Raw genomic sequence first — 50255 nt, 5'->3', positions numbered from 1 at the left:
CGTAGTTCCCTGCCGGCAGGTCGCTGAAGGTCGCGCTGCCGGAGTAAACCAGATTGAGCAGCGCCAGAGATGGCGTCAGGCTCACGGCATCCGGAATAATCTGCACCACCTCACCGGTGTCGGTATTCACTATCGACAGATCGGCGGTGATAGATGAAGCACCTCCCACCAGTTGTCCCACCAGTGCCAGTACCGACTGCAGACTCAGCAACGTTGAACCGGTAACAGCTATCGTCACGTCCTCAGTGGTTCCTTCACTAACCGAGAACTTCGTTGAGTTTGCCGCCAGCAGGGAGACATCCACCGTATTGAGTAAGGAGACACCGAGCAGCTGGCTTGCGGTTCCGGTCACGTTGTTAAGATTGCCCTCTACGGTATCGATAGCCGCGGTATGGGTATCATCATTTGCCTGCGGTTCGGTATCCGAATCCGAGTCGCTGTCCGAGTCCGAGTCGCTGTCGGAGTCGGAGTCGCTGTCGGAGTCGGAGTCAGAATCACTGTCAGAATCCGAATCGCTGTCCGAATCCGAGTCACTGTCAGAATCCGCATCGCTGTCAGAGTCGGAGTCGGAGTCGGAGTCGGAGTCGGAGTCGCTATCGGAGTCAGAATCGCTATCCGAGTCCGCATCGCTGTCGGAGTCAGAGTCGCTGTCAGAATCCGAGTCGCTGTCAGAGTCTGAATCGCTGTCGGAATCAGAGTCACTGTCAGAGTCCGAGTCGCTGTCGGAGTCCGAGTCGCTGTCAGAGTCGGAGTCGCTGTCGGAGTCAGAATCGCTGTCAGAGTCGGAGTCGCTGTCGGAATCCGAGTCACTGTCGGAATCCGAGTCACTATCTGAATCGGAGTCACTGTCGGAGTCGGAGTCAGAATCCGAGTCACTGTCAGAGTCAGAATCGGAGTCGCTGTCAGAGTCCGAGTCGGAGTCAGAATCCGAATCGCTGTCAGAATCCGAATCGCTGTCGGAATCGGAATCGCTATCCGAGTCGGAGTCGCTGTCGGAGTCCGAGTCGCTGTCGGAGTCAGAGTCACTGTCAGAATCCGAATCGCTGTCGGAGTCAGAGTCGGAGTCCGAGTCGCTGTCTGAATCCGCATCGCTGTCGGAGTCAGAGTCGCTGTCGGAGTCCGAGTCGCTGTCAGAGTCGGAGTCGCTGTCTGAGTCCGAGTCGCTGTCGGAATCCGAGTCGCTGTCAGAGTCCGAATCACTGTCGGAATCGGAGTCGCTGTCAGAGTCGGAATCGCTGTCAGAATCCGAATCGCTGTCTGAATCCGAGTCGCTGTCAGAGTCCGAGTCACTGTCGGAATCCGAGTCACTGTCAGAATCGGAATCCGAGTCGGAGTCCGAGTCACTGTCAGAATCCGAGTCACTGTCAGAATCCGAGTCACTGTCGGAATCCGAGTCGCTGTCGGAGTCCGCATCACTGTCGGAGTCCGAGTCACTGTCAGAGTCGGAGTCGCTGTCGGAGTCCGAGTCGGAGTCAGAATCCGAATCGCTGTCTGAATCCGCATCGCTGTCGGAGTCTGAATCACTGTCAGAATCCGAGTCACTGTCAGAATCCGAATCGCTGTCGGAATCCGAGTCACTGTCGGAATCCGAGTCACTGTCGGAGTCAGAATCCGAGTCGGAGTCCGAGTCGCTGTCGGAATCTGAATCGCTGTCGGAATCCGAATCGCTGTCGGAATCCGAATCGCTGTCTGAGTCGGAGTCACTGTCAGAATCCGAGTCGCTGTCAGAATCCGAGTCGCTGTCGGAGTCCGAGTCGCTGTCAGAATCCGAATCACTGTCAGAGTCCGAATCGCTGTCAGAGTCGGAGTCGCTGTCGGAGTCCGAGTCACTGTCAGAATCCGAATCGCTGTCGGAGTCAGAGTCGGAGTCAGAATCCGAGTCGCTGTCAGAATCCGCATCGCTGTCGGAGTCAGAGTCGGAGTCAGAATCCGAGTCGCTGTCAGAGTCGCTGTCAGAATCGGAGTCGGAGTCACTGTCTGAGTCCGAATCGCTGTCAGAGTCAGAATCGCTGTCGGAATCCGAGTCGCTGTCAGAGTCCGAGTCGCTGTCTGAATCGGAGTCACTGTCGGAATCAGAGTCGCTGTCCGAATCCGAGTCACTGTCAGAGTCGGAATCGCTATCCGAGTCGGAGTCGCTGTCGGAGTCGGAGTCAGAATCACTGTCAGAATCCGAATCGCTGTCCGAGTCCGAGTCACTGTCAGAATCCGCATCGCTGTCAGAGTCGGAGTCGGAGTCGGAGTCGCTGTCGGAGTCAGAGTCGGAGTCGGAATCGCTATCCGAGTCGGAGTCGCTGTCTGAATCCGAGTCACTGTCAGAATCCGAGTCGCTGTCAGAGTCGGAGTCGCTGTCAGAGTCGGAGTCGCTGTCGGAATCAGAGTCACTGTCAGAGTCCGAGTCGCTGTCTGAATCGGAGTCACTGTCAGAATCCGAATCGCTGTCAGAGTCCGAGTCACTGTCAGAATCCGCATCGCTGTCCGAATCCGCATCGCTGTCGGAGTCGGAGTCACTGTCTGAGTCCGAGTCGCTGTCAGAGTCAGAATCGCTGTCGGAATCCGAGTCACTGTCGGAATCTGAATCGCTGTCCGAATCGGAGTCGGAGTCAGAATCCGAGTCGCTGTCGGAGTCCGAGTCACTGTCAGAATCCGCATCGCTGTCCGAATCCGAGTCGCTGTCGGAGTCAGAGTCACTGTCTGAATCGGAGTCGCTGTCCGAGTCCGCATCGCTGTCGGAGTCAGAGTCGGAGTCAGAATCGGAGTCGCTGTCGGAGTCAGAGTCGCTGTCCGAATCCGAGTCACTGTCGGAATCCGAGTCACTGTCAGAGTCAGAATCGCTGTCAGAATCCGCATCGGCATCACTTTCGCTGCCGCCAGGGTTAGTATCGCTGTCTGAGTCAGAATCCGAATCACTATCAGCATCGGAGTCTGTATCATCAATGTTAGAATGAGATGAGTGATCTTTATCAGATGATCCCGCAATCATCGCGCCCACCCCCAGCAGTGCCGCCCCAGCCATTACCCATGGAGCAATGCTACCACCAGAACTGCCAGCAACTAGTAATCCTGAAATATCGCTGATGAGAGAATAATGGGCATCGCTGGTTCCTGCCCCTTCAAGCCACCACAGAGCCCCACTATCGTCATCCTGTAAAACTAAATCGCTATGATGCCCACTGGCATCATTAACAAAAAAGTTTTTCAGCGTAAGCGTACTGCCATCGTTTATCTTCAGAACAAGATCATTACCTTGCCTCGAGAACGAACTGATGTCCTCTCGCTTAATATGCAACACGACAACTGACTGCGTGTTCAAGTTAACTTGATTACCATCGATGGTGTATTTCACACCTGTGTCTTTTGCTGTGATATTTATATTTTTCATCAGGACGCACCCTTGGGATGAAGACGCAGTCAGAGGTTTTGAGATAATTCTTACTTATGCATCTTATTAGATATACCAGAAACCACGGGGCCGCAAGGATGTTAAGAAACAAAACTGAAATACATTGAAACAAAACAACTGATTGATAAATAAGACAATAAAACAGAGAATCACACTTCTGTACTCTTTTATTTTTCATGCCAGGTTTTCATTTCATTAAGAACTCGTTTGGCAAAAAAAAATTATACTTCCTGGCTTCGTCATATCTTTCTATCGTTTTTTTTCATCGTTCACCTCAAAAAAATGAGACCTTTGTCACGGAATTGCAATATTCAAATCACCTCCATTTTTTAATAATTAAAATAATTACCGCATTAATAACCTTAATTAAAACATGCCTTAAAAAAATGAAAAAATTCGAGTCTGAGTGTTTTTTTATTATTCCACATAATTAGCATGGCTATCTGTGATTAATAAAGACATTATATTCCACAAGGTTATTTCCACTCTATAAATTTTCAAATGAACAACGAAACGTTTCGCTAAGAAAACATAAATAATGCGAATTTTATTTATTAGAGAAGGATAAAAAAACCCGCTAATGCGGGTTATTTTTACTTAGCCAGCCCCAGTCGCGGTAGCTCAATGGCCGGACAACGATCCATCACCACCTTTAACCCGGCTTCTCGGGCCAGCACCGCGGCCTGTTCATTGATCACCCCCAGCTGCAGCCACAGCGTTTTCGCGCCGATAGCAATCGCCTCCTGCGCCACGCCCCATGCCGCTTCTGAATTACGGAAGACATCAACCATGTCGACCTTTTCCGGAACATCGGCAAGCGTTCCATAGCCCTGCTGCCCCAACAGCGTCTTGCCTGCCACCTTCGGCGAAACCGGGATAACGTGATACCCCTGATCCAGCAGATACTTCATGACCCGGTAGCTAGGACGGTCAGGTTTGTCGCTGGCGCCGACCAGCGCAATCGTCCGTGTCGAGGTCAGGATTTCGGCAATATCGTTCTCTTTCATGGTTTCCTCCTGCTATTTCACCTAAGTGTATGCTAATCCGCAGCAGGGGGCCATCCAGGCTAACCCGCAGATTCAGCAAAATTTTCATCCCTGATGCTTGCAGCGACAGCCACATTCAGTAATCTGTCAGCAGGTCAAAATGCGGAATGAAAATATGGAACTGACAACACGTACCCTGCCTGCGCAAAAACATATCGCGCTGGTGGCTCACGATCACTGTAAAGATATGCTGATGAAATGGGTTGCTCGCCATCAGGCGCTGCTGGCGCAACATGTTTTGTACGCCACCGGCACTACCGGCAACCTGGTCTCCCGGGCTACCGGGCTGGAGGTCAATGCCATGCTGAGCGGCCCGATGGGCGGCGACCAGCAGGTGGGTGCCCTCATTTCAGAAGGGAAAATCGACGTGCTGATCTTCTTCTGGGATCCGCTGAACGCCGTTCCCCACGACCCGGATGTCAAAGCCTTGCTGCGTCTGGCCACGGTCTGGAACATTCCGGTCGCCACTAACGTCTCCACCGCTGACTTTATTATCCAGTCGCCGCACTTCGCTCAACCGCTCGATATTCTGATCCCGGATTATCCGCGATATCTTGCCGAGCGCCTGAAATAATCGAACCGCGATCACGGCTTTCTGGCCACAGGCACATCCAGCGCCTGCAGGATCTCGACAAACGGCGACGGTTGCGCCTTGTTAAATAACAGCCACACCCGGTGACGGGCACGGGTTATGGCCACGTACAGCAGTCGACGTTCCTCCGCATCCGGAAAATCTTCCGGTTGCGGCAGGAGCGCCTCCTCTATGATCGACTCGCGCGCTGGAGCCGGAAACGCATCCACTCCCTCCTGCAGTCCCAGCACAATGACATAGTCGGCCTGCTGACCTTTGCTGGCGTGAATAGTCATAAAATCAAGCTGGAGGTGCGGCCAGCGCGTCGCCGCTTTATCAAGCGCCTCGGGCTTCAGATGATGGTAGCGGGCAAGCAGCAGGATCCGCTGCTCGGGCTTAACGTAACCGCTCAATTTATCCAGAAGATCGTCCAGCTTATCGTCGGCTAACAGCGTGACGGCCTTTTTATCTCCCGCGGTCAGGCTGTTCAGCGGTTTGCTTAACTGATGCGGATTCTGCTGGATAAAACCATTGGCTATTTCGCCGATACGCCCGTTAAAGCGATAGGTGGTATCCAGCGCACAGCAGTCCCCTTCGCCAAAGTAGTGGTTGAACGCGGTGGTCAGGGAGAGCTGCGCCCCGCTGAACCGGTAAATCGCCTGCCAGTCATCGCCAACGGCAAAGAGCGTGGTTTGGCTATTTTGCCGGCGTAACGCGGCCAGCAGCGAGGCTCGCTGCGGCGAAATATCCTGAAATTCATCCACCAGAATGTGTTTCCACGGGCTAACGAAGCGGCCTTTATCGAGAATATTGACCGCCTGATGGATCAGGCCGGAAAAATCGACTGCATTCTCCGCCTTCAGCGCCGCCTTCCACTCTTTCAGCAGGGGCGACATCAGCTTCACCCGTTTACTGAACAGATCGCGTACCGCATCCGGCGCGCCGGCGATCATCTCTGCCTGGGAGCCGCCGTGCATGCACATCAGGCTGACCCAGCGGTCAAGCCGGCTGGCCATCCGCCGCTGCACCTTTTTATCCTGCCAGAAGTCCCCCTCCGGCAGTTGCCAGCCCATCTCCTCTTCCAGCCACAGGCGCCAGCCTTTCGCCTGCGCTTTTTTCTCCTGGCACTGCTTTTGCCAGCTTTTCAGCAGCAATGCGTGGCGGTCCGCAGTATCGCTTTCCAGCTTACTGATGGTGGGCACTTTTTTGCTGCCCTGCTGGATAATATGCAGCGCCAGCGAGTGGAAGGTGCGGGCGGTAATATCGTCTGATGCCAGACGCTCGCGGATCCGCTCATCCATCTCCTGCGCCGCCTGGCGGCCAAATGCCAGCAGCAGAATTTGCTCTGCCGCCGCTTCTCCCCGCGCCAGCAGCCAGCCCGCTCGAGCCACCAGCACCGAGGTTTTACCACTGCCCGCTCCCGCCAGCACCAGCAGGGAGCGCTCGCCGTTCACCACCGCTCGCGCCTGCGACGGATTGAGCGGGGAGGATTCTACGCCGTCAAAAAAGCCGCGATACTGTTCCAGCATCGCCTCGGTAAAGGCCTGGTTATGGGCCTGACGCGCCGCTTCAATATCCCCTAACCAGCGCTGACATTCCCGCCACAGCTCCCGGCAGTTATCAAAGGCGTCAAGCCGGCTGGTGGGCATCGGCAGCCCGGTTAACGCATGGCGAATATTATCCTGAACATCCGCCACCTGCTGACGCGTCAGCCACTTACCTTCTGCCCGGGTGCGTTCGATGGCTGCCAGCTGCTGCTTCAGCACCCCGGCGGCGATATCGCTCATTTCCGTGCTCCACTGCTGCCAGAGCGTGTGTAAATGGTGATAAAAGCGCTGCGTTTCGCTCCATTCGGTACCGTGCAAACGCACGACTTTATCGTCCGGCAGCACAAACTCCAGTTCGCCCCAGACCAGACCGCGCTTACAATGCACTGACAATAACTGATTGAAAGGGATAAGATACTCATGACGATCGCCGGAAACCTTTACCCCGGCATTCAGTAACTGCACCCTGTCATAAGGATGCTGAGCCATGCGTTTGCCCAATGTTGTCGCTTTAAGTTCCATATAATGTCGATTTTCAATCAGGGTGGATTGTTTTTCAGTTTAACCGCCCCGGACCAGGTGCTCCAGCGCAAAAAAACGTTACAATTGTCAGGTCTTATTATCCACAGGGCAAAACCGAGGCTTTATGCGTACCATTCTGAATATTTTGAACTTTATCCTTGGCGGTTTCGCCACCACTTTAGGCTGGCTGCTCGCCACCCTGGTCAGCATTATGCTGATCGTCACGCTGCCGCTGACTCGTTCCTGCTGGGAAATCACTCGCCTTTCGTTATTTCCTTATGGTAACGAGGCGATTCATATTGATGAGCTCGAGCCAGGTCGCCAAAACAGCCTGCTGAACGCCGGCGGCACCATCCTGAACATTCTGTGGTTCATTTTTTTCGGCTGGTGGTTGTGCCTGATGCATATTTTCAGCGGCATCGCCCAATGCCTGACTATCATTGGCATCCCGGTGGGGATCGCTAATTTTAAAATCGCCGCCATCGCCCTCTGGCCGGTGGGTCGCCGGGTCGTCTCTGTGGAAACCGCGCGCGCCGCGCGCGAAGCCAATGCGCGTCGTCGCTTTCAGTAACCGAACGGAACACGGACATGATTAGCCCCCTGCTACGCCGCTACACCTGGAACAGCGCCTGGCTTTATAACGTACGCATTTTTATTGCGCTCTGCGGCACGACGCTGTTTCCCTGGTGGATCGGCGAAGTCAAACTGACCATCCCCCTCACCCTCGGCGTCGTGGCCGCGGCGCTGACCGACCTTGATGACCGTCTGGCGGGCCGTCTGCGCAACCTCGCCATTACTCTGGTTTGCTTTTTTATCGCCTCCGCCTCCGTGGAGCTGCTGTTTCCGTGGCCGCCGCTGTTTGCCCTTGGTCTGACCGTGTCTACCATCGGCTTTATTTTGCTTGGCGGCCTCGGACAGCGCTATGCGACCATTGCCTTCGGCGCCCTGCTTATCGCCATCTACACCATGCTCGGCGTCACGCTGTACGATCACTGGTATCTGCAGCCGTTGTTCCTGCTGGCGGGAGCCGTGTGGTACAACCTGCTGACGTTGTCCGGCCACCTGATCTTTCCAATTCGTCCACTGCAGGACAACCTGGCGCGTAGCTATGAGCAACTGGCCCGCTATCTGGAGCTCAAATCCCGGCTGTTTGATCCAGACCTTGAGGATGAGAGCCAGGCGCCGCTGTACGATCTGGCCCTCGCCAACGGCCAACTGGTGGCGACCCTTAACCAAACCAAGGTCTCACTGTTGACCCGACTACGAGGCGACCGGGGACAGCGTGGTACTCGTCGTACGCTGCAGTATTACTTTGTGGCCCAGGATATTCATGAACGCGCCAGCTCATCGCATATTCAGTACCAGACCCTGCGCGACCAGTTCCGCTACAGCGATGTGATGTTCCGTTTCCAGCGCATGCTTTCGATGCAGGCGCAGGCCTGCCAGAAACTCTCGCGGGCGATTCTGCTGCGCGAACCCTATCAGCATGATGCCCATTTCGAACGGGCGTTTATGCATCTCGATGCGGCACTTGAGCGCGTACGCGCCAGCGGCGCATCCGATGAGCAGCTCAACGCCCTTGGCTATTTACTCAATAACCTGCGCGCCATTGATGCTCAGCTGGCCACGATTGAATCGGTGCAAACCACCGCGCCCGCCGGGAGTAATACAGAGACGCTGCTGGCCGACGACAGGCTCGGCGGACTGAACGATATCTGGCTGCGCCTGCAGCGCAATATGTCGCCAGAGTCAGCCCTCTTTCGCCACGCGGTGCGTATGTCGCTGGTGCTCTGCGCCGGCTATGCCTTCATCCAGTTTACCGGTCTTCAGCACGGCTACTGGATCCTGCTGACCAGTTTGTTCGTCTGTCAGCCGAACTATAACGCCACCCGCCATCGCCTGGCGTTGCGGATCATCGGCACGCTGGTCGGGGTGGCGATCGGCCTGCCGGTCCTCCTGCTGGTACCGTCGGTTGAAGGGCAGCTGCTGCTGATCGTCCTCACCGGCGTGCTGTTCTTCGCCTTTCGTAACGTGCAGTACGCCCATGCCACCATGTTTATTACGCTGCTGGTGCTGCTGTGCTTTAACCTGCTTGGCGAAGGTTTTGAAGTCGCGCTGCCGCGCATCATTGATACGCTGATCGGCTGCGCCATCGCCTGGGCGGCGGTCAGCTTCATCTGGCCGGACTGGAAATTCCGCAACCTGCCGCGGGCGCTGGACCGGGCGCTAAACGCGAACTGCCGTTATCTGGATGCCATCCTGGAGCAGTACCACCAGGGCCGCGACAACCGGCTGGCCTACCGTGTCGCACGCCGTGACGCCTACAACCGCGATGCTGAGCTGGCTTCCGTCGTCTCGAACTTGTCGACGGAACCACGGGCGGATGCCGCCCAGCGTGAGACCGCCTTTCGCCTGCTGTGTCTCAATCATACCTTCACCAGCTACATTTCCGCTCTCGGCGCGCATCGGGAAAAACTGTCCACGCCGGACATCCTCGCCCTGCTCGATGATGCGGTCTGCTATGTCGATGATGCCCTGCATCATACCCCAGCGGATGAACAGCGAGTGCAGAAGGCGTTGACCAGCCTGCAAAGCCGGATCCACCATCTGGAGCCTCGCGCGGACAGTAAAGAGCCCCTGGTGCTACAGCAGATTGGCCTGCTGCTGGCGCTGTTGCCTGAAATCTGCCGCCTGCAGCAGCGGGTACACGCTCAAACGGAATAACCGTTGTCCATTAGCGCGCAGACGCCCATTCCAGAAGCTCCTGACGCCGTGGCGTCGGGAGCGCGGCGGCATGAACGCCAACGATAGCCCCCTCCAGCGCCAGCAAGACGTTGTGCGATAGGGAAGCATTGTTCTCGCGCAGCTTTAGCCAGGCCTGGCGGGCGCCCACCTCCCGTAGTGCTAACACGTCTGGTATGCCCGAGTGAATCAACTGCAATTCCATATGAAAACTGATATTGGGTAAATCCTTCAGGCGTCCCGACGACCGGCGGCGATATTTTTCACGCTGGGCGCTCTGCCACGACATCAGTGACAAGCGGAAAAGCTGTTTCTCATCGCGCCACAAGGCATCGTCGATTTGATAATACTTTAGCGGCACGATGCGCCCGTGTCGGCGCAGCATCAATAAAGGATTATGGTGTTCTACCCGATAGGCAGCGCTCTGCTCGCAGGCCTTTAGATAAATATTCCCCTCTGCCACCATCGCAAACACGGTATCTTCGATAGCCAGGCTGTAGCCGCCAAACAGGGGGCGAGAGTGAAGTTGACCCAGCGGAGAGACGCAGGCCTGAAATTGCGGGAGCCGCGGACATACGAGTTTTCTCATGATCATTCCTTTGTGAATCATGTAATTAAACTTAAGTTGTTAACGGATCCGCTAAGGGAAAACATAAGGGACTTCCCTGACAGCAGCAAGATGATTTTTGCCTGCTTTTCCACCAGAATGCGGTTTTGCGAGACGCTTTCAGAAAATTGCAGCTGTTGCTGCAACTGGCAGACAGGAGAAAAAGGATTAGCCGGTGTTAAGGATGGTGTTGCGAGTAGCCGCAAACCTGTACCGTCAGGATGGCTGAAAGCGATTAAATTTCCACCAGCAAAATGACAAATTGCGGTTGATCTTTTCCCCTGGCGGATATACTGTATATGCATACAGTAACTACAGGCGGGATAGACTATGTTTACTTCAGCTCATGCAAACCGTTCAGCACAGGCCTCTGCTCCGGCAGCCCACTACGCTCATCGTTCTGGCGAACAGGCCGCCAATGGGCTGATCAGTGAAATTGTCTATCGTGAAGATCAACCCATGATGACACAGTTGTTGTTGCTACCTTTATTACAGCAGTTGGGTCAACAGTCTCGCTGGCAGCTGTGGCTTACGCCGCAACAAAAGCTTAGCCGTGAGTGGGTTCAGTCCGCCGGTCTGCCGCTGTCTAAGGTCATGCAAATTAGCCAGCTCTCCCCCAGTCACACTTTAGACTCGATGATCCGCGCCCTGCGTACCGGTAACTATAGTGTGGTTATCTGCTGGCTGGCGGAGGAGTTAACCGCTGACGAACATGAGCGTCTGGTGCATGCAGCCCAGGAAGGCTGCGCGATGGGATTCATCATGCGCCCGGTCCGAAATCAGGGCACGCTCGGCAGACAACTCAGCGGGCTAAAAATTCACTCAAATTTGTATCATTGAGTGAAATTAGGATTATTCCTGGAATTTTTTTTACCGGTAGTAATGGCACAGCGTTTTTTAAGGTCTTTTTCGCGGAATGCCTGCCACACGGGCATTTGTGCCTTTTTTTCGTGTACGAAAATCAACCATATTTGTTAAATATTGTGTACACAACCCTTTTTTTTCATATGCCTGACAGAGTTCACACTTGTAAGTTTCGAACTAAGTTGTAGACTTTACATCGCCAGGGGTGATCGGCTTACGCTGCATGTATCAGCATAGTTAACAACAAGTCACGCCCCCGGTGAAGGATTTAACCGTGAGGTCTTTTGTAACTTCATGGCGAATTTTGGATGATAATGAGGCGCAAAAAATGAAAAAGACAGCTATCGCGATTGCAGTGGCACTGGCTGGCTTCGCTACCGTAGCGCAGGCCGCTCCGAAAGATAACACCTGGTATGCAGGTGGTAAACTGGGTTGGTCCCAGTATCACGACACCGGTTTCTACGGTAACGGTTTCCAGGGCAACAATGGTCCGACCCGTAACGATCAGCTCGGTGCTGGTGCGTTCGGTGGTTACCAGGTTAACCCGTACCTCGGTTTCGAAATGGGTTACGACTGGCTGGGCCGTATGGCATATAAAGGCAGCGTTGACAACGGTGCTTTCAAAGCTCAGGGCGTTCAGCTGACCGCTAAACTGGGTTACCCGATCACTGACGATCTGGACATCTACACCCGTCTGGGCGGCATGGTTTGGCGCGCTGACTCCAAAGGCAACTACGCTTCTACCGGCGTTTCCCGTAGCGAACACGACACTGGCGTTTCCCCAGTATTTGCTGGCGGCGTAGAGTGGGCTGTTACTCGTGACATCGCTACCCGTCTGGAATACCAGTGGGTTAACAACATCGGCGACGCGGGCACTGTGGGTACCCGTCCTGATAACGGCATGCTGAGCCTGGGCGTTTCCTACCGTTTCGGTCAGGAAGATGCTGCACCGGTTGTAGCTCCGGCTCCGGCTCCGGCTCCGGAAGTGGCGACCAAGCACTTCACCCTGAAGTCTGACGTACTGTTCAACTTCAACAAAGCAACCCTGAAACCGGAAGGTCAGCAGGCTCTGGATCAGCTGTACACCCAGCTGAGCAACATGGATCCGAAAGACGGTTCCGCTGTTGTTCTGGGCTACACCGACCGCATCGGTTCCGAAGCTTACAACCAGCAGCTGTCTGAGAAACGTGCTCAGTCCGTTGTTGACTACCTGGTTGCTAAAGGCATCCCGGCTGGCAAAATCTCCGCTCGCGGCATGGGTGAATCCAACCCGGTTACTGGCAACACCTGTGACAACGTGAAAGCTCGCGCTGCCCTGATCGACTGCCTGGCTCCGGATCGTCGTGTAGAGATCGAAGTTAAAGGCTACAAAGAAGTTGTAACTCAGCCTGCGGCTTAAGTTATAACTGATGAAAAAACCCGCTTCGGCGGGTTTTTTTATGTCTTCTCGCTCGCTTTAGCGGCTAAAGACTGAAGGCCGTTAGAGGCGGATGGTAGCCTGTGTGGCGCGACCTGCGCCTTAGTCACCACTGAACGGGCAGCCCGCTACTCCTTACCTAACAGAACCTGCAGATCGTGCTTCAGGCTCGACATTTTGCTGGCATACTTCTCTTTATGCTCAGCATCCTCAATCAGCTGGACGATGGTTTCGGACAAGGTTTTCCCTCGCCTCTGCGCCAGACCGGCAAGGCGCTGCCAGACGACAAACTCAAGGTCGATCGACTTCTTACGCGTATGCTGATGCTCGGCGTTAAAATGGCGTTTCCGTCGCGCACGGATGGTCTGTTTCATGCGGTTCATCAGCGCCGGATTCATATGCTGCTCAATCCAGGCATGCACCAGCACAGGTTCATTCTCGAGCGTCAGCAAGTCATCTACCGCAGCTTGCGCAGCGCTGGCCTCAATGTAGCGGGTAATCAGCTCACCTTCCCGGTGCTTCTTTACCAGATATTTCCATTTCCAGCCGCTTTCAAGATTTTCCAGTTGTTGATATTTCATTGCGATCTCAATGTGACCGTGTAACTCATTTCAGGATATCAGTTTTTTCCTGATGTGCTGAATATAAATCATTATTCGTGATGTGGATGGCCGGGTAATCATCGGGGTAGCCATAATCCTCCGTGTGCTCAGACGCGGCATCAGGTATAATTGCGCGCTTTACATCTAACTAAAAAACAGCGACTTTGACCATTACGAAACTGACCCGAACCGACCTTGCGCCTGATCTGGAACCTTACCAGGCGCTGTTTGCTCAAGCTGAACTCTCTCATCCGGCCCCCTCCCTCTCGGGCGATCTGCAGCCGCGGTTGTTCTATGCGCTTGAGCAGCTGCTGTACACCCCGGCAGTCTCCTCCTTCATGCTGGTGAAAGCCCCTGAGGAGCCGGAATATCTGCAATGGCTGGCAGCTGAAACTCGCACGCTGCACGAGCCTGCCGCACCGCTTCACGGAGTTCGCTATGAGGTTAACGGCCCTCACGTGACGCTCGCGCCGGCGCAACGCGCTGAAGATAATTTTGCCAGTACCGCTCCGGTCGTGGCGGCCGATTGGCTGGAGGCGGAACAGCTGTTTGGCTGCGTACGCCAGTTTAATGGTGAAATCACACTCCAGCCTGGCCTGGTCCATCAGGCCAACGGCGGCGTGCTGGTGCTCTCACTACGCGCATTACTGGCGCAACCGCTGCTGTGGATGCGCCTGAAAAATATGGTGACCCGTCAGCGCTTTGACTGGCTCTCCATTGATGAATCACGGCCGCTGCCGGTCAGCATCCCTTCCATGCCGCTGAGCCTGAAAGTCATGCTGGTGGGCGAACGCGAATCGCTGGCCGATTTCCAGGAAATGGAGCCAGAGCTCTCTGCCCAGGCTATCTATAGCGAGTATGAAGACACCCTGCAGTTTGCGGACGCCGATACGCTGAAGGCCTGGTGCCAGTGGGTATGGCAGAATGCGCAGCAGCTGGAGCTACCGGGCCCGGCGAGCGATGCCTGGCCACTGCTGATCGATGAAGGGACGCGCTACACCGGCGACCAGGAGACCCTGCCGCTCAGCCCGCTATGGATAGCCCGCCAGCTGCGTGAGTCTGCCGCCTTCTGCGAAGGCGAAGAGATTACCGGCGAAGCGATGCAGACGATGCTGGCGCGCCGGGAGTGGCGTGAAGGCTACCTGGCGGAGCGTATGCAGGATGAAATCCTGCAGGAACAGATCCTGATTGAAACCGAAGGCGAATGCGTCGGGCAGATCAACGCCCTCTCGGTCATTGAATTCCCCGGTCATCCACGCGCCTTCGGCGAACCTTCGCGCATCAGCTGCGTCGTGCACATTGGCGACGGCGAGTTTATCGACGTCGAACGCAAAGCCGAGCTGGGCGGCAACATCCATGCGAAAGGCATGATGATCATGCAGGCTTTTCTGATGTCCGAGCTGGAGCTGGAGCAACAACTCCCCTTCTCCGCTTCGCTGACCTTTGAACAGTCCTACAGTGAAGTGGATGGCGACAGCGCCTCCATGGCGGAACTTTGCGCCTTAATCAGCGCGCTGGCCAACGTGCCGATTAATCAGAGCATCGCGATCACCGGCTCCGTCGACCAGTTTGGTCGTGTGCAGCCGGTAGGCGGACTGAATGAAAAAATTGAAGGTTTCTTCACAATCTGTCAGCAGCGCGGTCTCACCGGAAAACAGGGCGTGATTATCCCTGCCGCCAACGTTCGCCATCTTAGTCTGACCCACGAGCTGCGTCAGGCCGTTGCCGACAATCAGTTTGCTATCTGGGCAATAGACGATATTACCGAAGCGCTGCCAATGTTGACCCAGCTGATGTGGGACGGTGAAGGACAGACGCTGCGACAAACCATTCAGGAGCGGATAGCGCAGGCGACCCAGCAGGAGACTCGCCATCGTTTTCCGTGGCCGCTACGCTGGTTAGGTGGGACAAGTTCTAACTGATCGGACTTGTTCAGCTTACACGTGTTAGCTATCCTGCGTCCCGAACTTAAAATAAGGCTTACTGAAAACATGGTAGATAAACGCGAATCCTATACAAAAGAAGATCTTCTTGCCTCTGGTCGTGGTGAACTGTTCGGCGCGAAAGGCCCGCAGTTGCCGGCGCCAAACATGCTGATGATGGACCGCGTCATCAAAATGACCGAAACCGGTGGTAACTACGACAAAGGTTATGTTGAGGCCGAACTCGACATCAACCCGGACCTGTGGTTCTTCGGTTGCCACTTTATCGGCGATCCGGTGATGCCGGGCTGCCTGGGCCTGGATGCCATGTGGCAGCTGGTAGGTTTCTATCTCGGCTGGCTCGGCGGCGAAGGCAAAGGCCGTGCGCTGGGCGTTGGCGAAGTGAAATTCACGGGGCAGGTTCTGCCGACCGCGAAAAAAGTGACCTACCGCATCCACTTCAAGCGCATCGTTAACCGTCGTCTGATTATGGGCCTTGCGGATGGAGAAGTGCTGGTTGACGATCGTCTGATCTACACCGCAAGCGATCTGAAAGTGGGTCTGTTCCAGGATACTTCCGCTTTCTGATAACGTTCAGCAGCGATTAAAAGGCGAAGCCCCCGCTATGCGGAGGCTTCTTTTTTAAAGAGACAGTGTCAGGCCGTTAGTACCCTGTCCTCCATGGCTTCTCGCCAGCCTCCCAGCCACCATGAGCGTTGATTCAAGCTCTGGTATGGACACATTTCTTTCGATCTTCCTGCGATACCCGCCTGATATCCGCGTTGATGTGCCCGTTCCAGGCGATCTCGTTTTTGTCTCTTCATGCCTCGTTTCCCTCATTCTTTGATCTGGTGGAAAAGAAAACAGTGGTCGCAAATTGTGCAGCCACGGGTAACGAATACCGCGAAATGAAGGCGACGTCAATGCGCAAAATTCACGCCATTGTCATATTTGTGACCTATATAAGAGTTCATTTTTTGTTCACCTGGCACACCGGCCGGTAACGAACTGACCTGACAAAAAAAAGCCGCGCGGCTCAGATGAACCGCGCGGCAGATCAGCGTGATGAATTTTACTTATGGCAGACGGTTAAGCTCGCTGGCAATGGCTGCCGCCTCCTGGCTCCACGCCTGCGCCAGGGTCTTGACCATCGCATCATATCCATCCTGATCCTGCTTAAGCACGATGTTAAACGGGCGCTTGATCAGCTGCCCCTGATGCTTCAGCAGCCACTCACCGCTGACGATAACCCGCCCGTCGTAGCGTCCGTGAAAGCCGTTGACCGCGACGTTGAGCGTATCCTGTTCGCTACCCAGCGGCTGGGATGACACCACCCAGCCCGGCAGCTGTTGGCTCAGGTTCGCCACCAGCGTGGTGCGTAGCTGCTGGTCCAGCGGGCTGGCCCACAGATTATTATTGGCGATCACATACTGTACGTCGGTGGTCTGGTAGACCACCCCGTTACCCGCCAGATAATCCGGGATGCTGACCTGCTCAACCCACAGCAGACGTGCCCCCTGGCTGGCGGCGCGCTGTGCGCCGCCCTGCGCCACCGGCAGCTGGTAATACGTTTTGCTTTCGCCGCCGCTACTGCATGCCGTCAGCACGCATACGGTTGCCGCGAGTAACCATTTTTTCATTATTTCGCTCCCTTCGGCTGTGGGTCTTTTTTATCCTTCGCCTCAAATACCAGCGCATTGCTCTTATCATTGAGCGTTTTCAGGACCGGCTGCAGCTCGCGCAGCACCTGATCCAGACGCTGCATATCGGCCACCATCTTATTGTAGGCCGCGGAGCCCGGCTGGAAGCCCTGCATGCTGCGGTTCAGCTCGCGCAGCGTCGTCTGCATATCGGCAGGCAACTGCTGCATCGACTGGCTGGAGGTGATCTTATTCAGACTATCCAGTGTGGTCTGCACGTGCTGCATGGTCTTCTCGCTCTGCGCCAGGGTGCTCGTCGCCTGCTCCAGCAACGGATTGAGCGGCAGGTTATTAATCTTATCCAGCGCATCCATCAGACGCTGCTGGATCTGCGCCAGACCACCGCTGATGGTCGGGATAATCGGATAGCCGTTAAACTCCTGCATTTTCCCGCGCGGCGGCGCCTTCGGATAGAAGTCGAGATCGATATACAGCGCGCCGGTCACCAGATTGCCGGTTTTCAGCGAGCCGCGCAGTCCGCGGTTGATCAGATCGTCAATGTGGGCGCGAATATTCGGATCGCCGCCCAGCTGGTTAATCAGACGTTGCGGTTCAACCCGCACTTCCACCGGAATGCGATAGTCGTCGTTCAAACGCTGCTTCAGACCGGGGATGAAGAATGGCACTTTGCCGACGGTTCCCAGACGGATGCCGCGGAACTCTACCGGCGCGCCGGGCTGCAGGCCGCGAACTGAGTCTTTGAAGAACATCACATAGTCAATATGTTCGGTAAAGACCGAATCCTGGATGCTCTTCTGATCGTCAAACAGATGGTATTCCGTTTTATTCGCCACCGGCTCGCCGAGATCCAGTCCTTCCGGAATATCGAAGCTCACGCCGCCGCCAAACAGCGTCGACAGCGAGCCCATCTCGACGCGCATCCCCGCCGAGGTCAAATCGACAGCGATCCCACTGTCCTTCCAGAAGCGGACATTGGTGGTTACCAGGCGGTCATTGGGCGCATTGATGAACAACTGATAAGTGATACGACGTTTCTGGGTGTCGAAGGTGCTGGTTTCCACCGACCCCACGCGATAGCCGCGGAACAGCACCGGATCGCCCGGCGACAGCTGGCCCGCCTTGCTGCTCTCCAGCAGAATACGGATCCCCTTGGCGTCCGGCGAGGCCAGCGGCGGAGAATCAAGCAGCGGATACTGCTCCGGCACCGTACCTTTCGACCCCGGCTGCAGTTCAATATAGGCCCCGGACAATAATGTTCCCAGGCCACTGATCCCCTCGCGCCCTACCTGCGGTTTCACCACCCAGAAGACGGAATCGTTGTGCAGTAATTTCTGCATCCCGGAATTGAGGCGGGCTTTGATTTCCACGTGGGTTAAATCGTCGGTCAGCGTGGCGCTCTCCACCACCCCAACGTCCACGCTACGGCTCTTGATACGGGTTTTTCCCCCTTCAATCCCCTCCGCATTCGTGGTGATCAGCGTGACCTCAGGTCCCTGATGGCTGTAATGATAAAACAGGATCCACGCCCCGATCAGCGCAGTGACGATAGGGAAGATCCACACCGGTGACCAGTTCTTCACCTTCTGCACTTTCGCTTCTCCGCTCTTATTTTCCATGTTGTTGTCTTTCCTCATGGCTTGAATCTGGCTCACGATCCCACAGTAAACGGGGATCAAACGTCATGGCTGAAAACATGGTCATCACCACCACCAGCGCAAACATAACCGCGCCGATGGCGGGATAGATATTCATCAACCCTCCCATGCGCACCAGCGCAGAGAGTACGGCGATGACAAAAACATCAATCATTGACCAGCGGCCAACAAATTCCACCACTTCATAGATCAGATGCATGCGTTCCGAATCGCGCGCACCGTTGCCATTGGCATTCCAGCACAGCCAGGCGATAGCGATCATCTTTAGCGTCGGCACCATAATACTGGCAATAAAAATCACCAGCGCCACCGGATAAGACCCCTCGCTCCACAGTAAAATTACCCCGGCCATGATGGTTGACGGCATTTTATCGCCCAGCAGATCGGTGATCATGATCGGCATAATATTGGCGGGGAGATAGAGTATAAATGAGGTCACCAGCAGGGCCAGCGTCCACTGCAGGCTGTTTTTACGCCGCGCCGTTCCTTTACTATGACAGCGCGGGCAGACCGTCTGGTCGACGGGTAACACCGCCGTGCAGCAGGCGCAGGAGCGCAGCCCCTGGCGGATGCCGGCCACTCCGACCTTCAGCGGTTGGCTAATGGCTGGCATGGGGGCAATATCATCCCACAGCCAGCGGCGGTCGACGCACTGGAAAGTGCGTAACTGCAGCAGACAAAACATGCACCACGGAACAAAGCTCAGACCGATACCGATATCGCCATAGGCCATCAGCTTAACGAAGCTCACCAGCACGCCGGCAAGAAAGATCTCCGCCATTCCCCACGTCTTCAGGTGAAACAGAATTCGTGCCAGAAACGCTTTCAGGCCAGCGGGCATCCTGACCCGATTGACCAACAGCAGAATGGTGACCAGGCAAAAGGCCGGTACCAGTTGCACAAAGAGTAAAAAGAAGGTGCCGAGGCTGGCGTAATCCTCGGTAAATAACACATTGGGAATTTCCAACAGCTCTATTTCGCTGCTGATCCCGCCCACTTTCATGTAGATAAATGGAAACAGGTTGGCCAACAGCAGCATAAACAGCGCGACCAACGCGTAAGCCGTGGGACGCTGGCGAGGCGCGTCCCACGTGGTGGTTAACGTTGTACCGCAGCGCGGGCAAGCGGCTTTCTGGCGATGCTCCAGCTGCGGCAAAGCCACCAGCAAATCACATTGGGGACATAAAATATGTCGCGCAGCATGATGATGATCGCACATGACAACTCCTCGGCTCAGGCGCCGTTCTTTAATCCTTCGAGATATTCCCAGCGTTCAAAGGCTGCTTCCAGCGCCTGTTCCGCTTCGGCCAGCTTAGCCAGCACCTGCTGCGTGCGATCGTGCGGTTGTCCAAAGAAGTCGGGATCGGCAACCTGTTCCTGCAGCGTCTGCAGTTCGGCCTCGAGAGCTTCCAGCTTCTGCGGCAGCTGTTCCAGCTCGCGCTGCAGGTTATAGCTTAGTTTGTTCCCACCGCGTTTGACAGTTTCTGCTTTTGGCTGAGCGACTTCCATCGTTTTTTTCGCTGCCGGCTGCTTCTGCGCCAACGACTGGGCCTGCTGGCCGCGGGCATCGTGATAGCCGCCGATGTACTGGCCGATGCGACCGCCGCCTTCGAAGATCCAGCATTCGGTTACGGTGTTATCCACGAACTGACGATCGTGGCTTACCAGCATCACGGTGCCCTGATAGCCATCGATCAGCTCTTCCAGCAGCTCCAGCGTTTCGACATCCAGGTCGTTTGTCGGTTCATCGAGAATCAATAAGTTGCTGGGTTTCAGGAACAGCCGCGCCAGCAGCAGGCGGTTACGTTCCCCACCGGAGAGCGCGCGCACCGGGGTCATCGCCCGTTTTGGATGGAACAGGAAGTCCTGCAGGTAGCCCAGCACATGGCGCGGCTTACCGTTAACCATCACCTCTTGCTTACCTTCCGCGAGGTTATCCATCACCGTCCGATCCGGATCCAGCTCTGCGCGGTGCTGGTCGAAGTAGGCGACTTCCAGTTTAGTACCGACGTGGATCCGCCCGCTGTCGGCCTGCAGCTGGCCAAGCATCAGCTTCAGCAGCGTGGTTTTCCCACAGCCGTTGGGGCCAATCAGGGCAATCTTGTCGCCACGCTGGATCTGCGCGGAGAAATCTTTCACCAGCACTTTGCCATCAACCTGGTAGTTGACGTTCTCCATTTCGAACACGATTTTGCCGGAGCGCGAAGCCTCTTCAACCTGCATTCTGGCACTGCCCATCACTTCCCGGCGCTCTCCGCGCTCGCGACGCATCGCCTTCAGGGCGCGAACGCGGCCTTCGTTACGCGTGCGGCGCGCTTTGATCCCCTGGCGGATCCATACCTCTTCCTGGGCCAGCTTGCGGTCGAATTCCGCATTCTGCAGCTCTTCAACCCGCAGGGCTTCCTCTTTATCCAGCAGATACTGATCGTAATCGCCCGGGTAGGTCACCAGCTTGCCGCGATCGAGGTCGACGATGCGCGTCGCCATATTGCGGATAAAGGAGCGGTCGTGCGAAATAAAGATAATGGTGCCTTTAAAGGTTTTGAGGAACCCTTCCAGCCAGTCGATGGTTTCGATATCCAGGTGGTTGGTGGGTTCATCGAGCAGCAGCACGCGCGGCCCGCTGACCAGCGCGCGGCCCAGCGCCGCTTTACGCAGCCAGCCACCGGACAGGGATGCCAGCTGCGCGTTGGCGTCGAGACCAAGCTGCTCAATCACTTCGTTAATGCGGCTGTCCAGCTGCCACAGCCCCAGGTTATCGAGCTGCTCCTGCAGGCGCGCCAGTTCATTTAAATTTTTGTCACTCGGATCGGTCATGACCTGATGCGACACGTCATGATAGGCCTTCAGGTAGGCCGCCTGCTCGGCGATGCCTTCCGCGACAAAATCGTACACCGTACCGGCGACATTGCGCGGCGGATCCTGCTGCAGACGCGCCACAATCAGATCCTGTTCATAAATAATGCGCCCGTCATCCAGCCCCTGCTCGCGGTTGAGGATCTTCATCAGGGTCGATTTACCGGCGCCGTTGCGTCCGACGAGGCAGACGCGCTCGTTATCTTCGATATGCAGCTCGGCATTATCCAGCAGCGGCGCATCGCTGAAGGAAAGCCAGGCGCCGTGCATACTAATCAGTGACATTCTTTATTCCTTTCAGGCTGCGGTAATCAGCCAGCAGTTGTGGATCTGACGGTTGCGGGCAAAATCCTGCGACAGCGTTTTTTGCGAAATTTCTTGCGCCTTCAGGCCAAGCGCCGCCAGCCCGTCATGATCCATACGGAAACCGCGTTTGTTATTCGAGAACATAATGGTGCCGCCTTTACGCAGCAGACGTTTCAGATCGGTCATCAGGCGAATGTGATCGCGCTGGACGTCGAAAGCATCTTCCATTCGTTTGGAGTTGGAGAAGGTCGGCGGATCGATAAAGATCAGATCGAACTGCTCGGTGCTCTCCCGCAGCCAGCCCAGCACGTCCGCCTGCATCAGGCGATGCGCGCGGCCGGTCAGGCCATTGAGACGCAGGTTGCGTTCCGCCCACTCCAGGTAGGTGCGCGACATATCCACCGTGGTGGTGGAGCGCGCGCCGCCGAGACCGGCGTGGACGCTGGCGCTGCCGGTATAGGAGAACAGGTTCAGGAAGTCCTTGCCTTTGCTCATCTGGCCGAGCATACGGCGGGCGATACGGTGGTCGAGGAACAGACCGGTATCCAGGTAGTCGGTGAGGTTGACCCACAGGCGCGCGTTGTACTCCTGCACCTCGATAAAGTCGCCCTTCTCCGCCATCTTCTGGTACTGGTTTTTCCCCTTCTGCCGCTCGCGGGTCTTCAGCACCAGCTTGTTAGGCGCCATGTCCAGTACGGCGATGGTCGCGGCGATAATATCGAACAGGCGCTGGCGCGCTTTGTGCGCATCGACGGTTTTCGGCGGGGCATATTCCTGGACCACCACCCAGTCGGCGTAGCGGTCGATGGCCACGTTGTATTCCGGCAGGTCAGCATCGTACAGGCGATAGCATTCAATGCCTTCCTGACGGGCCCACTTTTCAAACTTCTTCAGGTTCTTACGCAGACGGTTAGCAAAATCTTCCGCCAGCATCGCCGGCTTGCCGCCTTCGCTCTCCGCCAGGTGATAATTCTTCTGTACGCAGTCCAGCGGGCCGTTCTTGGCTTTAAACTGTTTGTCGGCGCGCAGCTGCAGGCAGCTTAACAGCTCCGGCGAGGCGCTGAACACCGACAGGTTCCAGCCGCCAAACTGACTTTTCATGATCCGGCCCAGCAGGCTGTGCAGGGCGATCAGCGCCGGCTCGCTTTCCAGACGCTCGCCGTACGGCGGGTTGCTGATCACGGTGCCGTACGGGCCTTTCGGTAGCGGATTATTCAGCTGGGCGACGTCTTTGACTTCAAAATCGATCAGCTCGCCGATGCCGGCCCGACGGGCGTTGCGACGGGCGCGGTCAATGACGCGTTCGTCGACATCGGAGCCATAGAAGCGTGACCCATATGCCGCCAGCCCCTGACGGGCGCGCGTTTGCGCTTCCGCTTTCACTTCTTTCCAGATGGCGTCGTCGTGCTGCGCCCAGCCGCCAAAGCCCCAGTGGCCGCGGTGCAGGCCCGGCGCGCGGTCGGTCGCCAGCATCGCCGCCTCAATCAGCAGGGTACCGGAGCCGCACATCGGATCGAGCAGCGGGGTGCCCGGCACCCAGCCGGAGCGCATCACGATCGCCGCCGCGAGGTTTTCTTTGATCGGCGCCATACCGGTGCCATCGCGGTAGCCGCGCAGGTGCAGGCCTTCGCCGCTCAGATCCAGCGAGATGTGCGCCGTCTCTTTGTTCAGCCAGACGTTGATCCGCAGATCGGGCGACTCACGATCGACGTTCGGGCGAGGCAGGTTCTTACGGGTGAAGCTGTCGACAATGGCGTCTTTGACCTTCAGCGCACCGTACTGGCTGTTGCGGATCTCCTCATTGAGACCGCTAAAATGCACCGCGAAGGTGGCGCCAGGGTTGAACATCTCCGTCCACGGAATGGCCTGTACGCCGAGGTACAGATCCAGATCGCTGTATACGCGACACTCGCCCAGCGGCAGCATGATGCGCGAAGCCAGCCGGCTCCACATCAGGCTTTGATACAGCAGGCGCGTATCCCCCTGAAAATGGACCCCGCCCTGGACTACCTGGCAGTCCGTCGCGCCAAGCCCTTCCAGTTCAGTTTTTAACAGCTCTTCCAGCCCACGAGCCGTACTGGCAAACAGAGAATTCATATCGTCACTTTTACTTAAAGAAAATTGGTGCGCATTATAGCCAATATGTGCCCTATGTCATAAAGTTATAGGCTTATTTTTGGAACCCGGAGGCAGCGTATGGTAACGCTCTCGCGTCTTTTTATTCATCCCGTTAAATCCATGCGCGGCATGGGCCTGACCCACGCCTTTGCCGATATCAGCGGCCTGGCCTTCGATCGCCTGTTTATGGTCACCGAAACCGACGGCACCTTTATTACCGCCCGTCAGTTTCCGCAAATGGTGAAATTTATTCCGGCGCCGCTGCATGATGGCCTTCACCTGACCGCACCGGACGGCAGCAGCGCCGTGGTGCGTTTTAACGATTTCGCCCCTCAGGCCGAGCCGACAGAAGTCTGGGGCAACCATTTTACCGCCCTTATCGCGCCCGCCGCCGTTAATCAGTGGCTCAGCGGCTTTTTCAATCGCGATGTCCAGCTGCGCTGGCTGGGGCCACAGTTAACCCGCCGGGTGAAGCGCCACGATGCGATACCGCTCTCCTTCGCCGACGGCTACCCTTACCTGCTGGCTAACGAGGCCTCGCTGCGCGACCTGCAGCAGCGCTGCCCGGCAAGCGTAAGCATAGAACAGTTTCGGCCTAATCTCGTGGTCACCGGCGCGGCGGCCTGGGATGAAGACAGCTGGAAAGTGATCCGCGTCGGCGAGGTGGTATTTGACGTCGCCAAGCCGTGCAGCCGCTGCATTTTTACCACCGTCAGTCCGGAGCGCGGGCAGAAGCATCCCAGCGGAGAGCCGCTGGAAACCTTAAAGCGCTTCCGCACCGCGCAGGATAATGGCGATGTCGACTTTGGTCAGAACCTGATTGCCCGTAACAGCGGCGTGATCCGGGTGGGGGATGAAGTGGAAATCCTCGCCCGCGGCCCGGCGAAAGCCTACGGCGCCGGCGAAAGCGACGATACCCCGGCTCCCGAGGCGCAGCAGCAGGCCACGGTTGCCATTGAATGGCAGGGTCAACAATTTACCGGCAATAACCAGCAGGTGCTGCTGGAACAACTGGAGCAACAGGGCATTCGCGTACCCTACTCGTGTCGGGCGGGGATCTGCGGCAGCTGCCGCATCCGTCTTGAAGAGGGGGAAGTGAGTCCGTTAAAGAAAAATGCGGTCGCCGGAGATGGCACCATTCTCGCCTGCAGCTGCGTGCCGAAAACGGCCCTGCGCCTTGCGCCTTAAACCGCCTGCCCCAGGCTGTAACTGACCGCGCTTTGCGCCGGCTGCAGCCTGTCGTTCATGATTTTAATCACATCGCCCAGCTGCATAACGCGGCCGGCAAGCGTGAGACCCGGCTGGGCCAGCAGACAAAGCGCGGCGTTATCGCCCGGCTCCACCACCAGCAAATTGACCTGCTCGCCGGTATCGCTCAGCCAGACGCAGGCCGCGTCGCCGCCGCTCGGCTGCCAGTGGTGGGGATGGGCGACGAAGTGCCAGCTTTTCGGCATCTGCGGTTTGAGAAAACGGATCGCGGTTAATGCGTTGAGGACTAATTCCGCCCGCTGCTCTTTCGACAACTCGAAATCGCGGCATTTTTCTTCAAAGGAGAAATAGAGCGCGGCGTCATCGACGCAGAATCCCGATGGGGCAAAAGCGTCCGGGGTCAGCATGCGCCGGGCGAAGCGCGAGCGAAATAACATGCCATTGGCCAGATCGAGCATCATGCGGTCGTGCTCTTCATCGTAATACCAACGCCAGTTATCGTCAGGTTTAATCCGCATTTTTCCCCCTGTCCCCTTTCATACGCCTCTGCAAAGTTGTTGCGACTTGCCGCAGAATATTTTCTAAAATTAAGAAAAGTCTAAAATGTTTAAATAAGCAACAGTGAGGGAATATAAAACAACCAGGGCCGGAAATAAAGCCCTGGGTGGGATTCAGAGGAGGAAAAGATTAGATGTGGGTAACAATTTCTTTAATCAGCGGCGGACCTTTAAAAATAAATCCGGAATAGATCTGCACCAGCGATGCTCCGGCGGCCATTTTTTCCCGCGCGGCAATCACGGAATCAATACCGCCCACGCCAATGATAGGCAAGCGGCCATTGAGCTCAGCGGAGAGCATACGGATAATTTCGGTACTTTTTAATTGTAATGGACGACCGCTAAGTCCGCCGGTCTCATCGCAATGTTTCATTCCCTGAACCAGAGAACGATCGAGGGTGGTATTGGTGGCAATCACGCCATCAATATTATGACGCACGAGGCTATCGGCAACCTGGATCAATTCCTCAGGCAAAAGATCCGGCGCGATCTTCACGGCGACCGGAACATATTTTTGATGCTTCTGCTGCAGCTCAAGCTGCTTATTTTTAATACCGGAGAGTAAATCATCGAGCGCTTCGCCGTATTGCAGCGTGCGCAGCCCCGGGGTATTCGGCGAGGAGATATTAATGGCGATATAGCCGGCATAGGGATAGACTTTTTCCATACAAATCAGATAATCATCTTTCCCGTGCTCAACCGGCGTGTCTTTATTTTTGCCGATATTGATGCCCAGCACGCCGTCAAAATGCGCCTTTTTCACGTTCTCAACCAGGTTATCGACGCCATGGTTATTAAAGCCCATGCGATTGATCAACCCCTCGGCATCCACCAGACGGAAGATCCTTGGCTTATCGTTGCCCGGCTGCGGACGCGGCGTCACGGTGCCGATCTCAATGGATCCAAAACCCATCGCGCCCAGCGCGTCAATGCATTCCCCGTTTTTATCCAGCCCGGCCGCCAGACCCAGCGGGTTTTTAAAGGTCAGCCCCATGCAGGTGACAGGCCTGGCCGGCACCTTCTGGCGAACCAGTATTTCCAGCGGCGTCCCGGTGACACGGCGTAATTGTTGAAAGGTAACTTCATGAGCGCGCTCAGGATCGAGCTGAAAAAGGGCTTTACGAACGAAGGGGTAGTACATGAACTCTCCTGGATTCCCGGTGTGCAAACCGGGGGCGTATTATGTGCGATCTGTTGCGGAAAGGGAATTGACCTGCGACAAAAAATCCCCCATCAGCGCAAACGATTACCTCCCCGCGCGCCGTTATGCGCTTTTCGGCTATCTAACGGTGGATAAATCATTTAGGGAAAGAATGGCCCTCTGTCACACTCACTACAAATGTTATCAATTATAGATAAATGCAAACATTTAGTTATAAGGAGAGAGAGATGCGCGTCATTACGCTTGCGGGCAGCCCGCGTTACCCTTCCCGTTCCAGCGCCCTGCTGGAATACGCCAGAGAGACGCTCACCGCCGCCGATATCGAAGTCTGCCACTGGCATCTGCAGAACTTTGCCCCGGAAGACCTCCTGTACGCTCGCTTTGACAATCCGGCGCTGCAGACGCTCAATGAGCAGCTGGCCGGGGCTGACGGACTGATCATCGCCACGCCGGTGTATAAAGCCTCGTTTTCCGGCGCCCTGAAAACGCTGCTCGACCTGCTTCCTGAGCGGGCGCTGGAGGGCAAAATCGTGCTGCCGCTGGCCACCGGCGGCACCATCGCCCACATGCTGGCGGTGGACTACGCCCTGAAGCCGGTGCTGAATGCCCTCAAGGCTCAGGAGATCCTCCATGGCGTCTTCGCCGACGACAGCCAGGTGACCGATTACCAGCACAAGCCGCAGTTCACCCCGAACCTGCAGCGGCGCCTCGATGAAGCCCTGGAGACCTTCTGGCAGGCGCTGCATCGCCCCAGCAGCCGCGCCCCGTCGTTAACCTCTCTGCGTGGGGTGGAACATGCTTAATCCTCTCCGCGCTCTGACCCTCGGCGGGCTGCTGCTGTTCTCCGCCCTGGGCCACGCCGCCCCGGCGGCGCCTGACGCCCTGCGCATCGGCTATCAGAAAGGCAGCGTCAGCATGGTGCTGGCGAAAAGCCATCAGCTGCTGGAGCAGCGCTACCCGCAAACCCATATTTCGTGGATTGAATTCCCGGCCGGTCCGCAGATGCTGGAGGCGCTGAACGTCGGCAGCATCGATATTGGCAGCACTGGCGACATTCCGCCTATTTTTGCGCAGGCGGCCGGCGCCGATCTGGTGTATATCGGTTCGGAACCGCCAAAGCCCAAAGCGGAAGTGATTCTGGTGGCGCAGGGCAGCCCGATTCATAACGTGGCTGAGCTAAAAGGGAAAAAGGTCGCTTTTCAGAAAGGCTCCAGCTCCCACAATCTGCTGCTGCGCGCCCTGCAGCTCGCAGGTTTGAAGTTTAGCGACATTCAGCCGGTCTATCTCGCCCCCGCCGATGCGCGCGCCGCCTTCCAGCAGGGCAATGTCGACGCCTGGGCGATCTGGGATCCGTATTACTCCTCCGCGCTGCTGCAGGGCGGCGCCCGGGTGCTGACCGACGGAACCGACCTGAAACAGACGGGATCCTTCTATCTCGCTTCCCGCCCTTACGCTGAACGTAATGGCGCCTTTATTGAGGGCGTACTCGATACCTTTACCCAGGCCGATGCCCTGACCCATAGCCAGCGTGCGCAAAGCATTACGCTGCTGGCAAAAACGATGGGATTACCGGAAGCGGTGATCGCCAGCTACCTGGACCATCGTCCCCCCACCTCGGTTACCCCGGTGAGCGCTGAAACCGCCGCTCGCCAGCAGCAGACGGCCGACCTGTTCTATGAGAACAAGCTGGTGCCGAAAAAAGTTGATATCCGGGCCCGCATCTGGCAGCCCGCCGCCGCACAAGGAGCGAAATCATGAGTCTGAATATGTTCTGGTTTTTACCGACCCATGGTGATGGTCGTTATCTGGGTACCGAAGAGGGAGCCCGTCCGGTCGATTACGGCTATCTGCAGCAAATCGCGCAGACGGCGGATCGGCTGGGATTCACCGGCGTACTGATCCCGACCGGGCGCTCATGTGAAGATGCCTGGCTGGTTGCGGCCTCGATGATCCCGGTAACGCAGCGGCTGAAATTTCTTGTCGCCCTGAGGCCAAGCGTGGTGTCGCCGACGGTGGCCGCGCGCCAGGCGGCGACCCTGGACCGACTGTCGAACGGCCGGGCGCTGTTCAATCTGGTCACCGGCAGCGATCCCGCCGAGCTGGCAGGCGACGGTGTCTTCCTCGACCACACCGAGCGCTATGAGGCCTCGGCTGAATTTACCCATATCTGGCGCAAGCTGATGGAGGGGGAGACTGTCACCTTTAACGGCAAGCATCAGCGCGTTCGCGACGCCAAACTGCTGTTCCCGCCGCTCCAGCAGCCGCGTCCGCCGCTCTATTTCGGCGGATCGTCTGAGGTGGCGCAGGATCTGGCCGCTGAGCAGGTCGATCTCTATCTTACCTGGGGCGAACCGCCAGCCCAGGTGGCAGAGAAGATAGCTCAGGTGCGGGAGAAAGCCGCCCGACACGGTCGCCGGGTGCGTTTTGGCATCCGCCTGCACGTGATCGTGCGGGAAACCAATGAGGAAGCCTGGCAGGCGGCGGACAGCCTTATCTCCCATCTGGATGATGAGACTATCGCCCGCGCCCAGGCGGCCTTCGCCAGAACCGACTCCGTCGGCCAGCAGCGGATGGCGGCGCTGCACAACGGTCGACGCGATAAGCTGGAAATCAGCCCCAACCTGTGGGCTGGCGTCGGTTTGGCGCGCGGCGGCGCCGGAACCGCGCTGGTGGGCGATGCCGCTACCGTTGCCGAACGGATCAATGAATACGCCGCGCTGGGTATCGATAGCTTTATCTTCTCCGGCTATCCGCATCTGGAAGAGGCGTATCGGGTCGGCGAGCTGCTGTTCCCGCTGCTCGACGTCGCGGTGCCATCTGTTCCGCAGCCGCACAACCTGCGTCTGCAGGGGGAAGCCGTCGCCAACGAGTTTATCCCGCGTAAAGTGGCGCAGAGCTGAGGAGGCACTGATGGCAAAATCAACCCATCCCCTGTTATTACGCCTCGCCCCCTGGCTGCTGCCGGTGGGAACGGTCATTGTCTGGCAGCTGGCGTCGTCCGTCGGCTGGCTGTCGACGCGGGTGCTGCCCTCGCCGGAGGGCGTTTTGAAAGCGTTCTGGACGCTCTCGGCCAGCGGTGAGCTGTGGCAGCATCTGGCCATTAGCTCGTGGCGGGCGCTGGTCGGCTTCGCCATCGGCGGCTCCATTGGACTGGTGCTCGGCCTGATCAGCGGTCTGTCACGCTGGGGCGAGCGCCTGCTGGACACGTCGATCCAGATGCTGCGCAATGTGCCGCACCTGGCGCTGATCCCACTGGTGATCTTGTGGTTCGGCATCGATGAGACCGCCAAGATCTTCCTCGTATCGCTGGGCACCCTGTTTCCGATCTATATCAATACCTGGCACGGGATCCGCAATATCGACCGTGGGCTGGTGGAGATGGCGCGCAGCTATGGTTTATCCGGCTTTGCTCTTTTCCGTCACGTGATTTTACCCGGCGCCCTGCCCTCGATTATGGTCGGCGTGCGTTTTGCACTCGGTCTGATGTGGCTGACGCTTATTGTCGCCGAAACCATCTCGGCGAACGCCGGTATCGGCTACCTGGCGATGAATGCGCGTGAATTTCTGCAAACCGACGTGATGGTGGTCGCCATCATTCTTTACGCCATTCTTGGCAAACTGGCCGACGTCAGCGCCCAGCTGCTGGAGCGGCTCTGGCTGCGCTGGAACCCGGCGTATCATCTTCAGGAGGCTAACGCATGAACACTGCCCGTCTGAACCCAGGTATCCCGCTGCTGCTGAACGGGGTGACTAAACGCTATGGCGACAACACCATTCTTAACGAGCTGGATCTGCATATCCCCAGCGGCCAGTTTGTGGCGGTGGTGGGCCGCAGCGGCGGCGGCAAAAGCACCCTGCTGCGCCTGCTGGCGGGCCTGGAAAAGCCGAATGCCGGCGAGCTGCTGGCAGGCGCGACGCCGCTGGCGGCGATCCAGGACGACACCCGGATGATGTTTCAGGATGCGCGCCTGCTGCCGTGGAAAACGGTGATTGATAACGTGGGGCTGGGGTTAAAAGGCGCCTGGCGCGACGCCGCCCTGCAGGCGTTGGCCAGCGTCGGACTCGAGAGCCGCGCGCAGGAGTGGCCGGCGGCGCTGTCGGGCGGGCAGAAGCAGCGCGTTGCGCTGGCCCGCGCGCTGATCCATCGCCCGCGCCTGCTGCTGCTGGACGAGCCGCTGGGGGCGCTGGACGCCCTCACCCGTCTGGAGATGCAGGAGCTGATCGTCTCCCTGTGGCAGGAGCATGGCTTTACGGTCCTGCTGGTGACCCACGACGTCAGCGAAGCCGTGGCGATGGCCGACCGGGTGCTGTTGATTGAAGAGAAGAAGATCGGTCTCGATTTGAACGTGGATATTCCGCGACCGCGGCGCACCGGTTCGGCGAAGCTGGCCGAGCTGGAGGCGGAGGTGCTGGATCGGGTGATGAAACGCGGCAAGAGCGAGAGCGCACCGCGTTTGTTTAGTCATGGCTAACTAACGTCCCCGGCCCGCGCTTCGCTCGGCCGGGCTACCAAATCGCACAGCGCTGTAGCCCCGGTAAGCGAGAGCGCAACCGGGGATTTTGCCACCGTTACGCCAGCGCCTTACTGATTTTCTCGTACAGATCGCCGGAGAGATCCTTCAGCCCCTTCAGTTGCTCCAGCGCGGCGCGCATCAGCGCCTGGCGTTTCTCATCATAACGCTTCAGACGAATCAACGGCTCAATCAGTCGCGATGCGACCTGCGGGTTGCGCTGGTTAAGCTCGGTCAGCATCTCCACCAGGAACTGGTAGCCGCTGCCGTCTTCAGCATGGAACGCCGCCGGGTTGCTGCTGGCGAAAGCGCCGATGAGCGACCGCACGCGGTTCGGGTTGCTCATGCTGAACGAACGATGGTTCAGCAGACCGCGTACCGTTTCGACCACATTGGCCGCCGGACTGGTGGACTGCAGGATAAACCACTTGTCCATCACCAGGCCGTCCTGATGCCATTTATCGTCATACTCCTGCATCAGCGCATCGCGGCACGGCAGCTCAGCGGCAACCGCCGCCGACAGCGCGGCCAGCGCGTCGGTCATGTTATCCGCCTGGTGATACTGCGCCGTCACCAGCTTATCGCCCAGCGTCGGCTCTGCGAACGCCAGATAGCGCAGGCAGGTATTGCGCAGGGCTCGCTTACCGATATCGGCGTGCTCCACCCGGTAGCTGTCGAGCTTATTGGCGTTATATACCGCGAGGAATTCGTCCGCCAGCTCGTTCGCCAGGGTGCGGGTGAGCGCCTCGCGCACGGTGGCGATGGCGATAGGATCGATAATGGCGAACATCTCGGCGATTTCGTTGGCCGACGGCAGGGTTAAGATCTCGGCGGCCAGCGCCGGGTCAATCTTCTCGTCGAGCAGAATCGCGCGGAAGGCATCCGCCACGTGCACCGGCAGCGACAGCGGCTGTCCCTGCTGATGACGGTTGACGTTCAGCTTGATGTAGGTCGCCAGCAGACTCTGCGCCGCATCCCAGCGCGAGAAATCATTCCGCGCATGGCGCATCAGGAAGGTCAGCTGCTGATCGCTCCACTTGTATTCCAGTTTCACCGGTGCTGAAAACTCGCACAGCAGGGCCGGGACCGGCTGGAAATAGACATTATCAAAGACGAAGGTCTGCTCAGCCTGGGTCACATTAAGCACCGGGTACAGCGGATGACCGCCCTTCTGCAGGGGGATCACCTTACCTTCGTTATCGTACAGCTCGATGGCAAACGGAATATGCAGCGGCTGTTTCTCAGCCTGCTCGGCGGTCGGCGGCGTGCGCTGGCTGATGGTCAGCGTATACTGCTCGGTTTCCGGGTTATAGTCGTCGTGGACGGTGACAATCGGCGTGCCGGACTGGCTGTACCAGCGGCGGAAGTGCGACAGGTCGACGTTAGAAGCATCTTCCATCGCCTGGACGAAATCGTCGCAGGTGGCGGCGCTGCCGTCATGACGTTCGAAATATAGCTGCATCCCTTTCTGGAAGTTTTCTTCACCCAGCAGCGTGTGCAGCATGCGGATCACTTCGGCACCCTTTTCATAGACCGTCAGGGTATAGAAGTTATTCATCTCGATAACCCTATCCGGGCGGATCGGGTGCGCCATCGGGCTGGCGTCTTCGGCAAACTGCAGCCCGCGCATGGTGCGCACGTTGTTAATGCGGTTCACCGCCCGCGAGCCGAGGTCGGAACTGAACTCCTGATCGCGGAACACGGTCAGCCCCTCTTTCAGGCTGAGCTGGAACCAGTCGCGACAGGTGACGCGGTTGCCGGTCCAGTTATGGAAATACTCATGGCCAATCACCCGCTCGATATCGAGGTAGTCTTTATCGGTGGCGGTGTCGGTGCGGGCCAGGACATATTTGGAGTTAAAGACGTTCAGCCCTTTGTTTTCCATCGCTCCCATATTGAAGAAGTCGACGGCGACAATCATATAGATGTCGAGGTCGTACTCGAGGCCAAAGCGCTCCTCATCCCATTTCATGGAGTTTTTCAGCGAGGTCATCGCCCACGGCGCGCGGTCGAGGTTACCGCGATCGACGTACAATTCCAGCGCCACTTCACGCCCGGAGCGGGTGGTAAAAGTGTCGCGCAGGACGTCGAAATCACCGGCCACCAGCGCAAACAGGTAGCACGGCTTCGGGAAGGGATCCTGCCACTGTACCCAGTGACGACCGTTCTCCAGTTCCCCTTCCGCCATCCGGTTGCCGTTGGAGAGCAGGAACGGATATTTGGCTTTATCGGCGATAATTTTGGTGGTAAAGCGCGCCAGCACATCCGGACGGTCCAGGTACCAGGTGATATGGCGGAAACCTTCCGCTTCACACTGGGTGCACAGCGCTTCGCCTGACTGATACAGACCTTCCAGCGCGGTGTTCGCCGCCGGGCTGATCTCATTGACGATGGTCAGGGTGAAATGCTCCGGCAAGCCGCCGATCACCAGCTGATTGTTTTCTTCTTTATAGTCGCTCCACGGCTGGCCGTTCACCTGCAGAGCAATCAGGGTCAGATCTTCGCCGTCCAGGCGCAATGGCACATCAGACGCAGCCGCATGGCGGGAGACCTTGCTCTCGGCCGTAACAACGGTTTTTGCGGCATCCAGGTCAAAGGTCAAATCGATATCGCTAATCAGATACTCCGGCGCACGATAGTCGTGGCGGTATTTGGCTTGGGGCTGTTGTGTCATAAAAAACCTTTAGCATCTTCGGTAAAGTGTCGTCCCAGTCTATTCCTGTTGTGTCAATCGCGCTATGCAGAATCTTCATCTTTTCAACGTGAAACACGAAAATCGCTACATTTTGTTAACACTCGCGGCACGAATTGCCCTCGACCCGACGCAAAGCTTGTGGTGTGATCCATGTTCAATATATTAAACTAGGCCTCGCAAATGACCGTCAGCGTCGCCATCGCTCGCCATCGCGGGACAGAGCCGGGTAATAAAGGTATACTCCGCCTCCTTTTTCCGCGTTGGTTTCGATGGAACGCTCCAGTGAGAGGATGCTACTGCGCACCATGACACAATTCACTTCTCCTGTACTGCATTCGCTGCTTGATACGGATGCCTACAAGCTGCACATGCAGCAGGCTGTCTTCCACCGCTACGGCGATGTACATGTGGCGGCGGAGTTTCGCTGCCGTGGAGACGACCTGCTCGGCATTTATGCCGACGCGATCCGCGAGCAGGTGGAGTCCATGCGCGATCTGAGGCTGCGGGATGATGAATATCGCTGGCTGTCCACCCTTCCCTTTTTTCGCCAGGATTACCTCGACTGGCTGCGCGATTTTCGCTATGACCCGCGCCAGGTCACGGTCGCCAATGACAACGGCAAGCTGAACATTCGCCTCACCGGCCCGTGGCGGGAAGCCATCATGTGGGAAGTCCCCCTGCTGGCGGTGATAAGCGAGCTGGTCCATCGCTACCGTTCACCCGAGATGGGCGTTGAACAAGCGCTAAACGCGCTGGAGCATAAGCTAGGCGACTTCGCCACCATGACCGCTGACCTCGATATGAGCGCCTTCCGCCTGATGGATTTCGGCACCCGCCGTCGTTTTTCACGCGATGTACAGGAAGCCATTGTGCAACGCCTGCAGCAGGAGCCCTGGTTTGTCGGCACCAGCAACTACGATCTGGCGCGCCGTCTGAACTTAACCCCGATGGGCACCCAGGCCCATGAGTGGTTCCAGGCCCACCAGCAGATCAGCCCGAACCTGGCCAGCAGCCAGCGGGCGGCCCTCGCCGCCTGGCTGGAAGAGTATCCTGACCAGCTGGGCATCGCGCTGACCGACTGCATCACCATGGATGCGTTCCTGCGCGATTTCGGTCCGGAGTTCGCCACCCGCTATCAGGGTTTGCGCCACGACTCCGGCGACCCGGTGGAATGGGGTGAAAAAGCCATCGCCCATTACCAGAAGCTGGGCATCGATCCGCTGAGCAAAGTGCTGGTCTTCTCCGATAATCTCGACCTGGCGAAAGCCGTCGACCTGTATCGCCACTTCGCCTCGCGGGTGAAGCTGAGCTTTGGTATTGGTACCCGTTTAACCTGCGATCTGCCGCAGGTTAAACCGCTCAATATCGTGATTAAGCTGGTGGAATGTAACGGCAAGCCGGTGGCGAAGCTCTCCGACAGCCCGGGGAAAACCATCTGCCACGATAAGGCCTTCGTCCGCGCCCTGCGCGAGGCGTTCGACCTGCCGCCGATTAAAAAGGCAAGCTAAAAAACATGGCCCGACGGCATTCTGCTATCGGGCCAATCAATATCACTCCTGCGGCAGACGGGTTCTGACGACCTCGGCAAAATACTCCGCGCCAGTTAGCAATATCTCATCATTAAAGTCGTAGCAGGCATTATGCAACGGTGTATTGCCCTGAGCATCTGAACCATCGCCGTTGCCTAAAAAGATGAAACAGCCGGGGATTTTTTGCAGAAAAGCGCCAAAATCCTCCGAAATCATCATCTGTGCGACGTTGCCGTCCACCTTCTCAGCCCCTACCACGTTAATCGCAGCGGTGACCGCCACATCAACGCATTTCTGCCAGTTCACCGTTGGCGCAAATTCATGGGTATAGCTGAACTGGCACCTAGCACCGTGCATCGCGCAAATTGCTTCGCTAATGGTACGCATTCGTTCTTCGAGCAGCATCTGCACCTCCGGTACAAAGCTGCGCGTATCCCCTTTGATTTCAACATGCGTCGGAATCGCATTGCGGATGCCATCGGTGTGCAGTTCAGTACAGGAAATGACCGCTGGCACGTTCGGATCAACATTTCGCGAAACAATTGTCTGCAAAGCCAGGATGATTTCCGCCGCAATTACCAGCGGATCTTTCGCCATATGCGGCCGCGCCGCATGCGCTCCCTGCCCTTGAATACGAATAATAAAGTTATCTTCACTGGCCATAATGCCACCGACTCGCGTGGCGATAGTCCCGGCTTTCATACCCGGCATATTATGCAGACCGTAGATTTCCTCAATGCCAAAGCGTTCAATAACGCCATCGTCCATCATCGCTCTGGCGCCATAGCCAGGCTCCTCAGCAGGCTGAAAAACAAAGATGACCGTGCCGTTAAAATTCTGCCGCTGCAATAGCAACTGCGCCGCGCCCAATGCAATGCAGGTATGACCATCATGCCCGCAGCCGTGCATCCGATCGGCGGTCATGGAGCGGTAAGACCGGTCTCCCTGTTCGGTCAATTGAATGGCATCAATATCGGCACGAATAGCGATAACGCCCTTGCCATCGCCGCATTTCAATCTCCCCACTACCCCGGTTTTGCCAATATCGCGGTGTACCTCAATGCCCATGGCCTCGAGCTTTTCGGCAATAAACCGTGAAGTATTCTGCTCCTCGAAGGCGCTTTCCGGATGGGCATGCAAATAGTGACGCCAGGCGATAAGCTGCTGCTTTAACTGTTGCTGATTCATTCTCTGCTCCTGTAAACATTAGTCCATACGCTGGGCGCGCTGTAAAACCACCTGCAGCAGCACATTGGCGCCAGCAATCAGGTCTTTGGCCGCACTGTGTTCTTTGACGTTGTGACTGATGCCATCAACGCAGGGGACAAAAATCATCCCGGCGGAACATACCGACGCCATAAATTGTGCATCGTGTCCAGCGCCGCTTGGCAAACGTCGGTAACTGAGCGCCTGACGCTCCGCCTCGGCTTCCACCGCATTGACGATCTCATCGGCAAAAATGACCGGTTCAAAGCGCACCAGTGAGCGGCTGGTTATCTCCACGCCCTCTTCCTGCGACGTTTTTGCGACAAATTCTGCCAGTTGCTGCTCCGCCAGACATAAGATCGCATTATCGGTATTGCGAAGATCCACTGACATAACGACATGGTTGGGAATGACGTTGATCAGATTAGGCTTCACGCTGAAATGCCCAACGGTAGCTACCTGATCACCACCAAGGCTTAGCGCCAGCTCACGGGCAAAAACAGCGATTTTCGCAGCCGCCAGCCCGGCATCGCGTCTCATGGACATTGGGGTAGTACCCGCATGATTCGATACGCCTCTCAGGGTAAATTCCTGCCACGAAATACCCTGTACGCCGGTAACAACGCCAATATCAATTTGCTCTTTATCAAGAATCGGTCCCTGTTCGATATGCAGCTCAACGTAGCTATCTACCGCCATATCTCCCGGCTGACGTTCGCCCTTATAACCAATGTTACGCAGCGCTTCATCGAGCGTGATACCGTCGAGATCTTTTGCCGCGAGCGCCTGCGCCAACGGATACTCGCCGGCAAACACCACGCTGCCCATCATATCGGGCTGAAATCGCACCCCCTCCTCGTTAGTAAAGAAGGTTACCGCCAACGGTCGTCGGGGGCGGATCCCGGCATCCTGAAGGGTGGCAATCACCTCAAGGCCGGCCATAACGCCGTAGTTGCCATCGTATAACCCACCGGTAGCGACGGTATCGATATGTGACCCCATCATCACCATCGGCAACGTCTCCTCGCCGTGATAAACACCGGTGACATTACCGATAGCATCAATAGACACACTCAGGCCCAGGGCCTTCATGCGGGCTACAACAAAGTCCCTGCCGGCTTTATCTTCGGCCGTCGCTGCCAGGCGGCATACGCCGCCGCCTTCCAGCGCACCATATTCGCCAAGCGCATACAGGGAATCGATAAGCCGTTGGCCGTTAATCTGCAGAAAATGACTCATAAAACATCTCGCTAGTGATGGTGGTTATTGGAACATGCCGTAAAAAATGGCAGAGACGGTGATAAGCCCGATCAGGGTGACGAAAACGTTGCTCGCTTTACCGCGCCAGGGGGCAAGCACCGGTAATTTATGAATGGCGTACATAGGCAACAGCAGAAGAATTGCCGCCCCGGTGGGACCGCTGATGCATTCGATAATACCGAGGATACTGGGGTTCTTGTACGCGGCGAACCAGCAGGTAAACACCATAAACACCAGGATGACCGCGTCGACGAGGCGAATGCCAGGTTTTTTCCCGCGTGCGGCGGCGGCCTCCAGAATCAGGTCGCGCAGCGATTCATAGGCGCCGATGTAGTGGCCAAGAAATGATTTAGTAATAGCGACAAAGGCGATAATCGGCGATAGCCAGGCAATAATCGGTGTATCGTACTGATTGGCCAGATAGGACAAAATCGACAGATTCTGGGCTTTGGCTTCCGCCAGTTGCTGCGGCGACAGGCTTAACACGCAGCTGAGAACAAAAAACAGCACCACCACCGTCATGAGCAGGATACCGTAGCGCTGGATCTGCGCGCATTTCCCCTCAGCGAACGCCAGACCGTAACGCTGCTTCTGGCGCACCACCATCGGCGAAATGATGGGATAGTGGTTAAACGACATCACCAGTACCGGGAAGGTCATCCAGAGGGATAACATGATCCCCTGCCCATCGCCTGTGGCGCTGAAGCTTGCGGTTTGCAAAATTGCGCCGTTCCAGTGCGGAATCAGAAAAAGTGCCATAAAAATAAGCGAGATAATAAAGGGATAAACCAGGGTGCTCATCACCCGCATTATCAAACGCTGTCCAAAACGGACGATAAACATCAGCCCGAGGATCAGAACGATGGCCACCAGCGACCGGGGAGGCTCGGCCATTGCCAACTGGTGGGTGATAAAGCTCTGCGCGGTGTTGGTGATTGCCACCGCATACATAATCAGAATGGTATAGACGGCGAAGAAATAGATGACGGTAAACACTTTTCCCGCCAGCGCGCCAAAATGCTCGCCAATAACATCGGTAATACTGCTTTCCGGCGTATTGGAAGAGTAAATGAATCTCGCCAGACCGCGGTGAGCCAGATAAGTAATAGGAAAAGCGAGGACAAAAACAATCAACAGCGGCCAGAAGCCGCCAATTCCGGCATTAATCGGCAGAAACAGCACCCCGGCGCCAATTGCGGTACCGAAAAGGCCAAGGACCCAAACGGTATCTTCGCTATGCCACTTTGCGGGATCGGAACATCCTTTATTGATAATTATATTTTCAGTATTCATCGGTCAGGTTCTCTCTGTGCATGACGCGAAAGCGCGTATGTTTTCGTTATGAGTCAGAACGCTTGTCACACCGAGGGCTCGTAGGGTAGGTAAGATGGCCCCATTGTTATTGTCGATAGCGCTCAACCATTACGTCCAAACCAGACGATGTCTTCATAGACATCGGGTGATGTATCTCCTTCCGTGCTGATTAACAGAACCTGTGCATCGGCATTCAGGCGCAGAGATTCGGCAAGCTCGCGATACTCCGGCTGAGTCATCAGCGCGTAAAGCACGCCAGTGCCGATAGCGCCGGATTCCCCGGAGACAAAAGGTTCGTCAGTACCTGGTCGCGGAGCGGCCAGCAGGCGCATGCCATTGGCGGCCAGACAATCGTCGGCGGAAATAAAACAGGTGGCATGGTCGCGGAGCATTGGCCAGCTGGTGATATTAGGTTCACCACAGGCAAGCCCGGCCATCAGGGTTGACATATCCCCGCCGACGCTGTGCGGCAGCCCGTCATTAATGGTTGCCGAGCGATACAGGCAGTTCGCCTTGTGCGGCTCAACGATGATGATGGTGGGAGCCTGCTGCTGCATCTTTTCGATGAAATATCCCATGATGCTGCCGGCAAACGACCCGACACCGGCTTGTAAAAACAGATGCGTCGGCATCGGCGCCCCGCTTTCTACCAATTGCTGCCAGATTTCAACAGCGAGGGTCATATAGCCTTGCATGATCCATGTGGGGATCTGCTCGTAGCCCTGCCAGGCGGTATCCTGGAGTAAAACCCATCCCTGCTCGCGCGCGGTTTTGGCCGCCAGCCGAACTGTGTCGTCGTAGTTCAGTTCAGTAATCGTGCATTCGGCGCCATGCCGGCGAATATTCTGCGCGCGTACCGGTGACGAGCCCTTTGGCATATACACCACCGCACGCAGCCCAAGCTGCTCAGCCGCCCACGCCACGCCACGTCCATGGTTACCGTCGGTAGCAGTCACAAATACGATGTCCTTGATACGCGCCTTAATCGCTGGTGAATTAAGCTCGGCAAAGCTCAACGTAGTAATATCTCGCTCAAGCAGAGCGGCAAGATATTTCCCCATCGCATAAGATCCGCCTAATCCTTTAAACGCATTCAAACCGAATCGCTGGGCTTCATCTTTTATATGGATCGATCCCAGCCCCAGCCGCTGGCTTAAAAATTCCAGCTTACGCAGCGGCGTGACCCGGTAATCAGGAAATTTTTGATGGAATGCCAGCACTTCGTTCCCCACGTTTTCATTGAGCAGACTCAAGTCTGCTCCCTGGCCATAGGGCTGCCGCCGGGCGTTGAGTTGAAATTTAATTGTGTCCACTATTCAGGCACCTCTATTTTCATATCGTCCTGCGACGATAACGTTATTAGCGACCATTCCGCCTAAACGACGGGTGCACGGATCCGTGCGGCCTGAGACAGGACGGTCGCTTTAAATTGGTTAAGTCAGAGTGTGAGAGGCTTTTTGTCGCGATATGCCGCTTTCCCACTGCCTGTGATGGTACACTGCGCCCGGCGGTTAATTGGCGCAAAGTTGCCCATCGCGCCGCAATTTTCACTCTGTTTTATCATTCTTTCGCAACAACGTTGCATTAGTGAGATTGATCACAGGCTTGCAGGACGAGATATATGATGAAACTTGACGCATGGGATAAAAAAATTCTTACGCTCTTGCAGCGTAATAATCGCTTGTCGCAACGGGAGATCGCCGATCGGATCTGCCTGTCTCCTTCGGCAGTCAATCGGCGTATCGCTGCACTTGAGGATGCAGGGGTGATTAAAGGCAGTGTTAGCTTAGTGGACGCCAGTAAAGTGGGAAGACCCATCACCATTATGGTGCAGGTGACCATTGAGAATGAACGTCTCGATCTGCTTGAGGAGGATAAACAGCGTTTCGTAACCTGTCCGCAAGTGCAGCAGGTCTACTATGTCACTGGCGACTTCGATTTTCTGCTCGTGATCAACGTCCGTGATATGGCGGAATACGAAGCGCTAACCCGTGAACTCTTTTTTGCCTCGGGAAATATCAAGTCTTTCCGGACCATCGTGTCGATGCAAAATGCGAAGCAGGAAATGACGGTCATTATCGAGTAAGTCGTGTAAAAGTCGAAATGGGGAGCCAAAGAACGCCCCGGAGGTGTATTTATTTCCGAAATCCACCCTTCCCTGTGCGAAATCTACTTGTCTGATGGAAGATGACAGGTAACATAGATATCCCCCCGCTGTAGGGGGAAGAGACTTTTTTATTGGACTATATAGAGAGATTATTATGAGCGTTGTGCCTGTAGCCGACGTACTCCAGGGCCGCGTTGCCGTTGACAGCGAAGTCACGGTCCGCGGATGGGTGCGTACCCGCCGAGATTCAAAAGCTGGCTTTTCATTCCTCGCCGTCTATGACGGTTCCTGCTTTGATCCTGTACAGGCCGTTATTAATAATTCTCTGCCCAATTACAATCAGGAAGTGCTGCGTCTGACCACCGGTTGCTCGGTGATTGTCACCGGTAAAGTCGTGGCTTCCCAGGGCCAGGGTCAAAGCTTTGAGATCCAGGCGACCAACGTGGAAGTGACCGGCTGGGTGGAAGACCCGGACACCTACCCGATGGCGGCCAAGCGTCACAGCATCGAGTATCTGCGTGAGGTGGCCCACCTGCGTCCGCGCACCAACCTGATCGGCGCGGTTGCCCGCGTGCGTCACACCCTGGCGCAGGCGCTGCATCGCTTCTTTGATGAGCAGGGCTTCTTCTGGGTCTCCACCCCGCTGATTACTGCCTCCGATACCGAAGGCGCCGGCGAAATGTTCCGCGTGTCGACGCTGGATCTGGAAAACCTGCCGCGTAACGATCAGGGCAAAGTCGATTTCGACAAAGACTTCTTCGGTAAAGAGTCGTTCCTGACCGTTTCCGGCCAGCTGAACGGCGAGACCTATGCCTGCGCGCTGTCGAAGATTTACACCTTCGGCCCGACCTTCCGTGCGGAAAACTCCAACACCAGCCGCCACCTGGCGGAGTTCTGGATGCTGGAGCCGGAAGTGGCCTTCGCTAACCTGAACGATGTTGCCGGCCTGGCGGAAGCGATGCTCAAGTACGTCTTTAAAGCGGTACTGGAAGAGCGCGCGGACGACATGCAGTTCTTCGCCGAGCGCGTTGATAAAGACGCTATCGACCGTCTGCAGCGCTTTATCACCGCTGATTTTGCGCAGGTGGATTATACCGACGCCGTCACTATTCTGGAAAACTGCGGCAAGCAGTTCGAGAACCCGGTGTACTGGGGCGTGGATCTCTCCTCCGAGCACGAACGTTACCTGGCTGAAGAACACTTCAAAGCGCCGGTGGTAGTGAAAAACTATCCGAAAGATATTAAAGCCTTTTACATGCGCCTCAACGAAGACGGTAAAACCGTCGCGGCAATGGACGTCCTGGCGCCGGGTATTGGCGAGATCATCGGCGGTTCCCAACGTGAAGAGCGCCTCGACGTGCTCGACGCGCGTATGGCCGAGATGGGTCTGAATAAAGAAGACTACTGGTGGTATCGCGACCTGCGCCGCTACGGCACCGTTCCACACTCCGGCTTTGGCCTGGGCTTCGAGCGTCTGATCGCTTACGTGACCGGCGTGCAGAACGTCCGCGATGTCATCCCGTTCCCGCGGACCCCGCGCAACGCGACATTCTAAATTTTTCTGACATAAACCTGAAAGGCCAGCGCAAGCTGGCCTTTTTTTATGTCAATTACTGTTATCAAAATTCAACAAACTTAAACATCAAGGCCTCGGATTCACATTTATGTTACGCACTGTTTCGGTGCATCCGGGTGATGCAGATCGCACTTTATGTTCATAACGGAGCAAACCCTCTGATAAATTTGCTCATTTTTTAACCACACGCCGCACGTCTTGCCAAGACAAAGGCTGAATAAAAAGAAGACGAATTCAACACACAAAATGAGCAAATTTACGCTTATCCAAATTAATCATAAATAATTCATATAGATAGATATGGGAAGGCGATTTACCTCACCATGTGGAACGGAATTTTGATTAAGTTCACAAAGTTCCCATAAATACATATTTAGTTACATGTTTTTTCGTTTTGTTACTCATATAAGATATTAGTAGCATTTTCCGGCTAGCGAAACGTTGTCGCGGATGGAAAGATGCCTTCAGACACCAAACTCTCATCAATGGTTCTGTAAGTTTTTATTGACAGAACTTATTGACGGCAGTGGCACGTGTTCATATAAAAAATATTAATGAGGGTAATAAATAATGATGAAGCGCAATATTCTGGCAGTGGTGATCCCTGCCCTGCTGGTAGCCGGTGCAGCTAACGCTGCAGAAATCTATAACAAAAACGGCAACAAACTGGACTTCTACGGAAAAATGGTCGGCGAGCACGTCTGGACCACCAATGGCGACACCAGCAGCGACGATACCACCTACGCCCGTATCGGCCTGAAAGGCGAAACCCAGATCAACGATCAGCTGACCGGCTACGGTCAGTGGGAATACAACATGGACGCCTCCAATGTTGAAGGTTCCCAGCCGACGAAAACCCGTCTGGCGTTCGCAGGTCTGAAAGCGGGCGAGTATGGTTCATTCGACTACGGCCGTAACTACGGCGCGATCTACGACGTCGAAGCAGCAACCGATATGCTGGTTGAATGGGGTGGCGACGGTTGGAACTACACCGACAACTACATGACCGGCCGTACCAACGGCGTGGCAACCTACCGTAACTCTGACTTCTTCGGTCTGGTTGACGGCCTGAGCTTCGCGCTGCAGTACCAGGGTAAAAACGACCACGACCGTTCGATTCACAAGCAGAATGGCGACGGCTTCAGCACCGCGGCGACCTACGCGTTCGACAACGGTATCGCGCTGTCTGCTGGCTACTCCGGCTCCAACCGCAGCGTAGACCAGAAAGCTGACGGCAATGGCGACAAAGCCGAAGCCTGGGCAACCTCTGCAAAATATGACGCCAACAATGTCTACGCGGCCGTCATGTACTCCCAGACTTACAACATGACCCCGGAAAACCAGGGTAACTACTTCGCTGGCAAAACCCAGAACTTCGAAGCCGTTGTACAGTATCAGTTCGACTTCGGCCTGCGTCCGTCCATCGGCTACGTACAGACCAAAGGCAAAGACCTGCAGGCGCGCGGCGGCTTCTCCGGCGGCGATGCGGATCTGGTTAAATACGTCGAAGTGGGTACCTGGTACTACTTCAACAAGAACATGAACGTTTATGCGGCGTACAAGTTCAACCAACTGGACGACAACGCTTATACACGTGAAGCTGGCGTAGCGACCGACGACCAGGCGGCCGTGGGTATCGTTTACCAGTTCTAATCTGCAGTACACCCCTTCGTGATATGCCTTCAGAGCAGGACTTCGGTCCTGCTTTTCTCTATTCCTGAGGCAAAGATCGTATCTTTCGAAAACCTTCGCGCTTTTTATCGCAAACGGTTGGCAATTCGTTGTTCTCCCGTTAACCTGATAGCGGATTTCCCTTCAGTAATCACAATGGAACCTCGTCATGTTTGAGAACATTACCGCCGCCCCAGCCGACCCGATTTTAGGTCTGGCCGATCTGTTTCGTGCCGATGACCGCCCTGAAAAGATTAACCTCGGAATTGGTGTTTACAAGGATGAAACCGGTAAAACACCCGTTCTGACCAGCGTCAAAAAAGCAGAGCAGTACCTGCTGGAAAATGAAACGACTAAAAACTATCTGGGCATCGATGGTATTCCTGAATTTGGTCGCTGCACCCAGGAGCTGCTGTTCGGTAAAGGCAATGCGATTATCGCCGATAAACGCGCCCGCACCGCGCAGACCCCGGGCGGTACCGGTGCGCTGCGCGTCGCCGCAGACTTCCTCGCCAAAAACACCGACGTGAAACGCGTGTGGGTAAGCAATCCAAGCTGGCCAAACCATAAGAGTGTGTTTACCTCCGCCGGGCTGGAAGTACGTGAATATGCCTACTACGATGCGGCTAACCACGCGCTGGACTTTGATGGTCTGCTGGCCAGCCTGAACGAAGCCCAGGCGGGCGACGTGGTACTGTTCCACGGCTGCTGCCACAACCCGACCGGTATCGATCCGACGCTCGAACAGTGGCAGACGCTGGCGCAGCTGTCGGTCGAGAAAGGCTGGCTGCCGCTGTTCGATTTCGCCTACCAGGGCTTCGCCCGCGGTCTGGAAGAAGATGCTGAAGGGTTGCGCGCCTTTGCTGCTCTGCATAAAGAGCTGCTGGTCGCCAGCTCCTACTCGAAAAACTTTGGCCTGTACAACGAGCGCGTCGGCGCCTGCACCCTGGTCGCCGCCGATCAGGAGACCGTAGACCGCGCGTTCAGCCAGATGAAGTCGGTGATCCGCGCTAACTACTCCAACCCGCCAGCGCACGGCGCGTCCGTGGTCGCGACCATCCTGAGCAACGATGCGCTGCGGGCAATCTGGGAGCAGGAGCTGACCGATATGCGCCAGCGCATCCAGCGTATGCGCCTGCTGTTCGTCAACACCCTGCAGGAGAAAGGCGCGAGCCGCGACTTCAGCTTTATCAGCAAGCAGAACGGTATGTTCTCGTTCAGCGGCCTGACTAAAGAGCAAGTGCTGCGTCTGCGTGAAGAGTTCGCCATCTATGCGGTCGCGTCCGGCCGTATCAACGTGGCCGGCATGACGCCTGACAACATGGCGCCGCTGTGTGAAGCCATCGTCGCCGTGCTGTAAGCGAAATTATTCGCTATAAAGAAAAAGGCCGCGAATGCGGCCTTTTTTACGTTCGCGTCAGGTCGGTTACCAGACCGGCATCTCATCCTGCAGGAACGGGTTGTTGCGGCGTTCCTCACCCAGCGTCGACAGCGGACCATGGCCGGGAATAAAGGTCACGTCATCGCCCAGCGGCAACAGCTTATCCTTAATGGCCGCGATCAGCTGTCCATGGTCGCCGCGTGGAAAATCACTGCGCCCCACCCCGCCTTTGAAAATCACATCTCCGGAAATGAGCAGTCGGGAAGCGTCATCAAAGAAGACCACGTGACCCGGCGTATGGCCCGGGCAGTGCAGTACCCGCAGCGCCACATTCCCCACATTAACCACATCGCCTTCATTGAGCCAGCGATCCGGACGCAGCGGCTGGCAATCCTCCAGGCCGAACATCCGGCTTTGCGCCGGTAATCCTTCCAGCCAGAACTCATCTTCTTTTTCCGGACCAATAACCGGTACGCCATAATGCTGCGCCAGTTCCGCAGCGGCGCCGACGTGATCGAGATGGCCATGCGTCAGCAGGATCTGCATCAGCGTGACGCCAGCCTCCGCCACCACCGCTTTGATACGTTCAGCATCGCCGCCAGGATCGACCAGCGCCGCCAGCCGGGTTTGTTCGCACCAGATAAGAGAACAGTTCTGCGCGAACGCGGTAACCGGAATAATACGATAGTTCATGACGCTCCTTTCGTTACCAGTGCCTTACGGGACCGGTATCAATATGCACAAAGTTACTACGTGGGTAATATCCTACACCACCTGCGCGCATAGATAACGCCGCTTTGCGTATATTGCTTAACGAAATACCTTCAATATGGAAATCCATTGCCTGCCCCTTGGTGTGATAGCTGTGTTTTGCTACACCACGGCTTCGTGCGCGAAGCTCATCATTGGTATCGAGGGAACGATAGCCAGAGATAAGCTGGACAGGTTTGTTGGTGCCAAGTAGTCCCTGCAACCGATAAAGATGATCGAACAGATTTGGATCGATGGACTTAATTTTATTCGCGCGGTAATCACGGAAAAAATGGTTAAGTCTTGCTAATTCATCCTGAATATAGCCTCTGCCATCGAAAAACTCCGCCTTGAGTGATTCACCAGTATGCAGGTTATTCAGCGTCAAAATACGCGGACGGGGGGTCGAGAGGGTGGCAAATGCCGGCGCAGGGAGAATGGCGGCAGCACCCAGCGCAGCACCACCCAACGCCAGCAATCTGCGGCGATTAGCGTCAAATTTGTCCATGATAATCAGGTCTACAGTCAATGAATCGTTATATACTTTTTCCGCCTTGCGCGATGCTGAACCTCAGCACGCCATCGCTCGCCACAGCCGTGATGCTGCCCGGCAAAAGAGAGCGTTCGCGCTGACTGCGTCACGCATTGAGCGGAATGATATGTATATGCACTTCTGGCGCACGAAAGGCACCTTACCGGGCATTATTGCCAACGTCAAGGCAGCCTCACCCCAGGAAAATCGGGCGCTGCAGAGGAGCAGCGCCCTTTTTTACCCAGTGCTAGGACAACAAAATCCATTGAACTACTTCATTTACCTGATTAATTGCTCAGCTTTCGTCAGAATTTGTGCGCTGGATCGCGCGGTGATATCGTAATTGTAAATATCTGTTCGATATTGTGTACGTCCATCAGCGTCCACAAACGCCGTTAAGTAATATAAATTCACCGGTATATTTTGCCGAATATTGACATAGCGCGTGTCCCCTTGCTTCAGGGCATCGGAAATACGCGTGTCATTCCAGCCCGCATCCTGCAGCAGCATATTGGCCAGCTCCGAAGCCTTATTCACCCTCACACAGCCGGAACTGAGCGCACGAACATCCTTCTGGAACAGGTTATGGTTCGGCGTATCGTGCAGGTAGATGGCATCGGAGCTCGGCATATTGAACTTGTAGCGTCCGAGCGAGTTACGCGCTCCGGGCGCCTGCTGAAAACGGAACGGTAAGTTGTTCTCAGTGATGGTCGACCAGTCGACCCGATAAGGATCGATGGTCTCTTTACTGTTCCAGCCGCGCATGACGGTGTAGCCATGCTGCTCAAGATAGCCTGGATTGTTACGCACCTTCGGCAGGATATCTTTGCGCGCCAGGGTTGGCGGCACGTTCCATGGCGGATTGACCACCACGTTATTCAGCGCGCTGCTCATCATTGGCGTTTTGCGGTCCGGACGCCCCACAATCACCCGCGAGGCCAGCACCTGGCTGCCATCCTGGTAATAGACCAGCGAGAACGCCGGAATATTGACCATAATGCCGGTGGACAGTTTGCCCGGCAGTAAGCGTAAACGCTGAATGTTCAGGGCCAGCACCCCTGCGCGCTGCGCGGAAGAAACGTTGAGCCAGTCGCGAGTCGACTGGCCGATGACGCCATCCGCCCCCAGCCCCTGCATCGCCTGGAAGCGCTTAACCCCCTCCACCAGCTGGCGATCGTACACGCCGCGCGCCGCAGGTTTACTCTTTTTCTTCGCCGATGGGCTCACCACATCGCCGGGCAGAACGATATTGGCGGTATCGTCCAGCATTCCGGTACGCTGGAGGATCTCGCGCAGGGCGCCGATATCATTGCTCCATTCGCCGGGGCGCAGCGAGCCGCTGCCGGTCATCTGCGGCCATGGACGAGAATCAGCCACCAGCGCCAGCAGCGACTGATGCATGGCTTCATACTGCGGATGATGCGGCGCCAGGCCGGCGATAAACGCCGGCAGGGAGCCATTGTCCAGCGCCAGCTGCCACTGGTTAATCACCGACAGCGGCGGGGTCGCCATCTTGTACGGCGTTGAACTGTACAACCAGCGGGTCCCCTGGGTGGGGATGCCGCTGATAAAGTGCAGATAGCCCATCATGGCGTCCGACAGCACCACATCGCGCGCCATGCCGCTGACGGCGGGATCGGTCAGCAGACTGACCCAGGTGGTAAACTGCGGCTGAAAACCGGCGATGGCGATCTCCGCCAGCTGCTGCTGGAACGCCTGCACTGCCTCGCGGTTTTCCCACATCGGTTTCATATCCCTGGCGGCGTACAGCGACACCAGCGGATTCATAAAGACGGGTTTGTACCCTGCCGGCAACAGCGCCTCGATCTGGGCGCGGCTGTTTGCCGCCGCCTCCATCGACAGCGGCTGCTCACCGGCCAGCTTCGCGACCGCCGGCGATTGCCCATCGCTTTGCGCCAGCGCGGCGGAAACCTCGGCGGGCGCCGCAGAACTGTCGCCGGGTACGACTTCAGGCTCTTCGGCCTGGACATTGAACAGCGGAGCAAATGCCAGTGCCAGGCTCAGGCTGAGCGCTGACAATGGACGACCATACCGTTTCTTTAGCAACATCCCTTGCCCCCTGTTGTCACACATTGCTGCCCACAAAAATGGGGCTCTTTTTTCAGTATATAAAGACGAAAAGGCTTTTGCCTTACCTAATGTAAAGAAGTTTAAAGATTATACCACCCTCGCATACCGGGCTGGATAGAAAAAAAGGGCAACATAACGTTGCCCTCTTCACCGCTTAGCCGCCAGAATGTAGCCGCAGCCTCAGGAGGCGTCGGCTGTTCCCGGCAGCGCTTCCGGCAGCGGCGCGGCAAACCCGCGCAGCCCCACCACGTGGACGTGTTCGTGATTATTGAACACCTTACGCACCAGTTTATAGGTGGTGCCTTTCTCCGGACTGATGTTCTCCGGCGCCGCGATAATCAGCTGCATCTCCAGACGTTCGCACAGCTCGAACAGCGTGGCGATGGAGCGGGCGTCGAGACGCGCCGCTTCATCGAGGAACAGCAGACGGCAAGGCGAGATATCCTTGCCGCGCAGGCGGCGGGATTCATCTTCCCAGCTCTGGACGACCATCACCAGAATCGACATCCCGGTACCGATCGCTTCCCCGGTGGACAGCGCGCCGGACTCCGCGCGCAGCCAGCCGTCGGAGCCGCGGTTAACTTCCACTTCCATCTCCAGATAGTTGCGGTAGTCGAGCAGCTCTTCGCCGATGGTTTGCGGCGTGCGCTGCCCCATGTCGATCTGCGGATTCAGGCGCTGATAGAGCTTGGCCAGCGCTTCCGAGAAGGTCAGGCGGTTGCTATTGAACAGATCCTGATGCTGTTCATGCTGCTCGGAGAGCACATCAAGCAGCGTCGAGTGGGTCTCGCGCACGTTGACGTTCAGACGCACGCTGTTGACCTGGCCGAAGGAGACGCTCTGCAATCCCTGGTTGAGCATTCGGATA

The 50255-nt window shown here is 56.4% G+C and carries 41 protein-coding genes (1 of these 41 only partly in view); 18 read left to right on the top strand and 23 right to left on the bottom strand.

Going from position 1 to position 50255, the window contains the following annotated elements:
• Both MKR05_RS20305 and MKR05_RS20300 read right to left on the bottom strand, forming a co-directional pair.
• On the bottom strand, nt 1-3379 hold a 3379-nt coding region (locus MKR05_RS20305), incomplete at its 3' end, for a BapA/Bap/LapF family prefix-like domain-containing protein (protein ID WP_284123264.1).
• A 614-nt stretch (nt 3380-3993) separates the two neighbouring features.
• Nucleotides 3994-4407 (bottom strand): CoA-binding protein, encoded by a 414-nt coding sequence (locus MKR05_RS20300; protein WP_044521947.1) that lies wholly within the window; start codon nt 4405-4407, stop codon nt 3994-3996.
• Between the two features lie 154 nt (nt 4408-4561).
• On the opposite strand from MKR05_RS20300, the gene mgsA reads away from it, so the two are divergent.
• Nucleotides 4562-5020: a methylglyoxal synthase gene (gene mgsA, locus MKR05_RS20295; protein ID WP_004201439.1), complete on the top strand. Its 459-nt coding sequence runs from the start codon at nt 4562-4564 to the stop codon at nt 5018-5020.
• Between the two features lie 11 nt (nt 5021-5031).
• On the opposite strand, the gene helD is transcribed toward mgsA, so the two are convergent.
• The gene (helD, locus tag MKR05_RS20290; protein ID WP_238875029.1) at nt 5032-7086 is read right to left on the bottom strand and encodes a DNA helicase IV; all 2055 of its coding nucleotides are present in this window, start codon (nt 7084-7086) and stop codon (nt 5032-5034) included.
• Nucleotides 7087-7210: 124 nt separating this feature from the next.
• Here helD and MKR05_RS20285 point away from each other — a divergent pair, with 124 nt between their 5' ends.
• Nucleotides 7211-7657: a YccF domain-containing protein gene (locus MKR05_RS20285; RefSeq protein WP_104467271.1), complete on the top strand. Its 447-nt coding sequence runs from the start codon at nt 7211-7213 to the stop codon at nt 7655-7657.
• Between the two features lie 17 nt (nt 7658-7674).
• Nucleotides 7675-9810, top strand: a complete 2136-nt coding sequence (gene yccS, locus MKR05_RS20280) for a YccS family putative transporter (protein ID WP_023289054.1) — start codon at nt 7675-7677, stop codon at nt 9808-9810.
• Nucleotides 9811-9820: 10 nt separating this feature from the next.
• Here yccS and MKR05_RS20275 read toward each other — a convergent pair whose 3' ends face one another.
• Together MKR05_RS20275 and MKR05_RS20270 are read right to left on the bottom strand one after the other, a co-directional pair.
• Nucleotides 9821-10417, bottom strand: coding sequence for a TfoX/Sxy family DNA transformation protein (locus MKR05_RS20275; protein ID WP_023289053.1), 597 nt, complete (start codon nt 10415-10417; stop codon nt 9821-9823).
• Nucleotides 10418-10434: 17 nt separating this feature from the next.
• Complete coding sequence (locus tag MKR05_RS20270; protein ID WP_158238131.1) at nt 10435-10740, bottom strand: hypothetical protein; 306 nt, start codon at nt 10738-10740, stop codon at nt 10435-10437.
• A gap of 25 nt (nt 10741-10765) precedes the next feature.
• Between MKR05_RS20270 and sulA the strand changes: the two genes are divergently transcribed.
• Both sulA and ompA read left to right on the top strand, forming a co-directional pair.
• Nucleotides 10766-11275 (top strand): SOS-induced cell division inhibitor SulA, encoded by a 510-nt coding sequence (gene sulA / locus MKR05_RS20265; RefSeq protein ID WP_023289052.1) that lies wholly within the window; start codon nt 10766-10768, stop codon nt 11273-11275.
• Nucleotides 11276-11627: 352 nt separating this feature from the next.
• Nucleotides 11628-12698, top strand: a complete 1071-nt coding sequence (gene ompA, locus MKR05_RS20260) for a porin OmpA (RefSeq protein WP_044521956.1) — start codon at nt 11628-11630, stop codon at nt 12696-12698.
• Between the two features lie 146 nt (nt 12699-12844).
• Here ompA and matP read toward each other — a convergent pair whose 3' ends face one another.
• Nucleotides 12845-13297, bottom strand: coding sequence for a macrodomain Ter protein MatP (gene matP / locus MKR05_RS20255; RefSeq protein ID WP_002898404.1), 453 nt, complete (start codon nt 13295-13297; stop codon nt 12845-12847).
• A 185-nt stretch (nt 13298-13482) separates the two neighbouring features.
• On the opposite strand from matP, the gene MKR05_RS20250 reads away from it, so the two are divergent.
• Both MKR05_RS20250 and fabA read left to right on the top strand, forming a co-directional pair.
• The gene (locus MKR05_RS20250) at nt 13483-15240 is read left to right on the top strand and encodes a Lon protease family protein (protein ID WP_032455286.1); all 1758 of its coding nucleotides are present in this window, start codon (nt 13483-13485) and stop codon (nt 15238-15240) included.
• A 69-nt stretch (nt 15241-15309) separates the two neighbouring features.
• A complete protein-coding gene (gene fabA, locus MKR05_RS20245; protein ID WP_004201428.1) occupies nt 15310-15828 on the top strand; it encodes a bifunctional 3-hydroxydecanoyl-ACP dehydratase/trans-2-decenoyl-ACP isomerase in 519 nt (172 codons plus the stop codon).
• Nucleotides 15829-15896: 68 nt separating this feature from the next.
• Here fabA and rmf read toward each other — a convergent pair whose 3' ends face one another.
• The 6 genes from rmf to rlmKL form a co-directional block, all read right to left on the bottom strand.
• Entirely contained in the window at nt 15897-16064 is a 168-nt protein-coding gene (gene rmf, locus MKR05_RS20240; protein WP_002898396.1) for a ribosome modulation factor, read from the bottom strand.
• Between the two features lie 252 nt (nt 16065-16316).
• Nucleotides 16317-16880: a membrane integrity-associated transporter subunit PqiC gene (gene pqiC, locus MKR05_RS20235; RefSeq protein ID WP_032455285.1), complete on the bottom strand. Its 564-nt coding sequence runs from the start codon at nt 16878-16880 to the stop codon at nt 16317-16319.
• Nucleotides 16880-18517, bottom strand: a complete 1638-nt coding sequence (gene pqiB, locus MKR05_RS20230; RefSeq protein ID WP_032455284.1) for an intermembrane transport protein PqiB — start codon at nt 18515-18517, stop codon at nt 16880-16882. Before pqiB ends, pqiC begins: the two co-directional genes overlap by 1 nt.
• Nucleotides 18507-19775 carry a membrane integrity-associated transporter subunit PqiA gene (gene pqiA / locus MKR05_RS20225; protein ID WP_023289047.1) on the bottom strand — a complete coding sequence of 423 codons (1269 nt, stop codon included), beginning with the start codon at nt 19773-19775 and terminating at the stop codon, nt 18507-18509. Before pqiA ends, pqiB begins: the two co-directional genes overlap by 11 nt.
• Before the next feature lie 14 nt (nt 19776-19789).
• Nucleotides 19790-21697, bottom strand: a complete 1908-nt coding sequence (locus MKR05_RS20220) for an ABC transporter ATP-binding protein (protein WP_023289046.1) — start codon at nt 21695-21697, stop codon at nt 19790-19792.
• Between the two features lie 12 nt (nt 21698-21709).
• Nucleotides 21710-23815: a bifunctional 23S rRNA (guanine(2069)-N(7))-methyltransferase RlmK/23S rRNA (guanine(2445)-N(2))-methyltransferase RlmL gene (gene rlmKL / locus MKR05_RS20215; RefSeq protein WP_023289045.1), complete on the bottom strand. Its 2106-nt coding sequence runs from the start codon at nt 23813-23815 to the stop codon at nt 21710-21712.
• Nucleotides 23816-23914: 99 nt separating this feature from the next.
• On the opposite strand from rlmKL, the gene MKR05_RS20210 reads away from it, so the two are divergent.
• On the top strand, nt 23915-25024 hold the full coding sequence (locus tag MKR05_RS20210; RefSeq protein WP_048297176.1) for a YcbX family protein: 1110 nt from the start codon (nt 23915-23917) through the stop codon (nt 25022-25024).
• Here MKR05_RS20210 and zapC read toward each other — a convergent pair.
• Complete coding sequence (gene zapC, locus MKR05_RS20205; protein WP_023289043.1) at nt 25021-25563, bottom strand: cell division protein ZapC; 543 nt, start codon at nt 25561-25563, stop codon at nt 25021-25023. The genes MKR05_RS20210 and zapC overlap by 4 nt on opposite strands.
• A 169-nt stretch (nt 25564-25732) precedes the next feature.
• A complete protein-coding gene (pyrD, locus tag MKR05_RS20200; RefSeq protein WP_004201417.1) occupies nt 25733-26743 on the bottom strand; it encodes a quinone-dependent dihydroorotate dehydrogenase in 1011 nt (336 codons plus the stop codon).
• A 248-nt stretch (nt 26744-26991) separates the two neighbouring features.
• On the opposite strand from pyrD, the gene ssuE reads away from it, so the two are divergent.
• The 5 genes from ssuE to ssuB are packed head-to-tail and all read left to right on the top strand — an operon-like array spanning nt 26992 to nt 31236.
• On the top strand, nt 26992-27567 hold the full coding sequence (gene ssuE, locus MKR05_RS20195) for an NADPH-dependent FMN reductase (protein WP_004201416.1): 576 nt from the start codon (nt 26992-26994) through the stop codon (nt 27565-27567).
• Nucleotides 27560-28522 (top strand): sulfonate ABC transporter substrate-binding protein, encoded by a 963-nt coding sequence (locus tag MKR05_RS20190; RefSeq protein WP_409254885.1) that lies wholly within the window; start codon nt 27560-27562, stop codon nt 28520-28522. The genes ssuE and MKR05_RS20190 overlap by 8 nt, the downstream gene beginning before the upstream one ends.
• Entirely contained in the window at nt 28519-29664 is a 1146-nt protein-coding gene (ssuD, locus tag MKR05_RS20185) for an FMNH2-dependent alkanesulfonate monooxygenase (protein ID WP_023289041.1), read from the top strand. Before MKR05_RS20190 ends, ssuD begins: the two co-directional genes overlap by 4 nt.
• Nucleotides 29665-29674: 10 nt before the next feature.
• Nucleotides 29675-30466 (top strand): aliphatic sulfonate ABC transporter permease SsuC, encoded by a 792-nt coding sequence (ssuC, locus tag MKR05_RS20180; protein WP_284118578.1) that lies wholly within the window; start codon nt 29675-29677, stop codon nt 30464-30466.
• A complete protein-coding gene (ssuB, locus tag MKR05_RS20175; RefSeq protein WP_023289039.1) occupies nt 30463-31236 on the top strand; it encodes an aliphatic sulfonates ABC transporter ATP-binding protein in 774 nt (257 codons plus the stop codon). The genes ssuC and ssuB overlap by 4 nt, the downstream gene beginning before the upstream one ends.
• Nucleotides 31237-31333: 97 nt before the next feature.
• Here ssuB and pepN read toward each other — a convergent pair whose 3' ends face one another.
• Complete coding sequence (pepN, locus tag MKR05_RS20170) at nt 31334-33949, bottom strand: aminopeptidase N (RefSeq protein ID WP_117264709.1); 2616 nt, start codon at nt 33947-33949, stop codon at nt 31334-31336.
• A gap of 326 nt (nt 33950-34275) precedes the next feature.
• Between pepN and pncB the strand changes: the two genes are divergently transcribed.
• A complete protein-coding gene (gene pncB, locus MKR05_RS20165; protein WP_032428717.1) occupies nt 34276-35478 on the top strand; it encodes a nicotinate phosphoribosyltransferase in 1203 nt (400 codons plus the stop codon).
• A 42-nt stretch (nt 35479-35520) separates the two neighbouring features.
• Here the strand turns inward: pncB and MKR05_RS20160 are convergent, their stop codons facing one another.
• From MKR05_RS20160 to dpaL, 4 genes are all read right to left on the bottom strand, one after another.
• Nucleotides 35521-36687 (bottom strand): M20 aminoacylase family protein, encoded by a 1167-nt coding sequence (locus MKR05_RS20160; RefSeq protein WP_044521930.1) that lies wholly within the window; start codon nt 36685-36687, stop codon nt 35521-35523.
• An 18-nt stretch (nt 36688-36705) separates the two neighbouring features.
• Nucleotides 36706-37944 (bottom strand): Zn-dependent hydrolase, encoded by a 1239-nt coding sequence (locus MKR05_RS20155; protein WP_178944652.1) that lies wholly within the window; start codon nt 37942-37944, stop codon nt 36706-36708.
• A 24-nt stretch (nt 37945-37968) separates the two neighbouring features.
• On the bottom strand, nt 37969-39258 hold the full coding sequence (locus MKR05_RS20150) for an aromatic amino acid transport family protein (protein ID WP_044521927.1): 1290 nt from the start codon (nt 39256-39258) through the stop codon (nt 37969-37971).
• A gap of 122 nt (nt 39259-39380) precedes the next feature.
• Entirely contained in the window at nt 39381-40592 is a 1212-nt protein-coding gene (dpaL, locus tag MKR05_RS20145; protein ID WP_072413625.1) for a diaminopropionate ammonia-lyase, read from the bottom strand.
• A 311-nt stretch (nt 40593-40903) separates the two neighbouring features.
• On the opposite strand from dpaL, the gene MKR05_RS20140 reads away from it, so the two are divergent.
• From MKR05_RS20140 to aspC, 4 genes are all read left to right on the top strand, one after another.
• Nucleotides 40904-41365, top strand: coding sequence for an Lrp/AsnC family transcriptional regulator (locus MKR05_RS20140; RefSeq protein ID WP_064176095.1), 462 nt, complete (start codon nt 40904-40906; stop codon nt 41363-41365).
• Nucleotides 41366-41540: 175 nt separating this feature from the next.
• Complete coding sequence (gene asnS / locus MKR05_RS20135) at nt 41541-42941, top strand: asparagine--tRNA ligase (protein WP_017899452.1); 1401 nt, start codon at nt 41541-41543, stop codon at nt 42939-42941.
• 591 nt (nt 42942-43532) lie between these two features.
• Nucleotides 43533-44615: a porin OmpK35 gene (gene ompK35, locus MKR05_RS20130; RefSeq protein WP_004201406.1), complete on the top strand. Its 1083-nt coding sequence runs from the start codon at nt 43533-43535 to the stop codon at nt 44613-44615.
• A gap of 187 nt (nt 44616-44802) precedes the next feature.
• Nucleotides 44803-45993: an aspartate transaminase gene (gene aspC / locus MKR05_RS20125; protein ID WP_023289032.1), complete on the top strand. Its 1191-nt coding sequence runs from the start codon at nt 44803-44805 to the stop codon at nt 45991-45993.
• Between the two features lie 66 nt (nt 45994-46059).
• Here the strand turns inward: aspC and MKR05_RS20120 are convergent, their stop codons facing one another.
• The 4 genes from MKR05_RS20120 to mukB form a co-directional block, all read right to left on the bottom strand.
• Nucleotides 46060-46707 carry an MBL fold metallo-hydrolase gene (locus MKR05_RS20120; protein WP_023289031.1) on the bottom strand — a complete coding sequence of 216 codons (648 nt, stop codon included), beginning with the start codon at nt 46705-46707 and terminating at the stop codon, nt 46060-46062.
• Between the two features lie 13 nt (nt 46708-46720).
• A complete protein-coding gene (locus MKR05_RS20115; protein ID WP_004201403.1) occupies nt 46721-47272 on the bottom strand; it encodes a YcbK family protein in 552 nt (183 codons plus the stop codon).
• A 303-nt stretch (nt 47273-47575) separates the two neighbouring features.
• A complete protein-coding gene (gene ldtD / locus MKR05_RS20110; RefSeq protein WP_044521923.1) occupies nt 47576-49366 on the bottom strand; it encodes a L,D-transpeptidase in 1791 nt (596 codons plus the stop codon).
• Nucleotides 49367-49567: 201 nt separating this feature from the next.
• Nucleotides 49568-50255, bottom strand: partial view of a chromosome partition protein MukB gene (mukB, locus tag MKR05_RS20105; RefSeq protein WP_238875035.1) — the 3' end only. 3761 nt of this gene lie beyond the right edge of the window; only the last 688 of its 4449 coding nucleotides appear in the window; its start codon lies beyond the right edge, outside the window; the stop codon is at nt 49568-49570.

The organism is Klebsiella sp. K5-204, from assembly GCF_030128585.1.
Taxonomy (GTDB): Bacteria; Pseudomonadota; Gammaproteobacteria; order Enterobacterales; family Enterobacteriaceae; genus Klebsiella; species Klebsiella quasipneumoniae.
The sequence above is the reverse complement of the archived record's forward strand: the minus strand, read 5'-3'. Positions and strand labels throughout refer to the sequence as shown.

Excerpts from the sequence above, each read along its gene's own strand:
- pqiB (WP_032455284.1), bottom strand. The coding sequence starts at position 18,517 with ATGGAAAATAAGAGCGGAGAAGCGAAAGTGCAGAAGGTGAAGAACTGG.
- MKR05_RS20220 (WP_023289046.1), bottom strand. The coding sequence starts at position 21,697 with ATGTCACTGATTAGTATGCACGGCGCCTGGCTTTCCTTCAGCGATGCG.
- asnS (WP_017899452.1), top strand. The coding sequence starts at position 41,541 with ATGAGCGTTGTGCCTGTAGCCGACGTACTCCAGGGCCGCGTTGCCGTT.
- MKR05_RS20120 (WP_023289031.1), bottom strand. The coding sequence starts at position 46,707 with ATGAACTATCGTATTATTCCGGTTACCGCGTTCGCGCAGAACTGTTCT.
- rlmKL (WP_023289045.1), bottom strand. The coding sequence starts at position 23,815 with ATGAATTCTCTGTTTGCCAGTACGGCTCGTGGGCTGGAAGAGCTGTTA.
- MKR05_RS20115 (WP_004201403.1), bottom strand. The coding sequence starts at position 47,272 with ATGGACAAATTTGACGCTAATCGCCGCAGATTGCTGGCGTTGGGTGGT.
- mgsA (WP_004201439.1), top strand. The coding sequence starts at position 4,562 with ATGGAACTGACAACACGTACCCTGCCTGCGCAAAAACATATCGCGCTG.
- ompK35 (WP_004201406.1), top strand. The coding sequence starts at position 43,533 with ATGATGAAGCGCAATATTCTGGCAGTGGTGATCCCTGCCCTGCTGGTA.
- MKR05_RS20150 (WP_044521927.1), bottom strand. The coding sequence starts at position 39,258 with ATGAATACTGAAAATATAATTATCAATAAAGGATGTTCCGATCCCGCA.
- zapC (WP_023289043.1), bottom strand. The coding sequence starts at position 25,563 with ATGCGGATTAAACCTGACGATAACTGGCGTTGGTATTACGATGAAGAG.
- aspC (WP_023289032.1), top strand. The coding sequence starts at position 44,803 with ATGTTTGAGAACATTACCGCCGCCCCAGCCGACCCGATTTTAGGTCTG.
- ssuC (WP_284118578.1), top strand. The coding sequence starts at position 29,675 with ATGGCAAAATCAACCCATCCCCTGTTATTACGCCTCGCCCCCTGGCTG.
- pepN (WP_117264709.1), bottom strand. The coding sequence starts at position 33,949 with ATGACACAACAGCCCCAAGCCAAATACCGCCACGACTATCGTGCGCCG.
- MKR05_RS20270 (WP_158238131.1), bottom strand. The coding sequence starts at position 10,740 with ATGCATATACAGTATATCCGCCAGGGGAAAAGATCAACCGCAATTTGT.
- ldtD (WP_044521923.1), bottom strand. The coding sequence starts at position 49,366 with ATGTTGCTAAAGAAACGGTATGGTCGTCCATTGTCAGCGCTCAGCCTG.
- MKR05_RS20210 (WP_048297176.1), top strand. The coding sequence starts at position 23,915 with ATGGTAACGCTCTCGCGTCTTTTTATTCATCCCGTTAAATCCATGCGC.
- pqiA (WP_023289047.1), bottom strand. The coding sequence starts at position 19,775 with ATGTGCGATCATCATCATGCTGCGCGACATATTTTATGTCCCCAATGT.
- pyrD (WP_004201417.1), bottom strand. The coding sequence starts at position 26,743 with ATGTACTACCCCTTCGTTCGTAAAGCCCTTTTTCAGCTCGATCCTGAG.
- ssuB (WP_023289039.1), top strand. The coding sequence starts at position 30,463 with ATGAACACTGCCCGTCTGAACCCAGGTATCCCGCTGCTGCTGAACGGG.
- pncB (WP_032428717.1), top strand. The coding sequence starts at position 34,276 with ATGACACAATTCACTTCTCCTGTACTGCATTCGCTGCTTGATACGGAT.
- MKR05_RS20300 (WP_044521947.1), bottom strand. The coding sequence starts at position 4,407 with ATGAAAGAGAACGATATTGCCGAAATCCTGACCTCGACACGGACGATT.
- fabA (WP_004201428.1), top strand. The coding sequence starts at position 15,310 with ATGGTAGATAAACGCGAATCCTATACAAAAGAAGATCTTCTTGCCTCT.
- MKR05_RS20285 (WP_104467271.1), top strand. The coding sequence starts at position 7,211 with ATGCGTACCATTCTGAATATTTTGAACTTTATCCTTGGCGGTTTCGCC.
- MKR05_RS20155 (WP_178944652.1), bottom strand. The coding sequence starts at position 37,944 with ATGAGTCATTTTCTGCAGATTAACGGCCAACGGCTTATCGATTCCCTG.
- MKR05_RS20160 (WP_044521930.1), bottom strand. The coding sequence starts at position 36,687 with ATGAATCAGCAACAGTTAAAGCAGCAGCTTATCGCCTGGCGTCACTAT.
- yccS (WP_023289054.1), top strand. The coding sequence starts at position 7,675 with ATGATTAGCCCCCTGCTACGCCGCTACACCTGGAACAGCGCCTGGCTT.
- ompA (WP_044521956.1), top strand. The coding sequence starts at position 11,628 with ATGAAAAAGACAGCTATCGCGATTGCAGTGGCACTGGCTGGCTTCGCT.
- helD (WP_238875029.1), bottom strand. The coding sequence starts at position 7,086 with ATGGAACTTAAAGCGACAACATTGGGCAAACGCATGGCTCAGCATCCT.
- pqiC (WP_032455285.1), bottom strand. The coding sequence starts at position 16,880 with ATGAAAAAATGGTTACTCGCGGCAACCGTATGCGTGCTGACGGCATGC.
- rmf (WP_002898396.1), bottom strand. The coding sequence starts at position 16,064 with ATGAAGAGACAAAAACGAGATCGCCTGGAACGGGCACATCAACGCGGA.
- sulA (WP_023289052.1), top strand. The coding sequence starts at position 10,766 with ATGTTTACTTCAGCTCATGCAAACCGTTCAGCACAGGCCTCTGCTCCG.
- MKR05_RS20275 (WP_023289053.1), bottom strand. The coding sequence starts at position 10,417 with ATGAGAAAACTCGTATGTCCGCGGCTCCCGCAATTTCAGGCCTGCGTC.
- MKR05_RS20190 (WP_409254885.1), top strand. The coding sequence starts at position 27,560 with ATGCTTAATCCTCTCCGCGCTCTGACCCTCGGCGGGCTGCTGCTGTTC.
- ssuD (WP_023289041.1), top strand. The coding sequence starts at position 28,519 with ATGAGTCTGAATATGTTCTGGTTTTTACCGACCCATGGTGATGGTCGT.
- MKR05_RS20140 (WP_064176095.1), top strand. The coding sequence starts at position 40,904 with ATGAAACTTGACGCATGGGATAAAAAAATTCTTACGCTCTTGCAGCGT.
- ssuE (WP_004201416.1), top strand. The coding sequence starts at position 26,992 with ATGCGCGTCATTACGCTTGCGGGCAGCCCGCGTTACCCTTCCCGTTCC.
- matP (WP_002898404.1), bottom strand. The coding sequence starts at position 13,297 with ATGAAATATCAACAACTGGAAAATCTTGAAAGCGGCTGGAAATGGAAA.